At 31.1% G+C, this 57671-nt stretch carries 53 protein-coding genes (2 of these 53 running past the window's edge); 12 read left to right on the top strand and 41 right to left on the bottom strand.

The features are described from left to right. The 5 genes from Q9969_RS04595 to Q9969_RS04575 all read right to left on the bottom strand — a co-directional run. Positions 1–499, bottom strand: the beginning of a protein-coding gene (locus Q9969_RS04595; protein WP_305514363.1) for a bifunctional 5,6,7,8-tetrahydromethanopterin hydro-lyase/3-hexulose-6-phosphate synthase. Its footprint begins 740 nt before the window's first position; only the first 499 of its 1239 coding nucleotides appear in the window; it begins with the start codon at positions 497–499; its stop codon lies beyond the left edge, outside the window. A gap of 52 nt (positions 500–551) precedes the next feature. Continuing rightward, on the bottom strand, positions 552–2375 hold the full coding sequence (locus Q9969_RS04590; RefSeq protein WP_305514009.1) for a threonine--tRNA ligase: 1824 nt from the start codon (positions 2373–2375) through the stop codon (positions 552–554). A gap of 243 nt (positions 2376–2618) precedes the next feature. Further along, positions 2619–3653 (bottom strand): IS4 family transposase, encoded by a 1035-nt coding sequence (locus Q9969_RS04585; RefSeq protein ID WP_305554932.1) that lies wholly within the window; start codon positions 3651–3653, stop codon positions 2619–2621. Next, a complete protein-coding gene (locus tag Q9969_RS04580) occupies positions 3622–3954 on the bottom strand; it encodes a hypothetical protein (RefSeq protein WP_305554930.1) in 333 nt (110 codons plus the stop codon). The genes Q9969_RS04585 and Q9969_RS04580 overlap by 32 nt, the downstream gene beginning before the upstream one ends. Positions 3955–4253: 299 nt before the next feature. Further along, on the bottom strand, positions 4254–11987 hold the full coding sequence (locus Q9969_RS04575; RefSeq protein ID WP_305554929.1) for an Ig-like domain repeat protein: 7734 nt from the start codon (positions 11985–11987) through the stop codon (positions 4254–4256). A 396-nt stretch (positions 11988–12383) separates the two neighbouring features. On the opposite strand from Q9969_RS04575, the gene cfbB reads away from it, so the two are divergent. Continuing rightward, entirely contained in the window at positions 12384–13733 is a 1350-nt protein-coding gene (gene cfbB, locus Q9969_RS04570) for a Ni-sirohydrochlorin a,c-diamide synthase (protein WP_305554927.1), read from the top strand. A gap of 1 nt (position 13734) precedes the next feature. Further along, positions 13735–14805 carry an oligosaccharide repeat unit polymerase family protein gene (locus Q9969_RS04565; RefSeq protein WP_305554925.1) on the top strand — a complete coding sequence of 357 codons (1071 nt, stop codon included), beginning with the start codon at positions 13735–13737 and terminating at the stop codon, positions 14803–14805. 21 nt (positions 14806–14826) lie between these two features. On the opposite strand, the gene Q9969_RS04560 is transcribed toward Q9969_RS04565, so the two are convergent. After that, positions 14827–15759: a restriction endonuclease gene (locus Q9969_RS04560; protein WP_305554923.1), complete on the bottom strand. Its 933-nt coding sequence runs from the start codon at positions 15757–15759 to the stop codon at positions 14827–14829. A 122-nt stretch (positions 15760–15881) separates the two neighbouring features. Here Q9969_RS04560 and surE point away from each other — a divergent pair, with 122 nt between their 5' ends. Further along, positions 15882–16658, top strand: a complete 777-nt coding sequence (surE, locus tag Q9969_RS04555; protein WP_305554921.1) for a 5'/3'-nucleotidase SurE — start codon at positions 15882–15884, stop codon at positions 16656–16658. Between the two features lie 5 nt (positions 16659–16663). On the opposite strand, the gene Q9969_RS04550 is transcribed toward surE, so the two are convergent. Continuing rightward, positions 16664–16807: a hypothetical protein gene (locus Q9969_RS04550; protein ID WP_305554919.1), complete on the bottom strand. Its 144-nt coding sequence runs from the start codon at positions 16805–16807 to the stop codon at positions 16664–16666. 76 nt (positions 16808–16883) lie between these two features. Between Q9969_RS04550 and Q9969_RS04545 the strand changes: the two genes are divergently transcribed. After that, positions 16884–17081, top strand: coding sequence for an LSM domain-containing protein (locus tag Q9969_RS04545; RefSeq protein ID WP_305513754.1), 198 nt, complete (start codon positions 16884–16886; stop codon positions 17079–17081). On the opposite strand, the gene Q9969_RS04540 is transcribed toward Q9969_RS04545, so the two are convergent. The 6 genes from Q9969_RS04540 to Q9969_RS04515 all read right to left on the bottom strand — a co-directional run bounded on the left by Q9969_RS04540 (position 17078) and on the right by Q9969_RS04515 (position 25423). Beyond that, complete coding sequence (locus tag Q9969_RS04540) at positions 17078–18082, bottom strand: methanogenesis marker 12 protein (protein ID WP_305554917.1); 1005 nt, start codon at positions 18080–18082, stop codon at positions 17078–17080. The genes Q9969_RS04545 and Q9969_RS04540 overlap by 4 nt on opposite strands. 54 nt (positions 18083–18136) lie before the next feature. Continuing rightward, the gene (gene ilvC / locus Q9969_RS04535) at positions 18137–19129 is read right to left on the bottom strand and encodes a ketol-acid reductoisomerase (RefSeq protein WP_305554915.1); all 993 of its coding nucleotides are present in this window, start codon (positions 19127–19129) and stop codon (positions 18137–18139) included. An 818-nt stretch (positions 19130–19947) separates the two neighbouring features. Beyond that, entirely contained in the window at positions 19948–20718 is a 771-nt protein-coding gene (locus Q9969_RS04530) for a hypothetical protein (protein WP_305554913.1), read from the bottom strand. Between the two features lie 23 nt (positions 20719–20741). Next, entirely contained in the window at positions 20742–23678 is a 2937-nt protein-coding gene (locus Q9969_RS04525; protein WP_305555023.1) for a right-handed parallel beta-helix repeat-containing protein, read from the bottom strand. A 147-nt stretch (positions 23679–23825) separates the two neighbouring features. Then, complete coding sequence (locus Q9969_RS04520; RefSeq protein ID WP_305554911.1) at positions 23826–25091, bottom strand: chitobiase/beta-hexosaminidase C-terminal domain-containing protein; 1266 nt, start codon at positions 25089–25091, stop codon at positions 23826–23828. After that, positions 25088–25423: a hypothetical protein gene (locus tag Q9969_RS04515; RefSeq protein ID WP_305554909.1), complete on the bottom strand. Its 336-nt coding sequence runs from the start codon at positions 25421–25423 to the stop codon at positions 25088–25090. The genes Q9969_RS04520 and Q9969_RS04515 overlap by 4 nt, the downstream gene beginning before the upstream one ends. A 1346-nt stretch (positions 25424–26769) precedes the next feature. Here Q9969_RS04515 and Q9969_RS04510 point away from each other — a divergent pair. The 3 genes from Q9969_RS04510 to Q9969_RS04500 all read left to right on the top strand — a co-directional run bounded on the left by Q9969_RS04510 (position 26770) and on the right by Q9969_RS04500 (position 29225). Then, on the top strand, positions 26770–27210 hold the full coding sequence (locus tag Q9969_RS04510; RefSeq protein ID WP_305514177.1) for a hypothetical protein: 441 nt from the start codon (positions 26770–26772) through the stop codon (positions 27208–27210). Between the two features lie 17 nt (positions 27211–27227). Then, positions 27228–27470: a hypothetical protein gene (locus Q9969_RS04505; protein ID WP_305514179.1), complete on the top strand. Its 243-nt coding sequence runs from the start codon at positions 27228–27230 to the stop codon at positions 27468–27470. Positions 27471–28016: 546 nt separating this feature from the next. Then, complete coding sequence (locus tag Q9969_RS04500; RefSeq protein ID WP_305554907.1) at positions 28017–29225, top strand: ATP-binding protein; 1209 nt, start codon at positions 28017–28019, stop codon at positions 29223–29225. Positions 29226–29543: 318 nt separating this feature from the next. On the opposite strand, the gene Q9969_RS04495 is transcribed toward Q9969_RS04500, so the two are convergent. From Q9969_RS04495 to Q9969_RS04485, 3 genes are read right to left on the bottom strand one after another with little or no spacing between them, the layout of a single operon-like run. Continuing rightward, a complete protein-coding gene (locus tag Q9969_RS04495) occupies positions 29544–30071 on the bottom strand; it encodes a carbonic anhydrase (RefSeq protein ID WP_305514183.1) in 528 nt (175 codons plus the stop codon). Positions 30072–30073: 2 nt separating this feature from the next. After that, positions 30074–30559 (bottom strand): acetolactate synthase small subunit, encoded by a 486-nt coding sequence (gene ilvN / locus Q9969_RS04490; protein ID WP_305514185.1) that lies wholly within the window; start codon positions 30557–30559, stop codon positions 30074–30076. Continuing rightward, positions 30560–32254 (bottom strand): acetolactate synthase large subunit, encoded by a 1695-nt coding sequence (locus Q9969_RS04485; protein ID WP_305554906.1) that lies wholly within the window; start codon positions 32252–32254, stop codon positions 30560–30562. Between the two features lie 79 nt (positions 32255–32333). Here Q9969_RS04485 and Q9969_RS04480 point away from each other — a divergent pair, with 79 nt between their 5' ends. Both Q9969_RS04480 and Q9969_RS04475 read left to right on the top strand, forming a co-directional pair. Then, positions 32334–32666, top strand: a complete 333-nt coding sequence (locus Q9969_RS04480) for a DUF2085 domain-containing protein (RefSeq protein ID WP_305554904.1) — start codon at positions 32334–32336, stop codon at positions 32664–32666. Further along, a complete protein-coding gene (locus Q9969_RS04475) occupies positions 32656–32916 on the top strand; it encodes a zinc-ribbon domain-containing protein (RefSeq protein WP_305514191.1) in 261 nt (86 codons plus the stop codon). The genes Q9969_RS04480 and Q9969_RS04475 overlap by 11 nt, the downstream gene beginning before the upstream one ends. Here the strand turns inward: Q9969_RS04475 and argF are convergent. From argF to purD, 3 genes are read right to left on the bottom strand one after another with little or no spacing between them, the layout of a single operon-like run. Further along, positions 32908–33816, bottom strand: coding sequence for an ornithine carbamoyltransferase (gene argF, locus Q9969_RS04470; protein WP_305514193.1), 909 nt, complete (start codon positions 33814–33816; stop codon positions 32908–32910). The genes Q9969_RS04475 and argF overlap by 9 nt on opposite strands. A 56-nt stretch (positions 33817–33872) precedes the next feature. Then, positions 33873–34685 (bottom strand): TMEM175 family protein, encoded by an 813-nt coding sequence (locus tag Q9969_RS04465; protein WP_305514195.1) that lies wholly within the window; start codon positions 34683–34685, stop codon positions 33873–33875. Between the two features lie 41 nt (positions 34686–34726). After that, complete coding sequence (gene purD, locus Q9969_RS04460) at positions 34727–36037, bottom strand: phosphoribosylamine--glycine ligase (protein ID WP_305514196.1); 1311 nt, start codon at positions 36035–36037, stop codon at positions 34727–34729. A gap of 345 nt (positions 36038–36382) precedes the next feature. Here purD and Q9969_RS04455 point away from each other — a divergent pair, with 345 nt between their 5' ends. The 3 genes from Q9969_RS04455 to Q9969_RS04445 are packed head-to-tail and all read left to right on the top strand — an operon-like array spanning position 36383 to position 38689. After that, entirely contained in the window at positions 36383–37753 is a 1371-nt protein-coding gene (locus tag Q9969_RS04455) for an MATE family efflux transporter (protein ID WP_305554902.1), read from the top strand. After that, positions 37743–38159, top strand: a complete 417-nt coding sequence (locus Q9969_RS04450) for a MarR family transcriptional regulator (protein WP_305514200.1) — start codon at positions 37743–37745, stop codon at positions 38157–38159. Before Q9969_RS04455 ends, Q9969_RS04450 begins: the two co-directional genes overlap by 11 nt. Positions 38160–38218: 59 nt before the next feature. Further along, the gene (locus Q9969_RS04445; protein WP_305555020.1) at positions 38219–38689 is read left to right on the top strand and encodes a nitroreductase family protein; all 471 of its coding nucleotides are present in this window, start codon (positions 38219–38221) and stop codon (positions 38687–38689) included. 165 nt (positions 38690–38854) lie between these two features. On the opposite strand, the gene argS is transcribed toward Q9969_RS04445, so the two are convergent. The 22 genes from argS to Q9969_RS04335 all read right to left on the bottom strand — a co-directional run. Then, positions 38855–40555: an arginine--tRNA ligase gene (gene argS / locus Q9969_RS04440; RefSeq protein WP_305554900.1), complete on the bottom strand. Its 1701-nt coding sequence runs from the start codon at positions 40553–40555 to the stop codon at positions 38855–38857. A gap of 19 nt (positions 40556–40574) precedes the next feature. Further along, positions 40575–41000, bottom strand: a complete 426-nt coding sequence (locus Q9969_RS04435) for a signal peptidase I (protein WP_305514205.1) — start codon at positions 40998–41000, stop codon at positions 40575–40577. Positions 41001–41004: 4 nt separating this feature from the next. Then, the gene (gene hemL, locus Q9969_RS04430; RefSeq protein WP_305514207.1) at positions 41005–42279 is read right to left on the bottom strand and encodes a glutamate-1-semialdehyde 2,1-aminomutase; all 1275 of its coding nucleotides are present in this window, start codon (positions 42277–42279) and stop codon (positions 41005–41007) included. A 9-nt stretch (positions 42280–42288) separates the two neighbouring features. Next, complete coding sequence (locus Q9969_RS04425; protein WP_305554898.1) at positions 42289–42918, bottom strand: cobalt-precorrin-8 methylmutase; 630 nt, start codon at positions 42916–42918, stop codon at positions 42289–42291. 71 nt (positions 42919–42989) lie between these two features. Then, positions 42990–44180: an aminoacetone oxidase family FAD-binding enzyme gene (locus Q9969_RS04420; protein WP_305554896.1), complete on the bottom strand. Its 1191-nt coding sequence runs from the start codon at positions 44178–44180 to the stop codon at positions 42990–42992. A 6-nt stretch (positions 44181–44186) separates the two neighbouring features. Next, positions 44187–45506 (bottom strand): aspartate--tRNA(Asn) ligase, encoded by a 1320-nt coding sequence (aspS, locus tag Q9969_RS04415; protein WP_305554894.1) that lies wholly within the window; start codon positions 45504–45506, stop codon positions 44187–44189. Between the two features lie 593 nt (positions 45507–46099). Further along, a complete protein-coding gene (locus Q9969_RS04410; RefSeq protein ID WP_305553426.1) occupies positions 46100–46231 on the bottom strand; it encodes a hypothetical protein in 132 nt (43 codons plus the stop codon). A 1193-nt stretch (positions 46232–47424) separates the two neighbouring features. After that, positions 47425–48783, bottom strand: coding sequence for a DUF11 domain-containing protein (locus tag Q9969_RS04405; protein WP_305554892.1), 1359 nt, complete (start codon positions 48781–48783; stop codon positions 47425–47427). Beyond that, complete coding sequence (locus tag Q9969_RS04400; protein WP_305554890.1) at positions 48780–49268, bottom strand: hypothetical protein; 489 nt, start codon at positions 49266–49268, stop codon at positions 48780–48782. The genes Q9969_RS04405 and Q9969_RS04400 overlap by 4 nt, the downstream gene beginning before the upstream one ends. A gap of 16 nt (positions 49269–49284) precedes the next feature. Continuing rightward, complete coding sequence (locus tag Q9969_RS04395; protein ID WP_305554889.1) at positions 49285–49953, bottom strand: hypothetical protein; 669 nt, start codon at positions 49951–49953, stop codon at positions 49285–49287. Positions 49954–49986: 33 nt separating this feature from the next. After that, entirely contained in the window at positions 49987–51267 is a 1281-nt protein-coding gene (locus tag Q9969_RS04390) for a hypothetical protein (RefSeq protein WP_305554886.1), read from the bottom strand. 10 nt (positions 51268–51277) lie between these two features. Further along, positions 51278–51451 carry a hypothetical protein gene (locus tag Q9969_RS04385; protein WP_305554884.1) on the bottom strand — a complete coding sequence of 58 codons (174 nt, stop codon included), beginning with the start codon at positions 51449–51451 and terminating at the stop codon, positions 51278–51280. Between the two features lie 55 nt (positions 51452–51506). Then, positions 51507–51740 carry a hypothetical protein gene (locus Q9969_RS04380; protein WP_305554882.1) on the bottom strand — a complete coding sequence of 78 codons (234 nt, stop codon included), beginning with the start codon at positions 51738–51740 and terminating at the stop codon, positions 51507–51509. A gap of 22 nt (positions 51741–51762) precedes the next feature. Continuing rightward, on the bottom strand, positions 51763–52278 hold the full coding sequence (locus tag Q9969_RS04375) for a hypothetical protein (protein WP_305554880.1): 516 nt from the start codon (positions 52276–52278) through the stop codon (positions 51763–51765). Then, complete coding sequence (locus Q9969_RS04370) at positions 52262–53089, bottom strand: hypothetical protein (protein ID WP_305554878.1); 828 nt, start codon at positions 53087–53089, stop codon at positions 52262–52264. The genes Q9969_RS04375 and Q9969_RS04370 overlap by 17 nt, the downstream gene beginning before the upstream one ends. 99 nt (positions 53090–53188) lie before the next feature. Beyond that, positions 53189–53611 (bottom strand): hypothetical protein, encoded by a 423-nt coding sequence (locus Q9969_RS04365; RefSeq protein WP_305554876.1) that lies wholly within the window; start codon positions 53609–53611, stop codon positions 53189–53191. 33 nt (positions 53612–53644) lie between these two features. Next, positions 53645–54583: a hypothetical protein gene (locus Q9969_RS04360; protein WP_305554874.1), complete on the bottom strand. Its 939-nt coding sequence runs from the start codon at positions 54581–54583 to the stop codon at positions 53645–53647. Beyond that, complete coding sequence (locus Q9969_RS04355) at positions 54558–55094, bottom strand: hypothetical protein (RefSeq protein ID WP_305554871.1); 537 nt, start codon at positions 55092–55094, stop codon at positions 54558–54560. The genes Q9969_RS04360 and Q9969_RS04355 overlap by 26 nt, the downstream gene beginning before the upstream one ends. Continuing rightward, a complete protein-coding gene (locus tag Q9969_RS04350; protein WP_305554868.1) occupies positions 55051–55530 on the bottom strand; it encodes a hypothetical protein in 480 nt (159 codons plus the stop codon). The genes Q9969_RS04355 and Q9969_RS04350 overlap by 44 nt, the downstream gene beginning before the upstream one ends. Beyond that, positions 55527–56966 carry a hypothetical protein gene (locus Q9969_RS04345; RefSeq protein ID WP_305554865.1) on the bottom strand — a complete coding sequence of 480 codons (1440 nt, stop codon included), beginning with the start codon at positions 56964–56966 and terminating at the stop codon, positions 55527–55529. Before Q9969_RS04345 ends, Q9969_RS04350 begins: the two co-directional genes overlap by 4 nt. A 6-nt stretch (positions 56967–56972) precedes the next feature. Next, complete coding sequence (locus Q9969_RS04340) at positions 56973–57464, bottom strand: hypothetical protein (RefSeq protein ID WP_305554862.1); 492 nt, start codon at positions 57462–57464, stop codon at positions 56973–56975. Continuing rightward, positions 57380–57671: the 3' portion of a hypothetical protein gene (locus tag Q9969_RS04335; protein ID WP_305554859.1), read on the bottom strand. Its footprint extends 305 nt past the window's final position; 292 of the gene's 597 nt are visible here — the last part of the coding sequence; the start codon falls outside the window, past its right edge — the gene reads right to left on this strand; it ends in the stop codon at positions 57380–57382. Before Q9969_RS04335 ends, Q9969_RS04340 begins: the two co-directional genes overlap by 85 nt.

Here is a 57671-nt window from a genome sequence, read left to right as displayed (position 1 = left end):
TGACTTTGAATCCCATGATTGGGTGAGTTCCACGGTCTTTTTCTGCAAGTACTTTTTCAATTGATGGGTAGTTTTCCATAGCTCTTCTGATTGCTAATTTGGTTGCCCCATAATTGTATTGGTAGATTTTACGGAAATCTTTTGCAGAGGGATCAATAAATACACTAACATTAATAACAATGTCTTCTACAATATCCATTGGAATGTATCCATCTGCTACCGCATCTGCTACCGCTCTTGCAACAGCTGTTTGTGCAGGTCCAAATATTTTACTTGCATCGTCTAAATCTCCAACACTTACTTTAGGAATAATTAAAGTAGCTGGTTTTGTCATTAAATTAGGTCTAATTACACTAGTTAGTGGAGTGTGGCCTACAGATAAATTGGATAAACCATTTGCAAATGCTTGACCAACAGGCCCTTGTTTATCACCAATTAGTAAATCAATGTGTGCTAATTCTGGGCCGTCTCCAATAAGAGCTTCTCCTATTCTATACATTGGGTCCATTAAATTTCCTCCATATTATATTATAATTTTTATTTGTAATAAACTATTGGAAGTTGATTCTTCTTGAGATATCTTTTGGTAAAGGTAATCTTCTAAATGGTTTGCCAATAGTTTTTTGATTAATTTCATCTATTAATTCATCGACAGTCATATCGACTTTTTCACCGGTTTCACGAACAGTCACTTGGAATTTACCAGTTTCAACTTCTTTATCTCCAACAACAAAGATATACGGTATCCATTCCTTAGCCGCATTCCTGATTTTTTTACCTACACTTTCGTCCCTATCATCAATGTCGACACGGATTTTTGCAGTATTTATCTGTTCATATATATCTTCTGCAAACTCCTTATGTGATTCTCCGACAGTGATTACACGAGCTTGAATAGGACTTAACCATAATGGTAACATTGGAGATTTCTCATTAATTTCCATTGCTGTTTTTTCAAGCATTGCACATAGAACTCTTTCGATACTTCCTGTTGGTGAACAATGCAAAATAGCAGGATTATGTTGCTTGCCGTCTTCGCCAAGATAAGAGATATCAAATCTTTTACCACTTTCAACATCAATTTGAACAGTAGGATTTTCAATTGGACGGCCTAAAGCATCAATATTGGCTAAATCAATTTTACATGTCCAGTAATGATGTCTTTCAGGCAAAACTTCCAAAAGAATAGGTTTGTTGAATTTACTTGCAATTTCATACATCCATTCTTCATGTTCTTCGAAGAAGTCTTGGGTTGCTCTAAAAATTACTTCAAAGTCTAATTCTAAATCTTTACCTGTTTGCATACACATATCAGTTTGAGCAGAAAATTCTTCTAAGGAAGCCTGCACATCAGCACAGAATGAATGAAAATCCGGCATGGTAAATGCTCTTAATCTTTTAAGACCAACTACTTCACCTTTTTTCTCAAACCTAAAGCTGTAAGTTGATAACTCATAAACTTTAGCAGGTAAGTTTTTCCAGGTTAAATATGAGTCTCCCATTACACGGAATGCACCAAAACAACATGCAAATCTAAGCATTAAGTTTTTCTTGGTATCTGTCCTGTATTGTCTTTCGCCAAATTTATAAGCATGCTGATATATTGCTTCATTGTCCAAGTCATAGAAAATTGGGGTTTCAATTGGCATTGCCCCATGATCAACAGTTAAATTATAAACATAATCGGTTAATAAATCCCTTATTAACCTACCTTTAGGATACCATCTAAGGTTTCCAACATCAGATGCCGGTTCGTAATCACAGATTTCTTTTTCTCTCATTAATTTAACATGAGGCGGTTCACCTTCATCAGATGCTCCACGACCGGTCTCATAATCAACTAATTGTTTGAAAGCATGGTTTTCAAATTTGAAATCATCAATCTCTGTGATTTTATCTCCTTCAAGAATTTGCCATTTAGAAGGTTTTCTTTCAACTTTAGTTTCTTCGTCATCAGCAGTGATTGTTCTTGAAAGTTCGCTTAATGGATGTCCTTTACAGGAAATTTCAAATGATTTATACCATCCGAAAGGTACTCTTTTAACAGTTAAGTTTTCATCCAATAATGCTTGTTCTACATCTTTTAAAATTTGAACAGCAACTTTTGGAGAACTTAATGATGAAGATAAGTGAGCATATGGATACAGGACTATATTTTCAGCTTTAACTTGATCATTAGTTTTGATAACTTCTTTAACTAAATTTTTAACAATACCTTCTGGATTATTTTCGTCGTCTTTTTCAACAGCTGTAAATACAACTAAAGAATCATCAAATGAACCCTTTTTTTTAGCTTCTTCAATTTCTTCAGCTACAGGTGTTTCTTTTTTTACTGTATAATTTAAATAATCAGAATGAATAAGAAGTATTCTCATTTAATCACCATATATTAGTGATTAAATTTTTATGTTTAATATTATATAAAAATAGCTAAAATTTGACATTCCTAGAAACTTAAGATTTTTCATGTGAAATTTTTTATTAATTCTGTTTATTTGATAACGTTGTTATATTATTTTGGGATTAGGATTTGATTTTCGTAAGTTTTTTATATGATTTGTGAACAGAACTATTAAACAAGATGTGAAAACTCACTAATTTTTGGTGAAATTATTTGATTAGTGTGTTTTTTTTTTCTTGTTTCCTGGATGTTTATTATAAACATCCGGGGTTTTTCGTTCTTTATTATTGTATTGATTTTCTTTATATTGTATTAGTTCTTTAGATGCTTCTTTTACTATAAAATCGATTATTTGCTCTCTTTTCGTTTGCGTTTCAAATATTAGGTCAAATAAGAATAAATAGATGTTTCCCGTTATTTTTGCGAAATTCGACTGATAAATTATTTTTTCATCTTTATTTCTGGGTATTCTTGTTATATTGTTTTCTGCATGATTTTTAATTGTCATTGCTAGGTTATAAACGAATATGTGGGCGTGAAAATCTTGTTCGATTATTGTTCTTCGAATTCCGCTGAAATCTTCGATTTCGATTAAATTTTTTAATCTGTCAAATCCAGTTTCAACTGCCCATCTTTTACCATATAATTCTTTTAAATCTTCTGTTGAGAATTCTTCAGATGTTAAATTTGTTGCAAGTATTTCAGGTTCGTTCTTACCAATATCTACTAATGCTATGCGAATTTCTAATCGCCCCATCTTTCTTGCTTTTTCTTTTAAATTTTCATCATCAAAATGACTTAATCTATTATTTGTTAAATTTATTTTTATAATTTCATCATTAGTCTTCATTTGTTTGATTAAATGTCTAAATACATTTTTTGGTAGTCTTATTAAAAATTTAGAGTTTAAATCAATGGTTTTTGCCATGAGTTCGATTGATGGATATCCTCGATCGTAAATGGTAATTAATTTTGTAATGTTTAATCTTTGTTTTAAGTTCTCTAAATGTTCAATTGCTAAATCTACTTCATTTATTGTTGTTTCAACAATTTTTGCTGTTAAAATATGTTTAGAATGAACGTCTAAAAGACATGAAACTCTTGCACGAATTCTTTTTTCTTTTAACAGGTTTTCATCACCAACAGGGAATTCTTCACGTGTTAAAGTAACATTGGGAAGATCAATAATACTTCCATCACAAGCACTAACAATATATCCTTTAAATTTTGAAAATCCAGGAATATTTGCCATATAATTGGTCAATAAAAGATTCATTCATATCAATAAAAACTTTTGGGTCAATGAACATTCTTTGTTTTCCAATTCCTTGGCTAGAAATTGTTTTAAACTTCTTATTCAATCCTATTGTGAAAAATCTAATCGTTTCAATATAAGATGTACAGCTTCTTTGAGAAAGAATAAATGTTGTATACTCTTTTTGAGTCATTTTTCTATCTCTAATAAACTTATTATCTTCAGTTACATATTTTTCAGATATAAAAACATCAAATAAACTGAAAAAATCTTTGACAAATCTATCATAAGAATACATCAATCCAACCCCCAATCAAATAAATTCATGATTAAAAAACTTTAATTACTTATATAAATATATATATAATTAATAATATTTAAAATAAACTATTAATAATTATTAAAATTAGATATAAATAAATTAAAATTAATTAATAAAGTATTAAAATAAATAATAACTGATTAAAGCAAAATAAATCAGTAAATTAGCAATTTTCAATGAATAAACAATGATAAAAAAAATAAAAAATCTTAAGTTTCTAGGAATGAAAATTTGAATTTAAAAAAAAGAAAATTTAAGTGAGAAAATTTTTCTCACTATTTAATTGTTATTTTTACACTTTTAGTTGACTTTTCATATAACAGATATTGACCCTCATAAGAAATCATGGCTGTGTATTTGCCTTTTTTGGTAAGTTTAAGTTTAAATGTTGCAATACCTTTGGAATTTGTTTTTGCAGTATAGGTTTTGCCGTTTACATTCAAGGTTATTTTCTTACCAGAATTCAAATACATTTTACCATTAATGTTATTAACTGTTGTGAGTTTAACTTTAAATGTTTTGGTCTTAGCAGACGCTTTATATGTTTTTGCAGAGGCTTTAATATATGTAGGTTTCATATTAATAGTGATTTTATTTACAGCATAGGAAGCTGTGTAATTTTCATCACCTAGGAATGCGGTTGCAAATGTGTATGGGCCTGCATTTTGTAAACCAATTAATTTATTAACAGTTCCGTTTTCATCAGTAGTATACCATGCAAGAATACCATTATATCCGATTCCAACGGATTTGTTTGCTAATGGGTTACCATTAACATCAGTTAAACGTATTGTGTAATATCCTCCTTTTTCACCAGTTGATGCTTCACAAGAGTATTGTGCGAAGTTTTGTGAGATAATTACAGTTGAAACTTTAGTGACTTCAAATGCTCCTGAATTAGAACTAGATTCATAATTGTTATCACCTTCATAAGTTACATTATATGAGTGGTAACCAGCAGCTAATCCTCCAACTGCAAATACAACTTTTCCATTATCTAAATCTTTACCAGTTGAGATAATTTTGCCGTCAACTAAGAGAGATACTGCACCAGTAGCATCGCTAGAGGCAGTAACAGTAATAGTTACATCCCCACCATAAATATTGTTTTCAGATACATCAGAAGTGAATTTTGGAACTGCTTTTTTAACATTAATTGATGATTTGACTTCTTTTGAAGCATAATTCTTATCACCAGAGTAAGTAACTGTAATGTTATTCTCGCCGGCAGTTAAAGCATTAGCAGGAATAGTTACAGTTGCAGAACCCCTTTCAACAGTATTTTTGTAAGATATACCGTTAATAGTAACAGTTACATTGCCTGTTACATCTTCAGGAAGAGTTACACTAACAATTGCATCTTCACCGAAAGCAGGAGTATTAGAACTAACAACAATATTGACTTCAGATTTAGATACTATAAAGTTAGCATCAGCTTCAGATCCACTGTATTTATTGTTTTCACCATTTTTAATAGTAATAGTGTATGTTCCAACAGGTAAATTACTTACAGCAATTACACCTTTATTAACAACAGCCTCATAAGTACCTCCTGCAGCATCATTTACAGAAACGGTAACGGATTCAGTTTCATTATCAATAACATATGCAATTTCAACAACATTACCATAAGTCACATTAACAATAGGAACAATAGTGACTTTAGAAGCGTATTTACCAGCAGCATAAGTAGCGGTTTGAGTTCCACCATTATATTTGTCATCACCAGTGTAAACAACAGAAATAGTATTTTCACCAGCATTTAAAATATTGATCGGGATAGTCGCCTGACCATTTTCAACAACAGCACTGACACCATCAATTAAAACATAACCAGATGCATCTCCACCGGCAACAGTAACAACTACATTAACAGTATCACCAACATTACCAGAAATCTCACCAATACTTATAACCGGAACAACTTTAACAACATTAAAAGTGCCTACATTGTCACATGCTAAGTAATTATCATCACCTAAGAAAGAAACAATATAAGTGTGTTTACCCGCAACGATACTATCAACATCAACAGATACAACGCCATGATTGGTTTTGCCATTGTATACCAATTCACCATCTACTGTAATAGTTACATTTCCTTCAGTATGCCCAGATATAGTTGCATTAATAGTAATAATATCACCAACAGAAGCATCCTGAGTTACATTAGATTTAATTACCGGAGTGATTTTTTCAACAACACACAATACACTAACATTAGCAGGTGCAAAGTATTGATTACCTTTGTATGCTAATGTAATATTGTGAGTACCAACAGTTAATGATGATATACTAATTCCATTTTCAAGTGCATCCTGTACATCGAATGAGGAATAATATTCTCCATTATTATATGCATCAATTTCACCAGACACTAAATTATCAGCATTAACTGATATTATTAGCATTTGCTCATAATCAATTACATAATAAGCAGCAGATGATTTTAATTGTGAATTAGCACCGACTACAGTAAGATTAACTTTAACTGAAGAATCAGCATATTTACTGCCCCCACTGTAAGTTACAACTAAATTACTGTAATTACCTATTGGTAAATCAGCTGGACCGTGAATAACTGCCTTACCGTTGTTAACGTTAGCTGTGTAATCAATACCATTTATAGTTACAGATACAATACCATCAACAACATCTTCAGGTAAAACAACATCAATTTCAACAGCCTGACCACAATGTGTTTCAATACCTATAGCATTCATATCATATTCATCCTGAATAGATACTTTAAATGATTCTGTATCATTTATGATTTCAGCTTCAAGTGAACCGTGGAGTAATGTAGCATTTATGAGATATGTACCAATTGGTAAATCTTTGATTTCTAAAGATGCCTTACCATCTACTCTTACAACATAATCAGTACCACTAATATTTAAGATAACAATACCCTGTTCTTTTTCACCGTTAGCATCAGTTACTGTAATGTTTACTATAGCAACTTCACCATATTTAATATCTTCAACTTCAATAGACAATATTTTGTCCGGCAATAAGACATCAAATGTAGTGGATGCATATTTAAAGCCATTATAATTATTATTACCTTCAAATATGCCTAAAATAGCATATTGACCAGGTTCAAATCCACTTACATTAAATGAAGCTTTACCATCAACAACATTTACAGTAATTGGAGTATTATTAACAATAACAATAACATTGTCGTTTAATCCAGCACCGTTTACACCATATAAACTTACAAATACTGTTACATTTTCACCATACGCAAATTTATTGTCTTGACCTGTTACAACAATAAATGAAGTTACATTTTCTTTTGGAACATTATAAATACCGATGAATTTTTCTACATTACCATAATTGTAAATAGATGAAATTATATTTTCACCAGCTGATACAATTTTATATTCACAAGTATAAACTCCAGTTGTTTCATTAAACTTAATATCAGAAATAGTTTCCCCATTTACTGAGAATTTAAGATATGAATCATATACCCTATTTCCATTATCATCAACAAAAGTAGCATTAAGTATAACAATATCATCTAATTTTGCAGATAAAGTTTGATTTCCCAAAAATGTAATATTGATGTATGAATTAATAATTTTATAATTATAAATTTCAGCATTAATTTTATTAATTGTGTTATTTCTTAATTTTAATACTCCATCGTTTAAAATAGTAGCGCCACGTGGATTAACATTACCATTAAATTTAGAGTCTTCAATAGTTACACTAGCATCATTGTTAGTTCGAATGTATACGGCAGCTCCACCAGAATGTGCAACATTGTCAGTGAAAGTACAATTATCAATAATACTATCCACACCAACACCAGCAAGACTTACAGCACCACCAACATCGGCGGAATTATCAACAAAAGTAGAATCAACAATTCTAGCAGAAGCAACATCGCCAAATGTGACAATAGCACCTCCTTGAGTATATGAAGTACCAGGACTACCTATACCAACTCCTCTATTGTTTTCGAAAGTACAATTATCAACAACTAACTTAGAAGATTCAACAAATACTGAACCGCCAAAAGTAGCATTATTGCCTTCAAATTTAGTATCCTTAATAGTTAAAGTATAGTTTTCACTATTCAAATAACCGAGAGAGGATATGGCACCTCCCCAGGAACCAGCATTATTAGCAAAGTAAGAACCTTCAATTAAAGTCTCGCCACTAGTTACAACAACACCAACTAACAAATCGCCAGCATTACCATTACGGATGACAATATCCTTCAAATTATTTGTAACATTCACATTAGTAACAGTTAAAGTACCGTTCAAATTATAAATGGCAGCTCCACCATTATCATTATTGCTAACACGGAAAGTAATATCGTTGCTATCAAATACAGAAGAAACAACACTTACTTTACCTTCAGAATAAATTGCTCCACCACGATAGGTAGCAGTGTTATTAATAAAGTTTACATTTTTCGCCATTAAAGTAGAATTTTTATTCACATAAACACCTGCACCTTTGTCAGCTTTAGCATCACAGATAGTTACATTAAGTAATGTCAAATTCGCATTAGTTATATTGAAGATTCTAGCAACATCAGATCCACTAATAACAAAACCTTTACCGTCAATAACAATATTTTTATTAACTACAATACCGTTGACAATTTCGCTATCAAATTCTTCGATGTAGGTATAACCTCCATCTAAAACAATAGTATTCTCATTACTATTGTCAATCATGGTTTTTAAGTCAGTTAAAGATCTGGAGATAATTATTTTACCTGTTTGAATTTCAGATTCATTTTCATAGTTGAGACCGACAACAAAAATTCCAGCCTGATTTGGTGTGAAAACTGCTTCATACTCACCAGTACTTGAATTTATTCCATAAGTAATTAAATCAGTTTCATCACCATTTAGGGTAAATTTAAAGCTTAAATCAACTATTTTATTTCCAACATCATCAGTAATTATAAGTGGAACATTACAAGGAACTATAGCCCAATTAATAGTTTTATTATCTAAAATAACCGCTTTTACTTTAGAAATAATTTTAGAACCTTCTGCAACATGAATTTGTGCATGACCGTTATTACCAGTAATATTGTTTTCAGATAAAGTTATTTCACCTGAACGATATAGAATTGCATTAGTAAATGATTGTGCAACATTATCTGTAAAATTAGAATTTGAAACAGATGTTATGCCAGCAGCATTAATAGCACCACCTTCAACAGCAGTGTTTTCAATAAATTTGGAATTAGTGACAAATAACTTAGCATTACCTGATAATATAGCACCACCAAAGCTTGCTTCATTACCATTAAATTTAGAGTCTTCAATAGTTACACTAGCATCATTGTTAGTCCGAAGGTATACGGCACCTCCACCAGAATGTGCAACATTGTCAGTGAAAGTACAATTATCAATAATACTATCCACACCAACACCAGCAAGACTTACAGCACCACCAACATCGGCGGAATTATCAACAAAAGTAGAATCAACAATTCTAGCAGAAGCAACATCGCCAAATGTGACAATAGCACCTCCTTGAGTATATGAAGTACCAGGACTACCTATACCAACTCCTCTATTGTTTTCGAAAGTACAATTATCAACAACTAACTTAGAAGATTCAACAAATACTGAACCGCCAAAAGTAGCATTATTGCCTTCAAATTTAGTATCCTTAATAGTTAAAGTATAGTTTTCACTATTCAAATAACCGAGAGAGGATATGGCACCTCCCCAGGAACCAGCATTATTAGCAAAGTAAGAACCTTCAATTAAAGTCTCGCCACTAGTTACAACAACACCAACTAACAAATCGCCAGCATTACCATTACGGATGACAATATCCTTCAAATTATTTGTAACATTCACATTAGTAACAGTTAAAGTACCGTTCAAATTATAAATGGCAGCTCCACCATTATCATTATTGCTAACACGGAAAGTAATATCGTTGCTATCAAATACAGAAGAAACAACACTTACTTTACCTTCAGAATAAATTGCTCCACCACGATAGGTAGCAGTGTTATTAATAAAGTTTACATTTTTCGCCATTAAAGTAGAATTTTTATTCACATAAACACCTGCACCTTTATCAGCTTTAGCATCGCGGATAGTTACATTGAGTAAAGTTAAATTCGCATTAGTTATATTGAAGATTCTAGCAACATCAGATCCACTAATAACAAAACCTTTACCGTCAATAACAATATTTTTATTAATTACAATACCCATTTTAAGGTCTGAATCGAATTCATCATTATATGCATAATCATCATCTAAGACAATTGTACTATCCTCTTCTGCATCGTTAATTAATCTGACTAAATCAGATAAAGTTCTATAAATATTTAAAGTAGCAGTTTGAATTTTACTAGTATTTTCAAGATTTGTAGAAACAACAAAAGTTCCATCATCATTAGGAATAAATGTAGTGGCATATACTCCAGTTGTAGAATTAATTATTATTCCTGAAACTTCATTGTCCCCTACAACAAATCTGAATGAAAGATCAATTATTAAATTATCCATATCATCAGTTACAACAGCTGTAATATTGCATCCGGCCATAGTTATGTTTTTAGTACTATTTTCTAAAATAACAACTTTCAGTGGACTAACAACATTAACCCCGTTCTGAACACGTATTTGTGCATATTCACCAGCAGTAATAGTATTATTAGATAAATTTAATGAAGAACCGGTTTTCCATATGTACATAGCATTAGTGTAATTTGCAGCTTCATTATCAACGAATGCTGAATTAGAAATACTAGTATTTCCAGAAGCCGAAATGGCTCCGCCAGTATTAGCACTATTGCCTGTAAAGTCACAATTTTTTATTATAATAGTAGTTTCATAAGCGTCAATAGCTCCTCCTACAATTTCAGCAGAGTTTTCTTCAAATCTGGAGTTAATTATAGTTACTTCGTTAAATTCAATAGATATTGCTCCTCCTTGAGCATTAGAAGTATTTGTTACACTATTTTTAATAAAAGTACAATTATCTATTAAACATTCATCTGCATTATATAATATAGAAATAGCGCCGCCTGCTGCAGTATATCCGTTACTGCCAACACCAGTTGCCATGTTTTTAGTAAATATTGAATTCAAAATAGTATAAGATGATTTTTCAATATGAACTGTACCTGCATAAGCAACGTTATTAGTGAAGTTACAAGCATCTATTTTAATATTTTTACTTGTAGAACCTGAAACCGGTAAAGCAGTAATTGCACTACCATAGATACCGGTGTTGTTTTCAAATAATGTATTGGTAATATGAGCTTCTGAACTAAGTAAGTTAATAGCTCCATTAGTTAAATCATTATTAGTACGACTCATAGATTTATTACCATTATTAGTAATTCTAGAGTCAGTTATAGTTATATTTGAATTTATAGCATGAATTGCTGCGCCACCAGTATCATCATTCTTAGTCAAATCACGAACTATATTATTATCAAAAGTAGAACCAAATACATTAACATTGCCTCCCTCATCATATATTGCACCACCACTTTTAGTAGCAGTGTTATTTATTAAATAAGAATGAGAAATGGCTAAATTTCCATTATTATAAATAGCCCCACCATATTCAGCATTTCCATTAATCAAAGTTACACCAATTAAAGTTAAAGTGCAACCAGATTGAACCTTAAAAATTCCACCTTTGTTGTCTGCATCAATTTTATGATTATTACCAAAAAGGGTAACATTTTTTGAAATTAATACCTCATACTCTCCATCAACACAAACATAATCGGAGGATAATGATACTAATCCTCCATTGTCAATAGTTGATTGAAGTGAAGTGAAATTATTTCCATTCTCCTCATCAGACAATATCTCAAAATCGTTTGTTGATTGAACAACATTGTTTTCTACATCAGAACTTACATCCAACATAGAATCCTCAACTTGAGCAATTTCTAATTCTGAAGAATTGTCAGCTGCAGAAACTGCAGCAATTGATATAGTCATTATCAAAATTATCAATAATGATATCTTAAATTTCTTCATTACATAACCTCTTTAATTGATTTAATACATATAATTATAAATCAACATCTTATATATAAAATACACATAATATATATACTTAACTAAATAATTTTTATGATGTTTGCAATATTGTAATTATTATGTTTAAAAAATTTTAATAAAATTATAAAATTTTTAAAAAAAATATAAAAATACTGATTTTTTATAATTTTTTCATGATAAATAATTCCTTTGTTTATTTTTTAAATTAAGGTTTACCAAAAGATTAAAAGCAGCATAACTTTTTCAAACAAATTTACCGCAAAAATAAATAGTAACAAAGGTAATATTTATTGACTAAAATTTGAAAAAAGGTAATACTTAGAATTTTAAATACCAAAATTAATTAAATAAACAATATAATACTATATAACTATGAGAATTATTTTAGCAGGAACAGGCAGTGCAGTTGGAAAAACAACTGTTGCAACTGGAATAATGAAAGCTTTAAGTGAAAAATATAATGTCCAACCATTTAAAGTTGGACCCGACTATATTGACCCCTCCTACCACACACTTGCTACCGGCAATACATCAAGAAATCTGGATTCGTTTTTCATGAAAGAAGGGCAAGTTAGAGATTCTTTCTTAAAAGGAATGAAAGGCAAAGATATTGCTGTGATTGAAGGCGTTAGAGGACTATATGAAGGAATCGATTCAATTAATGATATTGGAAGTACCGCAAGTATTGCAAAATCCCTAGAAGCACCAGTAATACTGATTATTAATTCTAGAAGTCTTGTTAAAAGTGCTGCTGCACTTGTTTTAGGTTTTAAAAGTCTTGACCCAGAAATCAATATTGCGGGAGTTATTTTAAATAAAGTTAAAAATAACGCACATTACGAAAAGACTAAAAGATCAATTGAAGAAATTACCAATACTGAAGTTATCGGCAGCATTAAAAGAGATGACGATATTTCGATTGAACAAAGACATTTAGGCCTTGTTCCAGCACGGGAGAAGGAAACTTCAATTAAATTTATTGATATTTGGTCTAAAACCATTAAAGAATCAATTGACTTAGACAGATTAGTTGAAATAGCTAAATCAGCTCCAAAAATAAATTCAAAAACAATTCCAATTTGGAATAAACTAAATAAACAAAGTGTTAAAATTGCAGTTGCTTATGACGAAGTGTTTAATTTTTACTATAAAGAAAACATTGAATCTTTAGAAGCGAACAATGCCAAAATACAATATTTCTCACCTTTAAATGATGAAGGCCTACCTGATGCTGATGGCCTTTATATCGGTGGAGGATATCCTGAATTATTCTCAAAAGAACTATCACAAAATTCTCAAATGTTAAGGGACATTAAACAGTTCCATGATGAATCAAGACCTATTTTTGCTGAATGTGGAGGTTTGATGTATTTAATGGATGCTATTCATGATGATAAACAAGTTGGAATTTATCCATATAAATCTGTCTTAACCGATAGAGTGCAAGCATTAAAATATACCGTTGCTGAAGTGCAAGAAGATAATATTATTTCAAAGAAAGGAGAAGTCTTCAATGGACATGAATTCCACTATTCAAAAGTTATTGTTGATAATTTAAAAAATCCCTTGGCTTTTAAAGTCACAAGAGGAAAAGGTTCTTATAACCTACAAGATGGTTTTATGGAAAAAAACACTCTTGCAAGTTATGTTCACACACATGTTGCAGCTATGCCTAATTTTGGAGGTAATTTAGCAATTTCTGCAAGAGAATTGGGAGATTAAAATGAAAAACCATGATTTTTTTAATCCATCAATTGCAGTAGTTGCTATTTTGGCATTTCTCGCAATGGGCTATATTGGCTCATTTAACTACCGATTCGAAGATCCATTAAATTCAAATGTGATTTTAACCGTTATTTTTTCCTGTACAGTATTTATAATATCTTTGATAACAATCCAATACAAAATAACTCTTGAATCATCTGAAATTGACTATTTAAGTGAAAAATTACTTTTAATTTTAACTATTGTTGCATTAATCTTACAAGCACTTAATCTTGTTTTGCTCGGAGGAATTCCGCTTTTTAACAGCGAATTAAAAGCAAATGCTACAACCAATATTTGGAGAATCGCTTATCCATTATTTTTAATAGGCGTTAACTTTTTACTTGCCAAATATTATAATCGGAAATATTTAATTTTAGTAATGCTTGGAGCTTTAATATTCGGCTTAAACGGTTATAGAACATCTGTTTTAGGAATTTTAGGAAGTACATTTATCACACTATATTATTTAGATAAAATATCAAGGAAATTTGGAATACTATTTATTGCAATAATAATAGCTGGAATTGCCGGTATTGGTTATATTGCATCTCAATCAATTATAGGTCAAACATGGACATTGAACCCATTAGAATTAATATTTTACCGCGCAGGATTTACTTTAGAAGTATTTGAAAAGATCATTCCACTTGCAGGAACAACAAACGGTAAAATATTATCAATGATTTTCTCATCAGGAAGTCCTAGAACATTTATCGGTGAATATGTCCTGCATTATACCGTATGTTTAACATCAACTTTATTTGGTCCGGTGATGCTTGATTTTGGATATGTCGGCCTTACAGTTCAAATGTTATTTATGGGAACATTTTTAGGATTAATACATAAAATAAAAAAAGGCATTGGAATCGGAATATATTCCATTATTTTGACACATACGCTAATTTGGATAGAAACAGGTCCTACAGACATCATGATTTGGTTTTTATACTTAATTGGATTGATTTATTTAATTATAATTTACAGAAAAGGAAAGAGTGGAGTGAAATTAAAAACCCAACCCAAATGAAAAATCCTAATATTAATCTTTTTATACAAAAATTAATATGATTAAAATTATTAATGAAATAAAGAATATGAATGTTCCTTTTACAATAAAGTCAGCATTCCTATCAATATAGAATGATCCCCCATATGATAGAGCTAAGGCAGCGAACATTTCTATTAAACCTGTCATGCCTGAATCCATTCCAATTAATTTCCCTGCAATAAATGAAATCAAGTATGAAAAGATCACTACTAAAATAATTAAGCCGATTGGATTGCTAATAATTTTAAAGAATAATGAATCAGGCCCAAAATGACTTTTTCTTGTATCATAATTATATAAATTAGTTTGACCATAATGTCCTCTATTTCTAGATGGTGCCCTATTTAAAAATCCACCTCTAGGTTCATCAAGTTGTCTATTTAAAAACCTTGTTCTTGACCTAGGCTCATCAACTTGTCTGTATAAGGTATTTTTATAAACATGTGGATTAGCATCCCTTCTCTGCATTATATACTCCATATCTGAAGCATCATAACTGTATTCTGGATAGTCTTCTTCAATATAACCAGATGCACCGCCATCATATGGTGTATTATCAAGAGTTGTTTGTTTAGTTCTGTCCTGATATTTCTTAGCCAATTCAAGTAAATTATCCCTGTCAACTAATTTAATATTTTTTCTAATTGCATAGTTTTTAGCTTGTTCAGAAAAATATGCTGAGGTCACAATAGTTACTTTAGAAGCTTTAATACTCTCTTGTACATCTTCCATTTCTTTTAAAACATCGACACCAATCTGAAATTCTTTATCATAATTTTTACATGCTACAACTACCCCAAAATCCCCAATTGTAGTGGGTAGAATAGCATATATGTCAATGACTTTCTGTGAGGTTTTAAAATTCTTATAAACCTTAAAACCAGAATCTTCCATTACCTTCGCTATAAAATTAATCAATTGTGGTTTTTCCAAGTTTCCACCCATATGTGTTTTTTAAATGATTATTATATTTTATAGATTAAATTGTTATTAAACCTTTTTATATTTCATTGCAACCTAAAATTATTTTAACAAAGTATGCTATTAATAAATATATGAAAGCGTTAATTAGTAATGATGATGGAATAACCGCTTCAGGAATCCTTGCTTGTAAAAAGGCCATTGAAGATTTATGTGAAACCTATGTCATAGCTCCTGAAACTCAACAAAGTGGAATTGGTCATGCGTTAACATTGTATGACCCTTTAAGAATAAATGAATATACCTTAAAAGACGGGAGTAAAGGTTTAGGAGTTGAAGGAACACCAACTGATGCTGTAACACTAGCTTTATTTGAAATAATGGATGAAAAACCTGATATAATGATTTCAGGAATAAATACTGGTTTTAATATTGGTAAAGCAGAACTTACAACATCTGGAACACTAGGAGCCGCTATTGAATCTGCAACTTTTGGAATTCCAACAATTGCAATATCCCAGGAAGTTACTCGTGACGATATTAAGTTTGAAAATGGAGACATAGAAGTTAATTTTGATTTTGCTGAAAAAATGCTTAACAAACTGACTAAAATTGTTTTAAAAAAAGGTTTACCTGAAGGAATCGACTTGTTAAACGTTAATATTCCTGCTAATCCTTCAGACGATTCATTTAAAATTGTTAACTTATGCGAAAGGATGTATACTCCACATGTTGAAAAACGCCTAGATCCCCGTGGAAAACCATATTATTGGATTGGTGGTGAACCTTATGAATCATACGAATCTAAAAGTGACGGTTATGCTTTACGTAATTTAGGAAAAACTACAATAACTCCAATAAAAATCGATATGACTGGAGATATGGCATCATTACATGAATGGTTAGATTAAAATACTTATAAATTTAAATCTTTAAGTATTTTATCTCTTTCTTCTCTAAGTTCTCCTAAAACTTTCTCATCAGTACAACCTTCTTGTTTAAGTTTGGCTATTGTACGGGTAATAGCTTCTAAATTACTTTCTAATTGATTAATTGCCATAATATATATTATAAACATTAAAGTATTTAAAGTTGAAAAACTAATGTAAAAATAGAATATTCAAGGATTTGAAATAATGAGTGATGATACTGTAAACAAACTTTTTAGTCAATTTAAAAATAAATATGTAAGTGTTGATTTAAGAGGAAATTATCAAACCGAAGGTAAAGTGGTGGCTATTGACAATTACTTAAATCTTGTATTAGAAAATAATAATAACCTTGAAACCATTAAAGGCGGAAATATAATATTTATAAATTTAAAAGAAGATTAGATATTAACTTTAACACCCAATATCTCTTTTTCACCATTATAAACATCCATTGCAATTTGAGCTGCGCCAATCGCTCCTGATTCTGCTGAAATTATTCTTAAATCATATTTATCTTTAAAGTACTTATTAATCTCATCTTTAAAGTTAAATGGTTCAGCCGCACTCCCAATAGAACCGGTTAATACAACCCCTTCAATTTCATTTTCGCAAACAATCTCCAAACCAGCTATTTCCATTGCAACAGTCATTATTAATGTATCGATTGCAAGTTTAGCTTTCTCATCGCCTTCACGATAATTATCTAAAAGTTGATTTTTCATATTGGAAACTTTTCCATCAATACCTGCTATTTTAATAGCGCCTGCATGTGAAAAACATGTATTAGCTGATGCATCGTTCTCATCAATATCGCGAAGCATTTCTAAATCAAGCGGTCCATGAACAACACCCATTGCACCTAAACATGCATCAACAGCCCCTTTAATTTTACCGTTTTCAATTAAAATATCAACACTGTTAGATGATATGTCCGCAACGATGAAATTACTCCACCCAGTTTCTTTTATAGCATTATATGAAATGCTGACCTTTTCTGGACTTGTTTGATGTGAATAAGCTGCCCTAAACAGTTTATCTAAAGATTCAGAGTCTTTATGAAGACCGGGAATCATGACTGAAGGAATATCCAATTGTTCAAGTTCGCTGAATACGGATGTTCCGCCGCCGGTTACTTTACCTGCACCATTAATTGACAATATCCCCCGATTTTTAACTTTATCCGTTGGCAAAATCTGATTAATTCCGTCACCCATTGCATATGTAATTGCCATTAATTTAACATCACTGAAATCCACACGCTTTTTAAGTTCTTCTGATGCAGAAACCAGACCGTCTTTACTTTCCTCCCTTCCAATTTTAAAAACATCAATAACATCCCCCCCATCAGACATTATGCAAAAAGAGATTCCAGTTGTTCCATGGTCCATTCCAATAAATACCATGATTACCACACTAAAAATATATTAAAAATAAAATAAAAAAAAGAAAAAAGGCATTTAATCGTCTTTTTGTAATCCACAAGCTTTTCTTAATCTTTTACCAACAATTTCAATGTCTTTTTGACCTTCGGCTGCACGCATTTCTTTTAAGTTAGCTCCATTAGTTGCGTTTTCTTCAGCCCATTGTTTTTTGAATGTGCCATCTTGTATTTGTTTTAAAGCTACTTTCATACCTTCTCTAGCTTCATCAGTAATAATGGTTTTACCTCTAGTTAATCCACCGTATTCAGCAGTGTTACTGACATCTGTCCACATTCCTTCGAAACCTTTTTCATAGATTAAATCAACGATTAGTTTTACTTCGTGACAAGTTTCAAAGTAAGCGATTTCAGGTTGGTAACCAGCTTCAACTAAAGTTGTAAATCCCGCGTTGATTAATTCAGTAACTCCTCCGCACAATACAGTTTGTTCACCGAACAAATCAGTTTCAGTTTCTTCTTTAAATGTAGTTTCTAAAACACCAGCTTTGGTTAAACCACATGCTTTTGCCATACCTAATGCCAATTGTAAAGCGTCACCAGTTGCATCTTGTTCAACTGCTACCAAACCAGGAATACCAAATCCTTCTTCATAAGTTCTTCTTACCATTGATCCCGGTCCTTTTGGGGCAAACATTACAATATTTACGTCTTCTCCAGGTTTAATTAATTTAAAGTGAATATTGTAACCATGAGAGAAAGAAATAGTGTTTCCAGCTTCAACATAAGGTGCAATTTGCTCTGCATATACCTTTTCTTGGATTTCATCCGGAAGCAAAATGTGAATAATGTCCGCTTCAGCAGCTGCATCTTCAATGGTTTTTACAGTCATGCCATCTTCTTTAACTAAATCCCAAGAATTACCATTTTCCCTTACACCAACAATAACGTTAGCTCCACTATCAGCCATATTTCTAGATTGAGCTCTTCCTTGTGAACCATAACCTATTACTGCAATGGTTTTTCCTTCAAGAGCATCTGTATTTACATCGTCGTCATAATACATTTTCATAATATCACTTGTTAAAAATTAAGATATCTTAAAATATCACTTAATAATTATGATTGTTAATTATTAATAAAAGTAACTAAAAGATTTGTGTTTATGAATACTTTCACACTCTCGGCACGTAATTTTTATACATCCTAGTATATAAGTTGTTATGAAAATATCCCTAACATTTTTAGAATGCTCATAGCGAATGAAACGAACAAGTTTTGCAATCTTGACTACACGATTTAAAAATAGGAAATCTGCATCTATAATATAATATGTCATAGATTATTAAGATAATTTGCATTAAAAAAAGTTTTATAATTGACATGTCCTCATAAATATTAATTGCAATGAGGAGAAAAAATTCATCCAAAAATAAAATCATATATGAAATACCTGCAACGGATTATGATTTCGATAAATCACCAATTTATGAAGTCCAAATCTAATTAATTTATGGTCATTTATATAATTTTTAATAAGTGTCCCTTTCTAATTTAATTATTGCTATGGTAATTATAAATAGTATTAATAAAATTAACCCAAACCAATTAAAATACCAAAAAATTGAAAATAAACAAATAACGCTATTATATAAAATACATAATTGATTATTATTTTTAATTTTATATGACGATATGTAAATAATTAATGACAATAAGATGTCAACAATAGTTGTTATAATTAATGGTATTATCAAATCAATTTCAAAAAGTTCATTAAGATTAAATCTAACTACCATAAAGATAATGAATAAAATCCATAAAATAATATATATCCAAGCAATATATCTTGCTAATTGACGACCTTTATCATTTCCTATAAACATGTTATTACTTCCATATCATTGATATTAATAATGTGGTTGTTAAAATTAATGATAAAAAGGCATATTTTTTAAATCCTTTTTCTGTTTTTAATTCAAATGGAATTATGTTATTAATTTTATCTGGAGATAGTACAAAGCAAAATAAACAGAATGATAGTAAAAAATAAAATAAACTATGATTCAAAGACATTACATTTTGAAAAATGCTTTTAAATATCCATAAAAGTGAAATGCCCATTGGACCATTACACACCATAAGAGATAACATATAATAATAAAAGGGATGATATCCAAAAGTCATGTTATTCTTAAAGTCATTTAAACACCCTCTACTCTCATTATTATACACATTTAATTTCAAAAACATAAATAGGGGTGGGAAAAATTCTATTAAACTAAAAGCAATAGTGGAATACAAACCACCTTGTTTAAAAGCTAAAATTCCCACACCAGTGGATAATAATCCACTAACTCCAAATAAAATGAAAACCATTCCCTGATATGAAATTCCAGGATACCTCATATCAAATAAAACATACCTCTCATTTAAATAATCACGTTTATAAATAATTAAAATTATTATTAGTGATGAAAAAGATAAACCCGTAAATGAAATTAATAAATAATTAAAGTCTCCAATTAAAAATGCAATGAAAACTGAAGTGAAGAATGATAAGAGTTCGCATTCTATAATCAAACCCAATGTATAATATTTAAGTTCATATGAATTCAAATCTCTCCAACTAGTCTTCATAATTTCAGCGAATGATTTCATTATATTTCCTCTGTTTTATTTATTTATTTATTTTCGATTGCCTCTTTAAATACTGGAGGAACAATATTGGTATTGAAAAAATTAATTATTTGACGAATAACTGGATCATCATAATTGTTTTTTAATATTAACTCAATTGGATTATATCTAATCAACTTCTCATCAATTTTGATTGAAGTTATAGTTGCAATTTTTCCTCCTTTTGAAAGTATTATTCGCTCAACAGTAACTTTGGTAATTTGTGTACCTATTTTTAAAGTGCCACCTAACCCAATAAAAGATAAACCATTATCTAAAAGGAAAAATGCCGCATCAATATAGGTTATTTCCCCATCTAATAATCCATCGGCATATAATAATCCAACTTCTCCTGATGCAAATAAAAATATTCCTGCGATAGATACGGGAATATCACCTGTAATTAATCCCCCTGCTGTAAGAGTAATGCCTGCTAAAACTAATTCTCCACCTACAATTCCAACAATTAAACTAGTAAAAAATGATTCCAATTCAGACCAATCATTTCCAAGAGAGGTATTGAATAAAACATTATTTATTGAATAATTCCCAATGGATTCTAAATCAGAATAATCATTACTTGATTTATTTAATATTTTTCCACCATAATTCCAAGCATTTTCTGTTATGTTGTCATGGTAGCAGGGCATTGTTCCAAGTAATCCATAATTACTAAAGTAATCACGTACAATACCTGTTTCTAAATCTAAAAATAATAAAGTACTATTATCGTCTGCATGTTTGATAAAAGTATAACCATTACTGGTGAATATCTCTAGAGTTTCATTGTTCATGAAACTTTCAATTAAACCAAGAGTAACGCTGCCAATTACTGTTGTATTCCATACATTATTGCCGACTAATTGTTCCACTAAACTGAAACTGAAACTTGTAGCATAATTAAACTTCCAAACATTACTAATGTTTCCTATGGCTTCACGACCCATATTATGGTCAGACTCACCAGTAATGTACAGACTGTTATAATCATTACATAGTGAAACACATGCTGGACTAATACGGCTCCAAGTTACATTAAATTCAGTCGCAAACTCATCAGCGACACGGTCATTTTCGTAAATGACAATTAATGGTGTTAAAAATGTACCATAAGCGGCTTTCATCAAACCTGGTGCATATAGTTCTTTTTGATCTAACCAGTAACGTAAATCATTGCTTGTTAGATTATTTTTAACAACTGCAAAACTGCGCATACCTTCATAACCAATGCTCATATTATTTTCATCAGTAATATCAGTATAATAGATATTGCTTATACGGTACGCATAACTGGATGGTGGATTTAAAAGCTTATGCTGTCCATTATATTCAAAATTAATGTCTGGAGTTACGTCACCATGATAATCCGCAGTCATTTCAATCATATCAATAAAATAGTTTTTATGATTTTTAACGAAATCTAATTCTGAATTAGTTAGTTTATAATCTAATTGCAGATAATTTAAGAATCTATTATAAACTAAATTAAAATTACTTGCATCAATATTTGCTGCTTTTGCAAAACTTAAATAGTAGCCATTAGGCTCCCAAACACCTTCTTTCATACTTGCAAAAACATTATTTAAAAATTTAATGGCTTCAAAAACCTTTGTCGAATAATTATTTTTAAAATATTGATAAAAAAGATTGTTGATATTAATTTCATCAATAATTTCTCCATTAACGATCATATAAATTTTACCAGAATATAATCCTGTTTCACCCCAACTAAAAGTAATCCAAGAGGCATTATTACTAAATGGGATATGATATGTTTTGTTTACAAAATAATTATTTTCAACATCCCATGCAGATGAAAATAATGTTATGTCTATTGTTGCATTCTTATTAAATGTGTTAACTATTTTTTCATTATCAAAAATAACCATAACTGAAATATGGTCATGATTTGCAAATAAACTACTTAATTCAAAATCAACAAATGCTTTTCCGTCTTTTAAATAAGTTGTATTAAACTTTTTATTTCCATCAACATTAAATACAGAAATAAAAGATTCAAGATTATCTGGAATATATCCTAATGAAGATAATTTATTTCCCAAATTATTATAAGTTAAATCAACATAGAATTTAGCTCTTTCAATTTGACTATATTCATTTACTTTATAAGATGATGAAAATAAATGTGCAACCATCCAGGTGTTCATTATTAAATTTCCAGTAGCATTATAAACATTAGAAAGAACATTGCGACTTGTAGAAATCTTAGGAGTATTTTCACCCCACCAGTTATTATCTATAACATAAGAGCAATTTGCTTCGGAATAAAAATCATATTGACCATTATCACATAATCTATTTAAATAAAATGAATCATCATATGATAAAAGAGAGGCGTCTAAAACAAAACCACATAATTTATTATCATGAATATTATTAAAAGCATAAGTATTATTAACTGAAACTCTTAAGAATACTCCATATTTATTGTTTTTAAATTCATTATAAAGCACGTGGGAGTTATAAGAGATTACATATGATCCAGTATCAAAATCTGAAATATTATTGGAATTTATATTTATATTCGGACAAAGAATATATAATCCAATACCATTTAACTTGTTTTTATTGATAATATTGTTGTTAACAATTGAAATATTATTTGAAGTATTATTTAAAACAAGAATACCTCCAGCACCCATATTAGAATTTAATAATATATTATTATTTAAAACCATAAGATTATCGGATTTTCTAACACTTATACCTCTCATGGAATTTATGAACTTATTTGAATCAATTGAATTATAAGCAATCAAAGTATTTGTATCACAATCAGTTTCTATAGAACTAACCACATTAATAAATTGATTATTAATGAGAGTAACATTTTCTGCTTGATAAATTACAATTCCAAAAGAAGAATCCTTAATTTTAAATCCACGAATAACACTATTGCTTCCTCCATTGGTAACTCCAATAACTGGATGAGTAGAGTCTATGGCTTTTAATGTAGCGTTAATTGATATTAAATTAATAAATTTATTTACAGTTATTTGTTCATTATATAAACCTTCACCAATTTTAATTACGTCTCCATTATGAGTATTCGCATCATTAATTGCTGATTAAATTGTTGTGTATCCTTTACCTGAATTTAAATTACCTACTTTTTCAAAAATGTAATTGCAGGTTATTACTTCACTTTTATGCCCATTAAAATCAATTGCATAAAATCGTAAAGAGGTAGTTTTGGAAATACTTAATACATTTTCATATAATCTGAAATTTGATTCATTTAATGAATAATAAATTTTAGGGTTTTGATCAAGATTATCCCAGCTAGTCAAATTTACAAGAATAGGTGAGCTATATAAATCGGAATCCAAATTACTCCAGACGAGTGGACGTTTATTGTCAATTATATAATGTTCATGGTAAATACTACAGGTGCCGTTGCTGTAATATAAATCATAAATGCCATTTGTCAAGATAAATGACTTTGATTTATTAGATTGGTTCCAATTATTATTGTCCCAACTATATTTAATCAATTTAGCATTATTTATGTTTAATGATAAATTTAGATAAGAGTTATTGTAAAATCCACCATCATAATTCACTGTTGGGTGAAATGATATTACATTTACATTAATTTTTTTACTAACACTTGCATATGGACTTTTAGCAAATGAGACTTCAACATTATACGTTCCGGGTTTTTCTTCTATTTTAATTCCTGCTCGCCCATTACTGTCACTAACTACATTTGTACTTTTATCATTGATTTTAAATGTGATGGTTTGTCCACTTAAAAATTTATTATTCTTGGTATCTTTTAAAGTTGCATATAAGTATGCATTGCTGTCATCATAATTACAAGTTAAATCATTCACTGTTAAACTTGTAGGGATACTGTTGACTGTTACGGTTACTGTCTTTTTACTGGTTACATAATTTGAATTTGTAAATGAAATTGTTGTTGTGTATTTTTTTGGTCCTGCTCCAATTATTAGTGTTGCAACTCCTTTGGAATCAGTTTTTTGATTATAGTTTTTACCATTAAAATTAAAAACAACAGTTTTATCTACTAAAACCTTTCCATTTTTATCTTTTAGAGTCGCTTTCAACTTATTGTTGCCATCACCATATGTGAAAGCAAGATTATTTGCAGTTAATGTTGTTGGCATTGCTTTTACTGTAACTTTTACTGTTTTACTGCTTCTTGCATAACCGCTTGCTGAAAAAGAAAATTTCACTGAATAGGTTCCTGGTCCTTTTTGAACATTCCAACTAACCCAACCTTTGGAATCGGTTGTACATGAGTAAGTTTTACCAGAATAAGTTAATGTAATCTTTTTCCCGGATAATGCTTTACCGTTTGAATTTTTCAAATAAGCTTTAAGAGTAGTTCCGTCTTGGTAATACTTAGCACATCTTTTGCAGTAATAGTTGTTTTAACTGTAGAACTAGCTTTTTTTACAACATTACTGGGTTTCACATTATCGTCTTTAATTTTAACATCTGATGAATTTTCAATTTTTTCATCAACATGATTATCATCTGATGAAACATCTATACTATCAGAATAGATATCCTCTGATTGATAATCGACGCTTAACGTATCATTTTCGACTGCATTGTCTGAAACTGCATAAGTGCAGTTTAAACAAATTATAAAACAAAAAAATATTAATATACATAAAAATTTAGTTATATTCTTCAAATTTACACTCCTTTAGTTTAATAGCAATAATATTTTATTTTTTTATTTCATGATATATATTCTTTACGGTTAAGTGACATTCCTAGAAACTTAAGGTTTTTCTTCTTTTTTTATTCTTAATTTTTTTTACTAAATTGCTTAGTTTTTACTTATTTTAATTGATTTTACCTGTGCTTATTCTGATACTTTATTGAATAGTTTTAATTTACTTATAGTTAGTTTCAATAATTAAGCATAGTTTATTTTATATATTATTAACTATAAATATTAATATTAGTGATTAAAGTTTTTTTAGTCACTGATTAAGTTAATTGGAGGTGGACTGATGTATTATTTTGATAGATTCATCATAGATTTTTTTAAAATATTTGATTGTTTTGTGTCAAAAAAATATATTACTGAGGCCAATAGATTCATTAAGGAAAGGAAAATGAATCAAAAAGATTGTATGGTTTATATTCTTTCTCAAAGAGGCTGTACAGGATTATATTGAATCGATAAGATTTTTCACATTAATGATGAAAAAAGATTTCGAGACGATTTCAAGTCAAGCAATTGGAAAACATAAGAATGTTCATCAACCCACAGGCATTCATCGACTTAAATGAATGTTTTTATTGAGAAATTATATGGATAAATTTTCTGGATTTTCAAAATATAAAGGATATATTGTTTGTGCTTGTGATGGCAGCATATTTGATCTGCCGAATGTTACATTAACCCGTATACAGTTCCCATGTTGGTGATAAAAATTTGTTAAGGGAAAAAAGAATTCGAGCAAGAGTTTCGCTTTTTAGACATTCATTCTAAACATATTTTAACAGCAAAAATTGTTGAAACAACAGTAAAACGAAAAAATTTCATGGCTCAAAAACTAGTAAAAATTCAAATCACACAAGTTTTTGAAAGAGACTAAAAAAATTAAGATTTTAAACTCATGTACAAAAATGTACATTGCAAATAATACTACCAAATGCTCCCTAGGACAACTTAAAAGGCAAATAAAAATGATATATGAAAACTTAAATGAGTTAATAGAAAATATTTAAAGGAGAATTCTACAAAATAGTCGATTTAACCTCATTCTACACAACTGGGTCAATGAATATTTAGGTATGAATATTTAGTAAAACACTATAGTTTACATTTGGCGTTATAAAATGTTTTTCATGTAATTCTATTATTGAAATTGTTGATTAAATTTTTGGTATATTGTTTGGATTTGATAATGGTCATCAGACAAACTTTCAACTTGGTAATATTTGGACAAATTGTTGGATAGAGTATATACAATAGCAAATTATTTAAATGACTGATTGTATATTTAGTATACAGAGGTGTTTATTATGTTAGATGAAATCTTAGGTGATTATCCTCAAATAAAAGTAATCGATTATTTATTGATGAATCCATTTGCCGAATTATCCAAATTACAAATTGCAGTTGGAGCTAAAATCTCTAGGATTACATTAAACAAATTCATTGATGATTTAATAGATAAACAATTAGTTATTAGCACTAACTCAAAATATCGTTTAAATTTACAATCTCCAATTGTAGTGAACTTAAATATGCTTTTAGATGAATTAAACAAGACAGCAATTGAAGAAGCAATGAATTATGCTGATGAACCTTATGATGATTTAAGTGATGAAGAATTGGATGAAATTTTTGATGAAAACAGTCCTGATGTAGATTTAATCCAACTAGAAAAAGAAATTCGAATAAAAGAAAGTTATGATGTTTACATTGAAGATGTAAATGAAAATTATGTATTGATAGTATAAATTATGAGGTTTTTAACATGAGAAATGAAAAAATTCCAATCAATAAAAACATGATAATTGATCCTGATTCAGAAATAATTTATGCATCATCAGTAGGTGTAGGTGCAGATGATGAGGAAGTGAGATTAATCCTATTTAACAAACGCCTAACTTCAGACGGCGAAAACATTGAAATAATAAACGAATCAGACACCCAAATAATACTAAACAAATCCGCTGCATTCAAATTAAAAGAATTACTGGATCAACCCTTAAAATAAAATTTAGGTGGTTTAAATTGGATTGAATCAAGAACAAAGAGCAGAGGTCGAATTGACATGTTGTATTTTTTATATAGGAACAATTATTGGCAAAAAAGACACACTCCAAAATCCAATATCTGCAACAAACTAAACTGTTTTTTCATAATTTTATTTTTTTGCTAAACTTTGTTATTTTATGGACTAATTGTTTCTGCTTTTGTATTAAATTTGTTAACATTCTGAAGAATAACTTGTTATTTTATCTTATTTTAATTAAATTTATTTAATATAGGTATTATTTTCATATTTGAAGCAATAATTGTATGAGTTTGTAAAATTATTTTCATTTATAAGCAAAACCACTTAAATATTGGAGCATAATCTATTATTTGATTATAAGTCAGTATATTGTCGATTGTATTCGACAATTACATTAAAATCATATGTATTGTAGATTGTACTAGATGATTATATTAAAATTATTAATATTATCGATTATATTCGACAAAATTTATATATTTTAAAATACAAAATTTAATGCAATAAGTATTGTTCGGTGAAAAAATGATTAAAAGGGAATTGTACTTAAACCAAATTGAAAGATTAATAGGTAAGGAACCTATTAAAATTATTACAGGTGTTAGAAGAAGCGGTAAGACATATCTATTAAAAAGCATTCAGGAAGAACTAAAAAACAGAGGAGTAAATGAAGAAAACATGTTTCTTATTTCATTTGAATCCATGAAATACAACAAAATAGAAAACTTCAAACAGCTCGATGAATGCATAATAAACCTGACTGAAAACACAAAAGGCAAAATTTACCTGCTATTTGATGAAATACAAAATGTAGAAAACTGGGAAAAAAGCATAAACGCATGCAGAGTAGACCTGGACTGCGACATATATATAACAGGATCCAACTCAGAACTGCTCTCCGGTGAAATGGCGACACTAATCTCTGGGCGATACTACAAAATAAACATCTACCCATTTTCATTCGCTGAATTCATACAATACAAAAAAGAAATAGAAAAAACAGACACAAAAGACTTGGAGGAACTATTTAAAGAATATGTGGAATATGGAGGAATGCCTCCAATACAACAAGTAGCACAACAAGACAAATATTCCTATCTGGGGGACATATACAATACAATACTCCTAAAAGACATTGTCACAAGACACAACATCAGAAACACAGACATACTCAACAGAATACTTGACTATGTAATAATGAATCTTGGAAAAAACTTCTCAGCAGGCAACATCGCCAAATACATGAAACACGAGAGAAGAAAAATATCAAAAGACACAATACTAGATTACATCCTATACTCAAAAAATGCATGTTTCATACATCAGGCACCAAGAGAAGACATAAAAGGAAAAAAGGTACTGCAACACAACGAAAAATACTTCCTAGTTGATCATGGATTCTATCAAGCAAAATATGGAGAAATAGAAAACATGGGTTCAATCCTTGAAAATATAGTCTACATAGAACTACTCAGAAGAGGATATGATGTTAAAATTGGAATGATAAACAAAAAGGAAATAGACTTCGTCTGCACCAAAGACAAAGAAAAAATTTATATCCAAGTAACATACCAATTAGAAAATGATAAAACAATAGAACGGGAATTTTCAGAACTTGCAAAAATAAACGATAACTTTGACAAATATGTTTTAAGCATGGACAAACTAGATTTCTCCGGAAATGGATTAAAACACAGGAACATGATAGACTTTTTAATTTCAGATTATATATAAAAATTAAATTTAAGACAATATTTGATAAACAGATGGTTGTAATTTATTGTATTAGTTGTTACTTTATGTTTCCAACAGATATTGTTGATAAAAGAAATAACTGCTTTTTTCATTCAATTTACTTGAATGACTTTAACATTAACGGAAACCATTTCGAATATCAAATCCGATTTTGAACTGGGACATATATGCAATGGTTTCGAATAGCTGATGGTGGGCGTTAATGTTATTTAATTGAGAAGTCATATCCGTCCCAGTATTCTTTCAAAATTAATTTTTGAGTTTTGGCAGACACTCATAAATAAAAAAAGAGATGGGCTAATAACCATCTACTAAAACTTTCAATTCGCCTGTTACAATATCTATAATTAAACCGTGAACAGGTACATCAGGAATCAATGGATGGTTTTTAATTTTATCAACAACATTTTTGACGTTTTCTTCTTCAGATTCAAATCCGCCAATCCACTCTTCAAGATTATATTTTGCAATATCTCCCTCTGCAATACCTCTTTCAAGCATTTTAGCTTTAAGGGCTTCAGCATCTGCACCAGCCATACCGCATTCAGTGTGACCTACAACCATTACTTCTTCAGCACCTAAATTATATAAAGCTGCTCCGATTGATCTAATTGCATCTTCGCCTACAATTGAGTTTCCTGCATTTCTAACTATTTTTGCATCGCCTCTTTTAAGACCAAGTGCTGGTTCAAAAAAGTCTATTAACCGACAATCCATACAAGTAAGGATTGCTAATTTTTTTTGCGCATGGTGTGACATCTCTGTGCCTTCAAAATTTTCAACAAATTCTTTATTGTCTTTTAATACATCTTCCAAAATGGTCATAACTATACTCCCCTTGCAATTGCTGTAAGGCCGGTACGGGCAATTTTTTTAATCCCGTAACTTTCTACTAAAGATATAAATGCATTAATTTTTTTCCTATCTCCAGTTAATTCAATTAATAGTGTTTGATCAGTAACATCAATAATTTTTGCTCTGAAAATATTTGTATATTGCATTATTTCTGCTCTTGCTTTTTGATCAGGAACATTCACTTTAATAAGGCATAATTCCCTTTGAACAGCAGTTTCAGTAATATCTTTAATCTTGATAACGTCAACTAATTTATTTAATTGTTTTGTAACTTGCTCTAGGTCTTTTTGGTCTGCATGAACAGTGATTATCATACGAGATAGGCCTGCTACTTCTGATTGGCCAACTGTGATACTGTCAATATTAAAACCTCTTCTATTAAATAAACCAGCTACTTTCTGTAAAACACCAGGTCTGTCTTCTACTAATGTTGAAATAACGTGACAATTTCCATTCATTTAAATCACATCCTTTTCAAGCTTATACTCACCAATCATTTCATTAATTCCCGCTCCTGGTGGAAGCATAGGCAATGCTTCTTCTGGGTCAATAACAATATCAAGAACTATTGCTTCATTATCTTTAATAGCTTTTGATAAGGCATCACGAGTTTCACCAGGTTTAGTTATTCTTTCTGCATTTATTCCAAAACTTTCTGCAAGTTTTACAAAGTCTGGTGAATCCTTAAATTTAGTTTGTGAGTGTCTTTCATTATACAATAAACTTTGCCATTGATATACCATTCCTAATGTTCTATTTTCCAAGACAATAGCAATAACCGGCAAGTCATAATCATGAACTGTTGCAAGTTCCTGGCAAACCATCAAAAATCCACCATCACCATTAATAGATACAACAACCTCTTCTGGACATGCTACTTTTGCTCCAATAGCTGCTGGGAATCCAAATCCCATTGTTCCAAGTCCTCCGGATGAGATGAATTTACGCGGTTTTTGTGTATCATAAAAGTGTGCTGCCCACATCTGGTTTTGACCTACATCAGTTGTGAGGATTGCATCAGCATTTAAAACTTCTGAAATCTCTTTTATAACTCTTTGAGGTTTTAATGGAACATTATTATAACTTACTCTTGGAAGCAATTCTTTTTTAGCCTTAATAAGATTATCAGTCCAAGATCTTACTTCATCTGAATATTTATAACCATTTAAAGTCTTATTAAGTGATTTAAGTATATTTTTTGCATCTCCAACTATTGGCAAGTCCACATCTACATTTTTACCAATTTCAGCCGGATCAATATCAATATGAATAATTTTAGTATCTGGAACGAAACTGTCCAATCTTCCAGTAGTCCTATCTGAAAATCTAATACCTACAGCTATTAACAAATCAGATTCGTTGATTGTATCATTTGAAACTTTACGTCCATGCATACCAAGCATACCCAATGACAAATCGGCAGTTTCATCAATAGCTCCTTTACCTAATAAAGATGTCATGACAGGTGCATTAATAGTTTCTGCAAGTTTTTGTAACTCACAGCATGCATTTGAAATTATAACTCCCGCACCAGCTAAAATAATTGGTTTTTTAGCTTTTTTAATTAAATTACTAGCTTTTTTAATTTGCCTGAGATTTCCTTTCAATGTCGGATTATAACCAGGAGTAGTAATTAAATCGTCACTAAATTCAGTTAGCTCTCCTTCTTGAACTTCTTTTGGAACATCAATTAAAATTGGACCAGGTCTTCCAGAAATAGCAAGTTCAAAACTAGATTTAATCATGGAAGGTATTAAATCAGGGTCTTTAGGTTGAAAACTATGTTTAACAATCGGCATTGTAATTCCAATAATATCCGCTTCTTGGAATGCATCATTTCCAATTAAATGACTTGGAACTTGGCCGGTAATTGCCACAATTGGAGAAGAATCCATGTAAGCTGTTCCTATACCAGTTACAAGATTGGTTGCTCCAGGACCGGAAGTTGCCAAACACACTCCCACACGACCAGATGCTCTTGCATAGCCGTCAGCTGCATGAGCTGCGGCTTGTTCGTGTCTAACTAGTATATGATCAATGTCTGCATCATATAACATGTCGTAGAAGGGTATGGTTTGTCCACCAGGATAACCAAAGATTGTTTTAACTCCCATATTTTTAAGGGATTCAATTATTGCTTCTCCACCTCTCATATTAAAAACCTTTTTATATTTTATATTATACAGTTACATATGAATATAAAAATATATATAATTAACTTAAAGGATTAATATGAATATTGGTAAATATTTTTGCCATAGAATCCCCGAGAGGGGTTTCTTTATCAAAGGCCATCAGTTTCCAGTTTGTGCAAGATGTAGTGGATTTTATACCGGTTTAGCCCTGTATTTGATTGTGAATTACTTCTATCCTCACGAATATAATCTAGAAATGCTTATAATCTCAATGATTTTAATGATTCCTGTGGCAATTGATGGTTTGAGCCAATATTTTGGTCCAAGAGAAAGTAAAAATAATTTAAGATTCACCACAGGTTTTATTGGTGGTGTAGGTTTAATAATTTTTTTAAAAATAATAATGAGGTGGGGTTTGAATGTATTGTAGAGAATGCGGTGAAAAAAATCCGGAAAATGCTATCTATTGTAAAAACTGCGGAATTAAATTAAAAGAAGAAGCTAAGAAAACAACCGTGATTGAATCAGAAAATATAAACCATAACTCCAATTACACTTATATACCCAACAATACTCAAACAACAAATAGCAATAATAATTCATCTGATGATGACTGGAAATGCTGTTGCGGTTGTTTAATTGTTATTTTTATAATATTTGCGCTAGCCAGCCTATTTTAAATAGTAATATAAAACAGCTTTTTGAGCGTGCATCCTATTTTCAGCTTCATCATAAATAACAGAACAGTCAGAATCGATGACATCACTAGTTACTTCCTGACCTCTAATAGCCGGTAAACAATGCATGAATATTGCATCATCATTAGCCAGACTCATTAAATCTGTGTTGACTTGGAATGGTGCAAAATCGATTTTTCTTTGAGCAGCTTCAGCTTCATCACCCATACTTACCCAAACATCAGTATATACAACATCAACATTTTCTAAAGCTACCTCAATATCGTCGCTAACAATGATTTCAGTATTATTTTCAGTCGCATATTCACGTGCGGTGTTTAAAATATCTTCAGAAGTTTCATAACCTTTCGGACAAGCAACAGATATATTCATACCAAGTAATGGAGCAATTAATAAAAGGGAATTACATACATTATTTCCATCACCGACAAAGCAGATTTTACGGCCTTCACAACTGCCAAAATGTTCTTTTACCGTTAACATGTCAGCAAGTGCTTGGCAAGGATGTTCTAAATCAGTTAATCCGCTAATAACAGGAACATCAGAATATTTAGCTAATTTAACTACATCTTCATGTTTAATAGCTCTAATCATTATTCCATCAACAAAACGACTTAAAACTTTTGCAGTATCGGAAATTGGTTCTCCCCTTCCCATTTGCAAATCATTAGATGATAAAAAGATTGCTCTTCCACCTAATTGGTACATTCCAACATCAAAAGATACTCTAGTACGAGTAGATGATTTTTGGAAAATCATTGCTAATGTTTTACCTTCAAGAGGTTTATCCTCAATATCCCCTGCTTTAATTTTACTAGCTAAATCTAAAATATACTTAACATCGTCCTTGATGTCATTAACTGATAATAAACTATTCGCCATTTATAATCCCCTCATAAGAAAATAACATATTTCTTATTTATATATATTAAATGTTTCTATGATTTCATTTTAAAATTAATATCCCTTAATGTAGATATTACTGGAACTAACAAGAACAGATATATGAAATTACTTGAAACATTGAAATCTAAGAGATTTACAATGACAGTAAGACCCATTATCATGGAAAAAGTATTATTAATATATTTTTCCTCATTTTTAGATAGCTTTTTTATTAAAAATCCTCTTTTATGTGCATAAGAAACCATTAACATGAAAGAAATTATAGTAACAAGTATATTTAAACCAAAAATCACTTCTGAATAGAAAAAATGAGAATAAGTTCCGATTAGAGAAGTTGTAAATGGAATAAATGATATACAACCTAAAAACAATATATTAAGCCATAAATAAGGTATGTTTAAATCATTGATTTTAATAAATTCATGGTAATAAATCCAAAATGAACTAACAAGAATAAAACTGACTAAAGTATAACCAAAAACCTGTATGTTTGATTGAATATATGAAATAAAATCATTAGTGGTGAATAACTGAACATTAGGCAATGCCATGCAAAATACTAAAAGAGTCATTACCATTCCAAAAATACCATCAGATAAACCTAATATTCTTCCAGGATCAATATCAATATTACTTTCAAGAGATATTTTGAATTTGTCAAAAAATGTCATTCCTTCCTTAATTTTTTTATAGAATTTAGATTTATCACTACTAACAGAAGAAAAATCAATATTAGATATGTGTTCAGCCATAGCATCTAATTTTTTTACTTGATTATCATCAACAGTATTTTCCTTGAGTTTTTCAATATGCTGAACTAGTTCTGTTTTTAAGTTATCCATCATTCCCCAGCCACATTACCACAAAAAATTAAAAAATAGAAATTTCAATTTAAAATTTCTTTCATATGTTCAACACGTTTATTTACTAACTCGGCGGTTCCCACATCACGTCTATGGTAAACATTGCCTTTAACAAATTCACATGCTTTTTCGGCTACTTTTTCTGCTTCTTCAATAGATTCTCCACTAGCTACAATACCTAATGCTCTTGAACCAGATAAGTGAATTCCATCATCTTCAGCTGAAACAGCTGCATAAAACACTTTTGCACCGAATTTTTCGATAGCTACTTCATCCACTTCTATTAGTTCTCCAGCATATTCCGTTTCAGGATATCCATCAGGTACAATGTATTTACATACACTGGCTTTGTTTTCAAATTCTACTGTATCTAAATTTCCGTCTACAATAGATTTGCAAACATCTACAAGAGGAGTTTTTAAAAGAGGCAATACATTCATTGCTTCAGGATCTCCAAATCTTGCATTATATTCAATTAGTTTTGGCCCATCAGATGTTAACATGAACTGGCCATATAAAATGCCTTTGTATGGTTCAGCTTCTTTTGCAATGGCTTCAATAGTATCTTGCATGATTTTTACGGCCTTATCATAATTTTTCTGGCTTAAAAATGGTAATAGGCCATCAACATCAGAGTATGAACCCATTCCACCTGTTATTGCACCTACATCTCCTTCAAATGCATGAGGATGGTCTTGTGCTGCAGGCATTGGCGCTAAGTGTTTGCCATCACAGAATGCTTGGATAGTGAATTCTTCACCAATTAATCGTTCTTCAATTATAACTTGAGCAAATCCTCCCATTACATGATCAATAACTTCACAGGAGTATTCTTTTGCTTCTTCATTATCTTTAAGATGGTCTCCAACAATCTTAACTCCCTTACCGCCAGTCAATCCGACAGGTTTTACTACAACATCACGGTCAAATTCATCTAGGAATTTAGAAACGTCTTCAGAATTATCAAATACTTTGTAAATTAAAGACCCTTCAATTTCATAGTCTTCAAAGAGTTTTCTCATAAACGATTTATCAGTTTCAATTCTAGCTGCACTCTGAGTTGGTCCAACACATTTAATTCCATTTTTTTGAAGTTCATCTACAATTCCTTTTCCAAGTGGAGCTTCAGGACCAATAAAGGCAATATCTATGCCTTTTTCAGCAGCGTATTCAGCTACTTTTTCAACTTCCCCTTCATCACCTTGTTTAAATTCGGCGATTTTGGACATACCAGGGTTTACTTTACTCATGTAACAATATAATTCTACATCATCTTTTAAGCCATCTGCAATGGCATGTTCACGGGCACCAGTTCCAACGACTAAAACCTTCATAATTAATTCTCCTTGTATAAAGTATATTTTTATAAATATTAAAATTTATGTAATGAAAACCTATAGTTTTTTAAGTTTATAAAATATGGGCGCTAAATGTTAATATACCGGTCTAATGAATAAAAATAGGATACTAGTTATTATAATAATCATTATTATTGCAATTTGGAAGTTTTTGCCATTTCACATGAAAATAATACTCGAATTAATTTTTAAGGAATCCCACCTTGAAAACTCGCCTTTAAAATTGATAAAAAATGAAATCTGATATACCTCTTCTTTTTTTATTTTCAAATTTTGCGATATATTTAAATATTAACACTTGCATATACAAGAGAGATAAATATGGATAAAAATCAGAATATCAAAATGCTTACAGGAGATCCTAAAAAGGCAATAAACAAATTATCAATTCCAATTATAGCCAGTATGTTTCTAATCTTTTCAAATAATATCATCGACAGTATTTGGGTGGCAGGATTAGGTGCAGACCCATTAGCTGCACTAGGATACATTACGCCATTATTCATGGTACTTATTGGAATCGGAAATGGAATTGGTGCTGGAGGTAATTCATTAATATCACGTTACATTGGAGCTGAAAACAAAACTTCAGCAAATAACGCGGCAATACATAACTTAATTCTAGGAGTCATATTGTCAATAATCGTGTCAATTATCTTATTAATATTTTTAGAACCTTTACTTAAAATAATGGGTGCAACCAGCGTTTTAAGTTATGCGATGGATTATGGAGTTGTAATATTCTCTTTTTCATTTGCAATGTTGCTTCCACCAATATTTGGAGGGGCATTTAGAGCAGAAGGAGACGTTAAAAGAGCAACAATACCGATTGCAATCACAGCTATAATTAACATGTCTATTGACCCAATTTTTATTTATACATTAAATTTAGGGGTCGCAGGAGCAGCATGGGCAACAGTTATTGCACACATTTTATCGGTTTTAGTGATGATTTACTGGATGCTGATTAAACAGGACACATACTTAAAATATAACTGTGACAACTTCCACAATGATTTAAACATATATAAAGATATTTTAGTCGTTGGTATTCCAGCAAGTTTAGAACAATTAATATTATCTGCACTAACCATCGTGGTTAACTTTATGCTTACACTTGTTTCAGGTCCGGTTGCAGTAGCCGTATATACTGCAGGTTGGAGAATTATTAATTTAGGAATGCTTCCAGCAATTGGAGTTGGAACAGCATCAATTTCGGTTGCGGGAGTTTCATATGGTGCAAGAAAATATGAAAATCTTAGAGTTACAGCCAGATATGCTGTTGAAATCGCACTAGTTGCATCCATAATAGTTTGCATAGCTCTAAATATATTTGCAAATCAAATCGCATTTATATTCTCATATTCAGAAAACAGTGCCCAATTAGAACCATTAATCGCAAGTTTCTTACAATTAATGTGCTTATTTATATTATATGTACCTTTTGGAGCAAGTGCAGGAAATGTATTCCAAGGTGTTGGAAAAGGAACAATTTCATTTGTTTTAACAACATTTAGGGAATTTGTATTAGTGTTAATTTTTGCATATATACTCGGATTTATATTTGATATGGGAGAAACCGGAATATACTACGGAATGCTTTTAGGTGGAGGAATCGGTTCGCTGATTTGTTATGCATGTATTGAACTTTACATCAATAGATTAATTAGGAGTCAGAGCCATGACATTTGATAGTGACATTCCTACTTCCCCTCTTGTTTCTCTGCTTTCTAGAAAACAGACAAATTATCTTAATCAAAAATTAAAAGAGGTAAATTTAAGTTCGGGATTATATCCTTTGTTAGTAAAATCATACATAAATAAAGGAATTAGTCAGGAAGAATTAGCGGATGAAATCCATATCAATGAAAGTACAGTGACTAGAAATCTTGATAAACTTGAAAAGAAAGGATTAATAACAAGAACTCCGGAAAAAAGAAAAAAAATCGTTAGTGTAACTCAAAAAGGTAGCGACATCGCTCGACAAATCATGAACTATGATGCAAAATGGGACAATATAATTAAAAAAGAGTTAACCGAGGAAGAATTTAAGAATTTTAGAGATATTCTCATAAAAATCTGTGAGGGTTTAATATGAATGAAACAATAGAAAACATTAAAACTAGACGAAGCATACGCAAATTTAGAGATGAATAAATCAGTGATGAAGAGTTAAAAACCATTTTAGAAGCTGGAACTTATGCACCAACAGGAAGAGGTGCACAATCACCAAAAATAGTTGTAATTCAAAATCCAGAAACTATTAAAGAATTTTCAGCATGGAACAGAAGCTACTTTCCAAATGAAATGCCTGAAGATATGGATCCATTTTATGGCGGGAAAACGTTGTTGATTGTGCTGGCCAATAGTGAACTTCCAACTTATGTTGAAGATGGAGTGAGTGTTTTATCAGTGCTTGTTAATGCCTCTCATGCTGTTGGTGTTGCATCTTGCTGGGTTCACCGTGCACGTGATGAATTTTCATCAAAGAAAGGGAAAGCATTGCTTAAAGAATGGGGAATTCCTGAAAGCTATGAAGGAATTGGTCATGTAGTATTGGGTTATGCGGATACAGAAGCACCAGAACCACAACCTAGAAAAGAGGATTACATCCATTATGTGGATTAAGTAAATACGGCGTCTTCTTAAAATTTCTAAATATACAATTTTTTCAATTAGAACAAGGGAATTTTAATTTATCAAACTATGCCAAATAGTTTTTAGTAAAATAAAAACTAACTGAAAATCAAAACACCCATAAAAAAAGAGATTGAAGATGAGCCAACAACTCATCTACATTTTTTCAGGTGCTGAAACACCTAAAATATCTAAAGCGTTTTTAATAGTTGTTTTAGCTCTATCAACTAAAATAAGTCTTGTATCTTCAACGTCAGACCCGATAACTTGTTCTGATTTATAGAATTTGTTAAATGAACTTGCTAAATCCTGACTGTATTGAGTAATGTTGTGAACTCTTTGTTTATTAGCACAATCTTCAACAACCTGTGGGAATTTAGCTATTTGTCTTACTAAATCCTTTTCAACATCATTAGGAACCCAATTATCACTAACACTTAAAGAAGCAATATCCCTACCAGATTTATTAAGTAATTTGCATGCTCTAGCATGCGCATATTGAATAGAAGCACAACCTCTCTCAAAACTTAAAGCTTCATCCCATTTAAAGGTTAAGTGTTTTTCAGGCGATAATTTTGCAATAAAGAACCTAACCGCACCAACACCTATTTCTTCAGCCATTAGAGTTATCTCTTCTTCAGTCAAATCAGGATTTCTTGATTTGATTTCGCCATGAGCTCTTGAAACCGCCTCATCAATTAATTCATCAACTGATACAAATTTACCTCTACGAGTTGACATTGACCCTTCAGGAAGAGTAATGAATTCATAAAAGATTACTTCAGGAGGAGTTTGCCTAAATATCTCTTCAAAAATAACTTTAATTTGTTTAGCGGCTAATTTATGATCTGAACCTAAAATATCAAGTACAGTATCGCCTAAAGTAGATTTATATTTATGATATGCCAAATCACGAGTAGAATAAAGAGATGTTCCATTAGAACGGAGCAAAACAAATTCTTTTTCTATGTTAAAGTCAGTTAAATCGATGTATAAAACATCATTTTCACGAGTGAATCCTTCTTTTTTAATATATTTTACAAGTTCATCTACTTCTCCACTTCTTACAAATTGCCCTTCCCATACAAAATCATCATGAGTTATATTAATTCTTTTAAGTGTTTCCTTCATTCCAGAAATACAACTTGAAACTACATGCTCGAAGATTTCATTTAATTCACTGTCACTACCTTCTTCATATTTTTGAATTAACTCATCTACCTTTGCTGAAAGATTTTCATCTTCTTCAACTGCTTTATTAGCATCGAAGTATAACTTGCCAACCTTATGATCTATTTTATCTCCTTCATAATCTTCAATTTTTAGGCCAAGTTCAGTTATACCGCAAACAATGATTGCAATTTGTCTGCCCATATCATTTACATAATATTGAGTAGTAACCTCCCTTCCAGCTAATTTTAAAAGTCTTGAAAGTGAATCTCCAAAAATAGAGTTTCTGATGTGTCCAATATGTAGCGGGCCGTTTGGATTGGCTGAAGTATGCTCCAATACAATTTTTTCACCATATGCAGGAAGTTGACCATAGTTTTCATCGACCTTTTCCAATAATAATTTAGAGAATTTATTATAATCAATGAAGAAATTTACATAAGGACCGAAGTTCTGTACTTTAGAAAAAATTTCAGGAATTTCAATTTTTTCAACTAGTTCTTTTGCAACTTCCGGAGGAGAAGTCCTTAATTTTTTAGTAAGTGCAAATGCAATAGTACTTGCAAGGTCACCTAAATCGGGATTTGGTGGAAAATCCAATCTAAAATCCCTATCAATTTCTACATCATATTGATCTAATGCTTTGTTAATAGCATCAATAGCTTGTTTTTCAATTTCAAAATACATTAATTCACCTTAATAATAATTATAAACCTCTTAACCATATGGAAAGATATCCAATTTTTGGAATCACAACTAAATTATCCCCAAATGTTACAACTTTTTCTTGAATTTGGTCAGCAGTAACATAATAAGGATCCACATGGTCATTATTATCCCCTTTAATCACATACATCGTGGTTCCATTAATATCCGTAATATTAATAACTCTATGAATTACTGGTTGGTCATACCATGCAGCATCATAAACAACTACATCTCCAATTTTTACATTACTAGGATCAAATTCATGAATACCTAAGAAATCTGCTTTTTCAACCATTACAATGTCTCCTCTGTAAAATGCAGGTTCCATACTTCCTGAAACAACAACATTCAAGTGTTGAGCTGCAATTAAAACAATGATGAGAACAATTGCATAACCCACAACCTCTTTAAAATCAATATCCATAGTATTACCTTCTTCTTTTCTTAAATGCGGCTTCCAGTGCTAATTCAATAGCATCAGAAGTTTTTTGTAAATCCTCCATAGTATGAGCATTTGAAATAAAATTACATTCAAATTGAGATGGGGGAATAAACACTCCTTGTTTTAACAAGGTTTTAAAGTATCTTAAGAATTGTCTTCTGTCAGATTTTTGAACATCAGCATAATTGTAAACTGGTGCCGGATTGAAATAAATTTGAAACATTGAAGCAATACCAACAGGATGAATGTTATACTCTTCATGATCCATTATTGATTCAATATTTCCTCTAAGGAAGTTTCCTTTACGTTCTAATTCTTTATAGAATGCATCATCCAATTGTGTTAAAGTAGAAATTCCTGCTTGAACAGAAATAGGATTGCCTGAAAAGGTACCTGCCTGATAAACCGGACCTTGCGGTGCGATTAATTCCATGATTTCGGCTTTGCCACAGAAAGCTCCCATTGGAAGACCACCGCCAACAATTTTACCAAGAGTTGTCAAATCAGGAGTAACACCATAATATTCTTGTGCACCACCACGTGAAGCTCTAAAACCAGTGATTACCTCATCAAAAATTAATATAATGCCGTTTTCTTCTGTAATTTTACGAATAAATTCTAAAAATCCCGGTTTAGGTTCAATACAACCAACATTACCCATAACTACTTCCATGATAATACAAGCAATATTCTCTCCTTCTTTTTCAATAAGATCTGTTAAAGCTTCTTCATCATTAAATGGAACCGATAATGTATTTTTAGTAGTGTCTTCTGGAATACCTGGACTGTCAGGTAAAGTTGCTGCACCAGAACCCCCTTTTACAAGAACATAGTCATGTGCTCCATGATATGCGCCTTCAAATTTAACAATTTTATCTCTACCAGTAAAACCTCTTGCAAGTCTAATTGCACTCATAGTAGCTTCTGTACCACTATTACAGAATCTTACCATTTCAGCAGAAGGAATTCTATCTATTACTTCTTTTGCAAGAGTTATTTCATTTTCAGTTGGAGCACCATAAGCAGTTCCGATAGTTAATTGGTTAGAAACTTCCCTTACAACTTTTGGATTAGAATGACCTAATATTAATGGCCCATAAGCTAAACAATGATCTATGTAAGTTTTACCATCTTCATCTGTGAGTTTTGAACCACCAGCACTTTTAACAAAAAAGGGACAAGGTTTAAAAGCCCTTACAGGTGAATTTACCCCACCAGGAAAATATTTTTTTGATTCATTGAATAATTCTTCAGAATACATTTTATCACACTACAAATGTTGAATTAATGAGTTCACACATGCTACCGCAATCGGTGTTCCACCTTTTGGCCCTTCAACAATAATATTGGGAATATTAGAATTATGTAGTGCTTCTTTTGAATCAGCAGCCCCTACAAAACCAACGGGAACTCCAACAATAGCTTTAAGATTCATTTCACCTTTTGCATATAAATCCATCGCTTCAAAAACAGCAGTTGGAGCATTACCTGAAATGACTATGCCTTCAAAATCATTTGCTGCAGCATATCTCATTGCAGCTGCCGCCCTTGTGATTTGATTTTCTTTTGCAATTTTAATTACTTCTTCGTTTTTAATGTAACACTCAACTTCCCCTTCATATCTGGTAATTCCATATCTAACCATGTTAATATCAGTTAAAATAGTTTCATTATTTTTAAGGGAAGTCATAGCTGCATCTACAAAGTCAGAACTGATTCTGACTAATTTTGCATATTCAAGATCGGCAGTTGAGTGAACAATCCTTTCAACGATGTCTTTTTCTATAGGTTTTAAATCTTTAACATCATCTCCAATAAGGCTTCGGATAATTTCTCTACTTTTATTTGCAATATCCAAACCTTGTTTAGTTGATGCACCCATGAACATTTTGTCTGTCATAGTATACTTTTTGAATTAAATATATGTTAAACATTTTGTTATTGAAAAATAAATTTTAAAAAATGTTAAAATTATTTTTCACTGGCGGAGATTCCTGCCAGATAACCTGTTGAAAATGCAATTTTTAAATTATAGCCACCAGTCGGACCATGTAGATTTAAAACTTCACCTGCAAAGTAAAGCCCTGGTGTCAAAGTTGATTCCATTGTTCTTGGATTAACATGGGTAAGATCAATGCCGCCGATAGTAACTTTAGCTAAATTACTGTTAAAATCTGTTATTTCAAATGTAAATCTTTTTAAATTTTCAACAAGACGATTTTTACTTTTTTTATTTACTCTGGATAATTCCAAATTACCATCCAAATTTATTTCATCTAAAAAGAAATCAGTAAAACTATTTGTTAAGAACAGCTTCAGGTAATTTTTTAAGCGTGTTTTGCCCTTTTTTTGAAAATCATTTGTGAATTTAAATTTTAAATCATCACGGGATAATTCCGGGCATAAGTCAATAGCTATTTCTAAATCAATATCAGGCTGTGATTCTAATAAGTTATAACTTATACTTTCTGAGATTTCATTACTTATGTTAATTATTCCGGGACCAGTTAGGCCAACATGTGAAAATAAAACATCACCGCGAACCTTAGATTTCTTATAACTTATAACAACATCCCTAATTGTTACACCCGCAATATCAGATAAATCTTTTTTGGTTACTAATGGAGATAGACCATATCTAATATCGGTTATGGGTTGTGAGGTTAAACTGTAATTATAAATACCTGAACCTGTCTTTGGATAAGTTACGCCACCTGTAGCGATGATAATCTTATCTGCTTTTAACTTATCATTTATAACAAAATCATCACTGATGCTTTTAACTTCAAAGTTATAACATATACTTACATCTTCTAACAAATCATTTAAACCTTTTAAGATATCACTGGATTTTCCAGACTTTGGAAAAATTCTGTCATCTTCTTCACTGATAAAGTCCAAATCAAATAGAGAAAGCAAATCCTCATTAGTAAATGTATAAAATGAGTGTTTTAAAAAATTTTTATTGTTAAAAAAAGTCAATAGCTGTTTAATCGGTTTTCCGTTAGTAATATTACATCTCCCCCCACCTGTTAACAATAGTTTACAGCCAAGTGAGGGATTTTTTTCAAGTAATATTACACGTGAAGTCCTACTGGCGGCAATTGCAGCCATGATTCCAGCAGGACCTCCGCCAATAATAGCTATATCAAATTTTTCCATATTTATCTATGGAGTTAATCTGTGTCTGTCCCTTGGGAAGAGCACACATTCACGGATGTTTTCGGCACCAGTAAGTACCATGGTTAATCTATCAGCACCTACTCCCCAACCAGCATGAGGAGGCATACCGTATTCAAATGCTTTTAAGTAACTTCCAAATCCGGCAGGATTTAGTCCTCTTTCTTCGATTTGTTTAACTAAAAGATCAAATTGATGTACACGAGTAGCGCCAGAAGATAATTCTAAGTTATTGTACATCAAATCGAACGCATGAGCGTATTGCTCTTCACCTTCAACAGGCATTACATAAAACGGTTTGATTTCAGAAGGCCATCTAGTTAAGAAATAAAATCCCCCCATAGTATCTCCTAAAACTTTTTCAGCTTCACGAGATAAGTCTTCTCCCCATTCCATTGATACCCCTTTGGAATTTACAATATCAACAGCTTCATCATAAGTTACATTAGGGAAAGGAGTGGTAGGCACTTCCAATTCATGACCTAAAATTTCTAACTCGTTAGCACAATTTTCATTGACATCTTTTAAGACCTGAACAATCATGTCATTTAATATTTTCATTACATCTTCGTCATCGGCAAATGAAGCTTCAGCATCAATTGAAACTGCTTCATTTAAGTGTCTTAAAGTATCGTGCTCTTCTGCCCTGAAAATTTGACCAATTTCAAATACTTTATCCATTCCAGAAGCCATCATCATTTGTTTGTATAATTGCGGTGATTGACCTAGGAACGCTTCTCTTTCAAAGTAAGTGATTGGGAATAATTCTGTTCCTCCTTCAGTAGCGGACACTACAAGTTTAGGTGTGTTAATTTCATAAAATCCATTATCATAGAAGAAATCACGGACAGTATGGAACATTTGACCTTTAATTTTGAAAATAGCTGAAACATTTTCTTTTCTAATATCTAAAAATCTTGAATCCAATCTTGTATCAATTCCAGCCTTAACTTTTTCGGTTGGATCCATAGGTAAAGGTTGATTAGCCAAGTTCAAGACTTTAACTTCTTTAGGAATAATTTCAACATCATTCGGAGCCTTTCCTGCTTCTTGTACTAAACCTTTAATAGCTACAACAGATTCTTTTCTAAGTTCTCTTAATTGTTCTAAAATTTCTGAGTCTACTTTTTTACTTGGAGCGGTAACTTGAACTCTGCCAGTTATATCACGGATGATAACGAACATTATTCCACCGAAATCACGGATTTCATGTACCCAACCCATAATAATAATGTCACTACCAGCTATTTCTGAACTGCATTGACTAGCATAATTAGTTCTTCTCCAATCATTTAATAAACCTTGCAAATTATTCACCTCGATTATAAAAATAAAATAATGATAAAATTTTCATTATAAAGTTAATTTATGTTTTAATGTTTAATAAATATGAGCATTCCTAGAAACTGGACTCTTTCAAAAACTTGTGTGATAACTAATTTTTTCGATTAATCTATTCATTTAAATTTTTCAAAATAACTGATTAATTAGCTTTAAATTATAAAAATAACTCCAAATATTAAGAAAAAGTTTTTAATAAAAAACTTGCAGATGTTTAAATCACCTTTTCCAAGTTTTTGAAATAGCCCTAGAAACTGGGCTCTTTCAAAAACTTGTGTGATTTTTTTTCTTTTTCATTTTTTATGTTCCAATAATTTAGTTTTAGCATGAATCTTGTTAAAAGTCCTTGTTTTATCTTCATTGTTCTTTTTATATGTTTTGGGAATACTTTTTGGAAGATGTTTTCGATTTTATTGTTTGTCGATGGAATATTCGTGTTTTCAAGGTGGTTCGTTAATTTTTTAAAGTAAGGAATGATGAATTTCCATAGGATTTTGTATTGTGAAGTTGTTTGGAGGGTATTTTTTTATCAATTAACATGTCACGTAGTTTTTTTAGCATCATTGAGTGTTTCTGCATCCAATATTTTTATAAATGTCTTGTTTTAATTCTGTTAAGATTTCTTTTTCTTCATCTGTTAGTTGGTTTTTATTAAAATAGTCTTTAAATCTTTTGTTTATGTTTTGTTTCACGTGAAATTTGCAGAAATGATGTTTTACTTTTAGTTTATCTATCTCATTGCTTCTCGATATTCATGTTTTAAGTCATGTTCATATTGATATTTTCTTTTGATTTCTTAGTGATTCGTTTAAGAATTGATAAATGGTCTTGTAATCTTCTGATTCGACTAATTTGACTGAAACTAAAGTATTCAGTTTAACGTCGAATAATGCTAAAAATATAATATCCAAATCCCATTAATTTTAACCCAAAGACTGTCAAATAAATAATAAACCATAAATAAGTCCAATTTGGATAGTTAAATTGATAATTTGAGTTTTAATAATATGTTTTCTATGCTTTGGTGTGAGATTTCGATGTTGTGTTGATTTTTTAAGTCAAATCGTATTTTGTGGAGCCCTGCACCATAAAATTTGATATAAATTTTCAATACAATCAATAACGGGCAATGTAATATTAGAATTAGGATAAAAAAGTGAGGATAAATCAGTATAAAAAAACTTTGCCGCATTTTTTTGCATTTATATTTTTGAATAGTGCACATTTGTTCTCCAATTCTTAAAAAAAGATTAGTTTCCTTTCGTAAGTTCCATTTTTAACAGCATCTTTTGATTTACAACTTGGATAAAATACTAATTCTATTTTTCAAAAATAAGTTTTACCTCTTTTTTTCCAGTCTAATATATAGATTATCAGCAATATTTTTCACAACCAAATCGAGAAAGATCATCAGATTGACGGAATTCAGAAAAAACTCTGGAATAAAATCGGAAAGTTTATATTCTTTTAACTCCATACATTCATATGGAGCTTTAATATTGTTGTTATTCATATTAATATTTAAGTTCCACCTTATATATTAATTTTAATACTTTTAAATTAAAAATAAAGAAAAAATTAAAACGAAAAAATTTCGTGGCTCAAAAAATAGTAAAAATTCAAATCACACAAGTTTTTGAAAGAGATTAAATTTCGTCTAAAAGTGATATAACAGTGTTATTAATAATGATAATAATTAAAAAATTTCATTAGGAAAAACCTTATATGAATAAACAGGAATATACTCAAAACATTTGACATATTAGAATAATAAAAAGCATGGTAAAATAAAATAATAGTTTATTCATGGAACTATGTTTAAATAAGTGTTACTTTAAAAAAAGAAAGTAATGATGAGGAGTGTTTCCCCACCACCCCATATAATTTAATTTTTCCTTCTTCTATAAACAATAGAAGATCCAATTAATAGACATGCCATTAACACCATTAAGATTGGATTACCTGTAGCCCTCATTGAATGAACAGGAAGTTTTGAAGGTTTAGAAGGTTCTGGAGATTCTGGAGGTATTGTCTTATTAATAACATTAACAGTAGCATTATCCTTATTATTAGTCATATTCGGATCATAAACATCACTAGTAACATTAGCAAAGTTCACAACATGACCACTAACCAAAGCAATAGTAATAATGCGAATAGTAGCATTATCACCAGCTTTCAACTCACCAAGACTCCAAACACCAGTAAATTTATTAAAACTACCCCTACTAACAATGAAATTGACTAATTTTAAACTAGAAGACAATAAGTCAAATAACCTAACATTAGTAGCATTATCAGGACCATGATTAATAACAGTAATAGTCCAAATCACAGTATCGCCAACAACAGCAAAATCAACATTAGACACTTTAATAACCTCAAGATCTGCAGCAGGAGAAACAACAATAGATTCATTATCTTTATTATTACTCATGTTTGGGTCATAAGTAGTACTATTAACAACAGCTAAGTTAATAATAGTAGAGTTAGAAACATCCACTAATGAATAGATAGTTAAAACAACACGTTCACCTACATTTAAAACACCAATGTTCCACAAACCAGTAATTGGATTATAAGCACCTTTAGCAGCATCATAACCAAGGTAAACAAGACCATTAGGTAATAAATCTGTGACAACAACATCATGAGCACTATTAGGACCAAGATTAACCACAGTAATAGACCAGGCAATCTTGTCTAAATAATTCGGAGATTTATTAGACACATTCTTAATAATGACTAAATCAGCCTTATGAACAGTAGTAACAGTAGCATTAACAGTAAAATTACCATTCAAAGTCAAATTATTAGTCCAACTACCATCCCTAACAACCTTAACCTTAACAGTAATGATCATAGAACTACCAGGAGCAATATCACTAACAACCCAAATCAACTTATTACCAGATTGCGCGAACTTAACAACCTTACCACCAACAACACTATAATCACCAGCATAAACAAGACCATCAGGCAATGAATCAACCAAAGTAACATTATCAGAAATAACAACACTACCAGTATTATTAACAGTCAAATTATACTCAATAACCTCACCCACAACAGGATTAGAATTATTCACAGTCTTAATTGGATTAACAGTAGTAACAGTAGCATTAACAGTAAAATTACCATTCAAAGTCAAATTATTAGTCCAACTACCATCCCTAACAACCTTAACCTTAACAGTAATGATCATAGAACTACCAGGAGCAATATCACTAACAACCCAAATCAACTTATTACCAGAAGTTGCGCGAACTTAACAACCTTACCACCAACAACACTATAATCACCAGCATAAACAAGACCATCAGGCAATGAATCAACCAAAGTAACATTATCAGAAATAACAACACTACCAGTATTATTAACAGTCAAATTATACTCAATAACCTCACCCACAACAGGATTAGAATTATTCACAGTCTTAATTGGATTAACAGTAGTAACAGTAGCATTAACAGTAAAATTACCATTCAAAGTCAAATTATTAGTCCAACTACCATCCCTAACAACCTTAACCTTAACAGTAATGATCATAGAACTACCAGGAGCAATATCACTAACAACCCAAATCAACTTATTACCAGATTGCGCGAACTTAACAACCTTACCACCAACAACACTATAATCACCAGCATAAACAAGACCATCAGGCAATGAATCAACCAAAGTAACATTATCAGAAATAACAACACTACCAGTATTATTAACAGTCAAATTATACTCAATAACCTCACCCACAACAGGGATTAGAATTATTCACAGTCTTAATTGGATTAACAGTAGTAACAGTAGCATTAACAGTAAAATTACCATTCAAAGTCAAATTATTAGTCCAACTACCATCCCTAACAACCTTAACCTTAACAGTAATGATCATAGAACTACCAGGAGCAATATCACTAACAACCCAAATCAACTTATTACCAGATTGCGCGAACTTAACAACCTTACCACCAACAACACTATAATCACCAGCATAAACAAGACCATCAGGCAATGAATCAACCAAAGTAACATTATCAGAAATAACAACACTACCAGTATTATTAACAGTCAAATTATACTCAATAACCTCACCCACAACAGGATTAGAATTATTCACAGTCTTAATTGGATTAACAGTAGTAACAGTAGCATTAACAGTAAAATTACCATTCAAAGTCAAATTATTAGTCCAACTACCATCCCTAACAACCTTAACCTTAACAGTAATGATCATAGAACTACCAGGAGCAATATCACTAACAACCCAAATCAACTTATTACCAGATTGCGCGAACTTAACAACCTTACCACCAACAACACTATAATCACCAGCATAAACAAGACCATCAGGCAATGAATCAACCAAAGTAACATTATCAGAAATAACAACACTACCAGTATTATTAACAGTCAAATTATACTCAATAACCTAACAACAGGATTAGAATTATTCACAAATTGGATTAACAGTAGTAACAGTAGCATTAACAGTAAAATTACCATTCAAAGTCAAATTATTAGTCCAACTACCATCCCTAACAACCTTAACCTTAACAGTAATGATCATAGAACTACCAGGAGCAATATCACTAACAACCCAAATCAACTTATTACCAGATTGCGCGAACTTAACAACCTTACCACCAACAACACTATAATCACCAGCATAAACAAGACCATCAGGCAATGAATCAACCAAAGTAACATTATCAGAAATAACAACACTACCAGTATTATTAACAGTCAAATTATACTCAATAACCTCACCCACAACAGGATTAGAATTATTCACAGTCTTAATTGGATTAACAGTAGTAACAGTAGCATTAACAGTAAAATTACCATTCAAAGTCAAATTATTAGTCCAACTACCATCCCTAACAACCTTAACCTTAACAGTAATGATCATAGAACTACCAGGAGCAATATCACTAACAACCCAAATCAACTTATTACCAGATTGCGCGAACTTAACAACCTTACCACCAACAACACTATAATCACCAGCATAAACAAGACCATCAGGCAATGAATCAACCAAAGTAACATTATCAGAAATAACAACACTACCAGTATTATTAACAGTCAAATTATACTCAATAACCTCACCCACAACAGGATTAGAATTATTCACAGTCTTAATTGGATTAACAGTAGTAACAGTAGCATTAACAGTAAAATTACCATTCAAAGTCAAATTATTAGTCCAACTACCATCCCTAACAACCTTAACCTTAACAGTAATGATCATAGATACACTACCAGGAGCAATATCACTAACAACCCAAATCAACTTATTACCAGATTGCGCGAACTTAACAACCTTACCACCAACAACACTATAATCACCAGCATAAACAAGACCATCAGGCAATGAATCAACCAAAGTAACATTATCAGAAATAACAACACTACCAGTATTATTAACAGTCAAATTATACTCAATAACCTCACCCACAACAGGATTAGAATTATTCACAGTCTTAATTGGATTAACAGTAGTAACAGTAGCATTAACAGTAAAATTACCATTCAAAGTCAAATTATTAGTCCAACTACCATCCCTAACAACCTTAACCTTAACAGTAATGATCATAGAACTACCAGGAGCAATATCACTAACAACCCAAATCAACTTATTACCAGATTGCGCGAACTTAACAACCTTACCACCAACAACACTATAATCACCAGCATAAACAAGACCATCAGGCAATGAATCAACCAAAGTAACATTATCAGAAATAACAACAACTACCAGTATTATTAACAGTCAAATTATACTCAATAACCTCACCCACAACAGGATTAGAATTATTCACAGTCTTAATTGGATTAACAGTAGTAACAGTAGCATTAACAGTAAAATTACCATTCAAAGTCAAATTATTAGTCCAACTACCATCCAACAACCTTAACCTTAACAGTAATGATCATAGAACTACCAGCAATAACTAACAACCCAAATCAACTTATTACCAGACCATCAACCTTACCAATATAATCACCAGCATAAACAAGACCATCAGGCAATGAATCAACCAAAGTAACATTATCAGAAATAACAACACTACCAGTATTATTAACAGTCAAATTATACTCAATAACCTCACCCACAACAGGATTAGAATTATTCACAGTCTTAATTGGATTAACAGTAGTAACAGTAGCATTAACAGTAAAATTACCATTCAAAGTCAAATTATTAGTCCAACTACCATCCCTAACAATCCTTAACCTTAACAGTAATGATCATAGAACTACCAGGAGCAATATCACTAACAACCCAAATCAACTTATTACCAGATTGCGCGAACTTAACAACCTTACCACCAACAACACTATAATCACCAGCATAAACAAGACCATCAGGCAATGAATCAACCAAAGTAACATTATCAGAAATAACAACACTACCAGTATTATTAACAGTCAAATTATACTCAATAACCTCACCCACAACAGGATTAGAATTATTCACAGTCTTAATTGGATTAACAGTAGTAACAGTAGCATTAACAGTAAAATTACCATTCAAAGTCAAATTATTAGTCCAACTACCATCCCTAACAACCTTAACCTTAACAGTAATGATCATAGAACTACCAGGAGCAATATCACTAACAACCCAAATCAACTTATTACCAGATTGCGCGAACTTAACAACCTTACCACCAACAACACTATAATCACCAGCATAAACAAGACCATCAGGCAATGAATCAACCAAACGTAACATTATCAGAAATAACAACACTACCAGTATTATTAACAGTCAAATTATACTCAATAACCTCACCCACAACAGGATTAGAATTATTCACAGTCTTAATTGGATTAACAGTAGTAACAGTAGCATTAACAGTAAAATTACCATTCAAAGTCAAATTATTAGTCCAACTACCATCCCTAACAACCTTAACCTTAACAGTAATGATCATAGAACTACCAGGAGCAATATCACTAACAACCCAAATCAACTTATTACCAGATTGCGCGAACTTAACAACCTTACCACCAACAACACTATAATCACCAGCATAAACAAGACCATCAGGCAATGAATCAACCAAAGTAACATTATCAGAAATAACAACACTACCAGTATTATTAACAGTCAAATTATACTCAATAACCTCACCCACAACAGGATTAGAATTATTCACAGTCTTAATTGGATTAACAGTAGTAACAGTAGCATTAACAGTAAAATTACCATTCAAAGTCAAATTATTAGTGCCAACTACCATCCCTAACAACCTTAACCTTAACAAATTATTACCAGGAGCAATATCACTAACAACCCAAATCAACTTATTACCAGATTGCGCGAACTTAACAACCTTACCACCAACAACACTATAATCACCAGCATAAACAAGACCATCAGGCAATGAATCAACCAAAGTAACATTATCAGAAATAACAACACTACCAGTATTATTAACAGTCAAATTATACTCAATAACCTCACCCACAACAGGATTAGAATTATTCACAGTCTTAATTGGATTAACAGTAGTAACAGTAGCATTAACAAAAATTACCATTCAAAGTCAAATTATTAGTCCAACTACCATCCCTAACAACCTTAACCTTAACAGTAATGATCATAGAACTACCAGGAGCAATATCACTAACAACCCAAATCAACTTATTACCAGATTGCGCGAACTTAACAACCTTACCACCAACAACACTATAATCACCAGCATAAACAAGACCATCACTGGCAATGAATCAACCAAAGTAACATTATCAGAAATAACAACACTACCAGTATTATTAACAGTCAAATTATACTCAATAACCTCACCCACAACAGGATTAGAATTATTCACAGTCTTAATTGGATTAACAGTAGTAACAGTAGCATTAACAGTAAAATTACCATTCAAAGTCAAATTATTAGTCCAACTAACAACCTTACCATCCCATAACAACATTATCTTAACCTTAACAGTAATGATCATAGAACTACCAGGATTAGAATTATTCACAGTCTTAATTGGATTAACAGTAGTATCATTAACAGTAAAATTACCATTATTCAAAGTCAAATTATTAGTCAACTACCATCCCTAACAACCTCAACTTGATTAGAACTACCAGATATCACTAACAACCCAAATCAACTTATTACCAGATTGCGCGAACTTAACAACCTTACCACCAACAACACTATAATCACCAGCATAAACAAGACCATCAGGCAATGAATCAACCAAAGTAACATTATCAGAAATAACAACACTACCAGTATTATTAACAGTCAAATTATACTCAATAACCTCACCCACAACAGGATTAGAATTATTCACAGTCTTAATTGGATTAACAGTAGTAACAGTAGCATTAACAGTAAAATTACCATTCAAAGTCAAATTATTAGTCCAACTACCATCCCTAACAACCTTAACCTTAACAGTAATGATCATAGAACTACCAGGAGCAATATCACTAACAACCCAAATCAACTTATTACCAGATTGCGCGAACTTAACAACCTTACCACCAACAACACTATAATCACCAGCATAAACAAGACCATCAGGCAATGAATCAACCAAAGTAACATTATCAGAAATAACAACACTACCAGTATTATTAACAGTCAAATTATACTCAATAACCTCACCCACAACAGGATTAGAATTATTCACAGTCTTAATTGGATTAACAGTAGTAACAGTAGCATTAACAGTAAAATTACCATTCAAAGTCAAATTATTAGTCCAACTACCATCCCTAACAACCTTAACCTTAACAGTAATGATCATAGAACTACCAGGAGCAATATCACTAACAACCCAAATCAACTTATTACCAGATTGCGCGAACTTAACAACCTTACCACCAACAACACTATAATCACCAGCATAAACAAGACCATCAGGCAATGAATCAACCAAAGTAACATTATCAGAAATAACAACACTACCAGTATTATTAACAGTCAAATTATACTCAATAACCTCACCCACAACAGGATTAGAATTATTCACAGTCTTAATTGGATTAACAGTAACTTGTAACAGTAGCATTAACAGTAAAATTACCATTCAAAGTCAAATTATTAGTCCAACTACCATCCCTAACAACCTTAACCTTAACAGTAATGATCATAGAACTACCAGGAGCAATATCACTAACAACCCAAATCAACTTATTACCAGATTGCGCGAACTTAACAACCTTACCACCAACAACACTATAATCACCAGCATAAACAAGACCATCAGGCAATGAATCAACCAAAGTAACATTATCAGAAATAACAACACTACCAGTATTATTAACAGTCAAATTATACTCAATAACCTCACCCACAACAGGATTAGAATTATTCACAGTCTTAATTGGATTAACAGTAGTAACAGTAGCATTAACAGTAAAATTACCATTCAAAGTCAAATTATTAGTCCAACTACCATCCCTAACAACCTTAACCTTAACAGTAATGATCATAGAACTACCAGGAGCAATATCACTAACAACCCAAATCAACTTATTACCAGATTGCGCGAACATTAACAACCTTACCACCAACAACACTATAATCACCAGCATAAACAAGACCATCAGGCAATGAATCAACCAAAGTAACATTATCAGAAATAACAACACTACCAGTATTATTAACAGTCAAATTATACTCAATAACCTCACCCACAACAGGATTAGAATTATTCACAGTCTTAATTGGATTAACAGTAGTAACAGTAGCATTAACAGTAAAATTACCATTCAAAGTCAAATTATTAGTCCAACTACCATCCCTAACAACCTTAACCTTAACAGTAATGATCATAGAACTACCAGGAGCAATATCACTAACAACCCAAATCAACTTATTACCAGATTGCGCGAACTTAACAACCTTACCACCAACAACACTATAATCACCAGCATAAACAAGACCATCAGGCAATGAATCAACCAAAGTAACATTATCAGAAATAACAACACTACCAGTATTATTAACAGTCAAATTATACTCAATAACCTCACCCACAACAGGATTAAATTTGAATTATTCACAGTCTTAATTGGATTAACAGTAGTAACAGTAGCATTAACAGTAAAATTACCATTCAAAGTCAAATTATTAGTCCAACTACCATCCCTAACAACCTTAACCTTAACAGTAATGATCATAGAACTACCAGGAGCAATATCACTAACAACCCAAATCAACTTATTACCAGATTGCGCGAACTTAACAACCTTACCACCAACAACACTATAATCACCAGCATAAACAAGACCATCAGGCAATGAATCAACCAAAGTAACATTATCAGAAATAACAACACTACCAGTATTATTAACAGTCAAATTATACTCAATAACCTCACCCACAACAGGATTAGAATTATTCACAGTCTTAATTGGATTAACAGTAGTAACAGTAGCATTAACAGTAAAATTACCATTCAAAGTCAAATTATTAGTCCAACTACCATCCCTAACAACCTTAACCTTAACAGTAATGATCATAGAACTACCAGGAGCAATATCACTAACAACCCAAATCAACTTATTACCAGATTGCGCGAACTTAACAACCTTACCACCAACAACACTATAATCACCAGCATAAACAAGACCATCAGGCAATGAATCAACCAAAGTAACATTATCAGAAATAACAACACTACCAGTATTATTAACAGTCAAATTATACTCAATAACCTCACCCACAACAGGATTAGAATTATTCACAGTCTTAATTGGATTAACAGTAGTAACAGTAGCATTAACAGTAAAATTACCATTCAAAGTCAAATTATTAGTCCAACTACCATCCCTAACAACCTTAACCTTAACAGTAATGATCATAGAACTACCAGGAGCAATATCACTAACAACCCAAATCAACTTATTACCAGATTGCGCGAACTTAACAACCTTACCACCAACAACACTATAATCACCAGCATAAACAAGACCATCAGGCAATGAATCAACCAAAGTAACATTATCAGAAATAACAACACTACCAGTATTATTAACAGTCAAAACCTTATACTCAATAACCTCACCCACAACAGGATTAGAATTATTCACAGTCTTAATTGGATTAACAGTAGTAACAGTAGCATTAACAGTAAAATTACCATTCAAAGTCAAATTATTAGTCCAACTACCATCCCTAACAACCTTAACCTTAACAGTAATGATCATAGAACTACCAGGAGCAATATCACTAACAACCCAAATCAACTTATTACCAGATTGCAACTTAACAACCTTACCACCAACAACACTATAATCACCAGCATAAACAAGACCATCAGGCAATGAATCAACCAAAGTAACATTATCAGAAATAACAACACTACCAGTATTATTAACAGTCAAATTATACTCACTCTTAATTGGATTAACAACAACAGTAGCATTAACAGTAAAATTACCAGTCAAAATTAGTCAACTACCATCCCTAACAACCTTAACCTTAACAGTAATCATGCAAAGTATCATAACAACCCAAATCAACTTATTACCAGATTGCGCGAACTTAACAACCTTACCACCAACAACACTATAATCACCAGCATAAACAAGACCATCAGGCAATGAATCAACCAAAGTAACATTATCAGAAATAACAACACTACCAGTATTATTAACAGTCAAATTATACTCAATAACCTCACCCACAACAGGATTAGAATTATTCACAGTCTTAATTGGATTAACAGTAGTAACAGTAGCATTAACAGTAAAATTACCATTCAAAGTCAAATTATTAGTCCAACTACCATCCCTAACAACCTTAACCTTAACAGTAATGATCATAGAACTACCAGGAGCAATATCACTAACAACCCAAATCAACTTATTACCAGATTGCGCGAACTTAACAACCTTACCACCAACAACACTATAATCACCAGCATAAACAAGACCATCAGGCAATGAATCAACCAAAGTAACATTATCAGAAATAACAACACTACCAGTATTATTTCAACAGTCAAATTATACTCAATAACCTCACCCACAACAGGATTAGAATTATTCACAGTCTTAATTGGATTAACAGTAGTAACAGTAGCATTAACAGTAAAATTACCATTCAAAGTCAAATTATTAGTCCAACTACCATCCCTAACAACCTTAACC

The organism is Methanobrevibacter sp. V74, from assembly GCF_963082495.1.
In the GTDB taxonomy this organism is placed as follows: domain Archaea; phylum Methanobacteriota; class Methanobacteria; order Methanobacteriales; family Methanobacteriaceae; genus Methanocatella.
Note: the sequence above shows the minus strand (reverse complement) of the source record. Positions and strands in the feature narration are given on the sequence as shown.

Coding starts and splice junctions, on each gene's coding strand:
- Q9969_RS04480 (WP_305554904.1), top strand. CDS start 32,334: ATGAATATTGGTAAATATTTTTGCCATAGAATCCCCGAGAGGGGTTTC.
- Q9969_RS04375 (WP_305554880.1), bottom strand. CDS start 52,278: ATGTTACGTTTGGTTGATTCATTGCCTGATGGTCTTGTTTATGCTGGT.
- Q9969_RS04475 (WP_305514191.1), top strand. CDS start 32,656: ATGTATTGTAGAGAATGCGGTGAAAAAAATCCGGAAAATGCTATCTAT.
- Q9969_RS04565 (WP_305554925.1), top strand. CDS start 13,735: ATGAAAAACCATGATTTTTTTAATCCATCAATTGCAGTAGTTGCTATT.
- Q9969_RS04575 (WP_305554929.1), bottom strand. CDS start 11,987: ATGAAGAAATTTAAGATATCATTATTGATAATTTTGATAATGACTATA.
- ilvC (WP_305554915.1), bottom strand. CDS start 19,129: ATGAAAATGTATTATGACGACGATGTAAATACAGATGCTCTTGAAGGA.
- Q9969_RS04370 (WP_305554878.1), bottom strand. CDS start 53,089: ATGGTAATTTTTGTTAATGCTACTGTTACTACTGTTAATCCAATTAAG.
- Q9969_RS04495 (WP_305514183.1), bottom strand. CDS start 30,071: ATGACCATTTTGGAAGATGTATTAAAAGACAATAAAGAATTTGTTGAA.
- surE (WP_305554921.1), top strand. CDS start 15,882: ATGAAAGCGTTAATTAGTAATGATGATGGAATAACCGCTTCAGGAATC.
- Q9969_RS04360 (WP_305554874.1), bottom strand. CDS start 54,583: ATGCTACTGTTACAAGTTACTGTTAATCCAATTAAGACTGTGAATAAT.
- Q9969_RS04500 (WP_305554907.1), top strand. CDS start 28,017: ATGATTAAAAGGGAATTGTACTTAAACCAAATTGAAAGATTAATAGGT.
- Q9969_RS04425 (WP_305554898.1), bottom strand. CDS start 42,918: ATGACAGACAAAATGTTCATGGGTGCATCAACTAAACAAGGTTTGGAT.
- Q9969_RS04455 (WP_305554902.1), top strand. CDS start 36,383: ATGGATAAAAATCAGAATATCAAAATGCTTACAGGAGATCCTAAAAAG.
- argF (WP_305514193.1), bottom strand. CDS start 33,816: ATGGCGAATAGTTTATTATCAGTTAATGACATCAAGGACGATGTTAAG.
- Q9969_RS04510 (WP_305514177.1), top strand. CDS start 26,770: ATGTTAGATGAAATCTTAGGTGATTATCCTCAAATAAAAGTAATCGAT.
- cfbB (WP_305554927.1), top strand. CDS start 12,384: ATGAGAATTATTTTAGCAGGAACAGGCAGTGCAGTTGGAAAAACAACT.
- argS (WP_305554900.1), bottom strand. CDS start 40,555: ATGTATTTTGAAATTGAAAAACAAGCTATTGATGCTATTAACAAAGCA.
- Q9969_RS04435 (WP_305514205.1), bottom strand. CDS start 41,000: ATGGATATTGATTTTAAAGAGGTTGTGGGTTATGCAATTGTTCTCATC.
- ilvN (WP_305514185.1), bottom strand. CDS start 30,559: ATGAATGGAAATTGTCACGTTATTTCAACATTAGTAGAAGACAGACCT.
- Q9969_RS04590 (WP_305514009.1), bottom strand. CDS start 2,375: ATGAGAATACTTCTTATTCATTCTGATTATTTAAATTATACAGTAAAA.
- Q9969_RS04450 (WP_305514200.1), top strand. CDS start 37,743: ATGACATTTGATAGTGACATTCCTACTTCCCCTCTTGTTTCTCTGCTT.
- Q9969_RS04465 (WP_305514195.1), bottom strand. CDS start 34,685: ATGATGGATAACTTAAAAACAGAACTAGTTCAGCATATTGAAAAACTC.
- Q9969_RS04485 (WP_305554906.1), bottom strand. CDS start 32,254: ATGAGAGGTGGAGAAGCAATAATTGAATCCCTTAAAAATATGGGAGTT.
- Q9969_RS04585 (WP_305554932.1), bottom strand. CDS start 3,653: ATGGCAAATATTCCTGGATTTTCAAAATTTAAAGGATATATTGTTAGT.
- Q9969_RS04420 (WP_305554896.1), bottom strand. CDS start 44,180: ATGGAAAAATTTGATATAGCTATTATTGGCGGAGGTCCTGCTGGAATC.
- Q9969_RS04540 (WP_305554917.1), bottom strand. CDS start 18,082: ATGGTATTTATTGGAATGGACCATGGAACAACTGGAATCTCTTTTTGC.
- Q9969_RS04530 (WP_305554913.1), bottom strand. CDS start 20,718: ATGAAATCATTCGCTGAAATTATGAAGACTAGTTGGAGAGATTTGAAT.
- purD (WP_305514196.1), bottom strand. CDS start 36,037: ATGAAGGTTTTAGTCGTTGGAACTGGTGCCCGTGAACATGCCATTGCA.
- Q9969_RS04545 (WP_305513754.1), top strand. CDS start 16,884: ATGAGTGATGATACTGTAAACAAACTTTTTAGTCAATTTAAAAATAAA.
- hemL (WP_305514207.1), bottom strand. CDS start 42,279: ATGTATTCTGAAGAATTATTCAATGAATCAAAAAAATATTTTCCTGGT.
- Q9969_RS04505 (WP_305514179.1), top strand. CDS start 27,228: ATGAGAAATGAAAAAATTCCAATCAATAAAAACATGATAATTGATCCT.
- Q9969_RS04550 (WP_305554919.1), bottom strand. CDS start 16,807: ATGGCAATTAATCAATTAGAAAGTAATTTAGAAGCTATTACCCGTACA.
- Q9969_RS04580 (WP_305554930.1), bottom strand. CDS start 3,954: ATGTATTCTTATGATAGATTTGTCAAAGATTTTTTCAGTTTATTTGAT.